Genomic DNA, 56,251 nt, shown 5'->3' on the forward strand with positions numbered 1-56,251 from the left:
ATTCGGAGGCTTCCTGCGGCTGTTTCTGTGAAAAGGTCCTCCTGCTGAAGGAGGAACATGTGCATCTATTCAAGAATAGACGTCGGGGAGCAGGCGGGCGCGAACCGAATGCGCAAAGAAAACCACTCTAATTGACGGGCGTCAAGACAACAAAACCGCCATTCTGCTACTGAATAGCGGTTTTTCGAGGTGCGTGAGTTTTGGGCAGGTGAGCGGCCGTCAGCGGGTCCTGCCCTGATAGCGTCCGGAGCTGTCGTAGCGGTGCCCGTCGGCGTCGGTTCGGCCCTGGTAGCGGCCGGAGGCGTCGTAGCGTCGTCCGCTCGAATCCTCGCGCCCGACGTAGCGGCCCGACTGGTCGTACATGCGTCCGCTCGAGTCCATGCGGCCCTCGTAGGCACCGTTCTTGTTGTAGACGCGGCCGGGCCTCGTGTACTTCGGAGGCTCGGCGGCGAGTGCGCTGCCAAGAGGCGCCGCAAGGGCAAGGCCGAGGGCGCCGAGAAGCGTTCTTCTGTCCATGTCAATAATCCTGTGGTGCGATGCCGCTGCCTGTGACGGGCGTTCGGGTCAGCTCGGAGATGCCCGCCTTGTCCTTCCAGACGGCGATCCAGCCGTCGATGAGGGGGGAGTCGGTCAGAATGACGCTCAGGTGGAAGCTTCCGTCGGGGAGCTTCTCGAGCCTTTGCGTCCTGTTGAAGGGCGTCTCGTTGAGGTTGAGGGCCGTCACGGCGTTCGTGAAGCGGAAGGAGAGCTCGACCTTGCGGCCCGAGCCGTCCGAGTAGTTGAAGTGGCACGAGTTGACGTAGGAGTCGAGCGAAAAGTCCTTCGGACGCTCGGCCTGAAATTCGGTGACGCGGGCCTTCGTGAGGCGGTGAAGCGCGAGGTGGCGCACGTTCTCATAGCGGTCGAACATGCAGACGAGGTAGAGGCGAACGTCCTGCTGCACGAGGCCGAGCGGGGTGATGAGGCTTTTGACCTGCTTGCCTGAAGCACTGTCGTACTCGATCTCGAGCTTGAGTTCACGAAAGAGCGCCTCGCTCACGGCCTCGAAGATCGTGCGGGAGATCTTCGGCGGCATCATCGGCAGGGAGCTTCCCACGACGGCGATCTTCTTGAGCCAGGCCTTCTCATTGCGCGGGGCGGCGGAGAGAGTCTCGTTGAACTTCTGCGAGGCCATGTCGAACAGGGGCGAGAGGGACTTCGAGAGCGTCGTCGGGATCATGAAGCGCATGTGCTCCTGGGCGAGCCTCAGGAGCAGGCATTCGTGCACGGACATCTGCTGCGAGAGGAGCGTGCCGCCCGCCGTGCTCTGCTTGTAGCCGTAGGGGCGGGAGCGCATGTCGCAGTCGATGCCGAAGACGTCCGTCGAGGCCATGGTCTTGAGATAGCGCTGCAGGGTGCGGATCCGGATCGGAATGCCCGCGGCGTCGAGCTCCTGCTTGAGCTGCTGTGCCGTGATGAGGCGGCCCTTCGGAATGCGGGTGAGGATCTGGATGAGCATCACGGCTTCATCCAAAGTGGAGGATTTGCGCGGCATGTACTGCTCCGTTGAAAGAGAAGAAGGGCGCCCTTGGTCAAGGCGCCCTCCTGTTTTGTGCGGTGACGGGATCAGGCGCCGGGGTGCGAAAGTCCCGGAACGCCGAGCCACTTGAGATAGAAGTCGTCGAGCACTTCCTCGTTGATGTCGATCGCCTGGTCGGCGGGCGGCTGCGTCTGTGCGAGCGTCGTCTCGATGAAGCTCAGCACACCGGGGAAGAGCGTCTTGGGACCCGTTTCCTCAAGGGCGCCTGCGCTTTTCGCTGAATGTTGAGAAGCGTCTCGATCTCCGCGCGAAGGCCCTCGTCCGTGACGAGCGCGTCGGCGAGTTGCTCGAAGACCACGGGCGGCATGCTCTTGCGGGTCTCGACCCAGCGCATGGCGAGGAGCCCCTGCACGATGTAGAGGAAGCGCTTGTAGGCGATCGTCTCGTGGCCGAGCAGGAAGTGCGAGACATGGGACTGCGCCATCGAGCGGTAGGCCCAGTAGAGGCGCGGCAGCGGGGCGCCGTAGTCCAGAAGCTTCCTCATCTCGGCGAGGAAGAGCGGATGATTGCGGTAGACGATCTGCGAGTAGAGGCTCTGCACGATCGAGACGTTGCCCTTCTTGAGGAGCATCAGGCACTTCTTGAGATCCCAGCCCGAAATGTCCCACACGCCGTCCTGATCGAGTGTGATCGTGTCGGCCGGGGGCGTGAGCTTCAGATAGTTCTTGAGCGGACGCACGTAGATGAAGCGGATGTCGTAGTCCGAGCTCGGGGACGGAAAGCCCCAGCTTCGGCTGCCCGCCTCGCAGGCATAGAGGATCCTGATGCCGTGGGAGGCTTCGAGGCGCCTGAGCCGCGCCTTCGCTTCGTCAAACATTTCTTCAGCAGTGGAAGTCATAGTGAGGGCCTGAAAATCCGTACGTTTCCGACAGAAGAGGTAACGTACGCGTCAATTGAGTCTTGGATCGTGCACGTTATATCGTGCTATATATCTTCGGCATCGAACGGTAGAAAATCATGCCGAAATTCTTGATCGGCCCATTATCGCACGAAGAGCCGCGAGGAGTGTCCTATGAAGACGGAATTGTTGGCGGCGAGGACGGCCATGTATCCAATATGCAACGGGGCGAGCGCTCTGTCGGAAGGATTTCGGCAGAACGTCAGTTGAGCGTGGAGTTGACCGTGACGGTACCGATCACGTATTCGGAGGTGCGCCAGAGGCGGATGAGCTTGGTGGTGACGGGTTCGCCCGCGTACTCGGGCCAGACGCGAAGGAGGTACTTCCGAAGCATTAGGGCGCCCTCGGCATCCATTTGGTCGGGGCGGTGGTACCAGCGGCCGGCGAGATAGAGGACGCGTCGCACGAAGGCGGCGTCGGGAAGCGCACCCGAATGAAGGGGCTCGGTGAGAAGGGAGATGCGCTTTTCGCGTGCTTCGCCGTCCTCGGGGATCGGGCGGATCGTCTCGAGCATGAAGCGTGCGGCGCGAAGGCGGGCATCGGGTTCGGATGCGCCCCGTGCGGTAGGCGGGAAGGGCGCGTCGATTGCGTTGATCCCGGCGGGCAGACGATCGTCCCCGGCGGCGAGCGCCGCGAGTTCGGAGATGTGCCAGTCGAAGTAGGAGCGCACGAGCGAGGCGAAGGTGGGCGTGGTGGTGAGCCTTCTGTTCCATTCCTCGCGGGTGAGCTTCAGGCCGAACTGCCGGTTGAGCAGCTCGATGTCGTCGTCGGAGAGCGAAAGAAATGTGGACATGCGGCTCCAGGGGAGGTGTTTTGCGGGTGAATGCCCGTTCATTCTACTCCGCATGAAGGCAAATCGCATGCAGTTGATCCGTCTTGGTGATAATTTTCATGAGCCGTGAGCGGTTTGTGCGATCGGTGTGCATAAGAAGGCCTGGGCGGTAGGGCGTTCTGTGAGAGCCGTCACTTCATGGGGTGTAGAACGGGGCGATTGGCCTCGATGCCGATCCAGCCGCCGCGGATGCAGTTCGCCTCCTCGAAGTGCCAGTCGGGGAGGACGGCGCGGGTGACGCCGCCTGCGGTCGTGGTGATGCCGGGACGGTGGGTGTGTCCGTGGATGACGACGGCGGCCTCGAGGTTTCGGGCGGCCTCGTCGAGAGCGCGTTCGTCGACGTCGGTGATGTAGGCGGCCTTGACGGACTTGCGGGTGCGGCTGCGGGCGCGGGCGTCCTCGGCCACCTGCAGGCGTTTTTTCAGGGGAAGCCTGAGCATGATCCACTGCCACCAGACGCTGCGCACGCGGCGTCGGACCTTCTGGTAGTCGGCGTCGAACGTGCACCAGAGGTCGCCGTGGGAGAGAAGGATGCGCTCGCCGCGCAGCACGCCGACGGCGGGGTCCCTGAGGAGCGTCGCGCCGATCTCGCGCGCGAAGCGCTCGCCCATCATGAAGTCGCGGTTGCCGTGCATGATGTATAGCCCGTGCGAGGCCGAGTAGGCGCGAAGCGCGTCGGCCACGGCCGCCATCGTGTAGGAGGCGTCGTCGCCGATCCAGTAGTCGAAGAAGTCCCCGAGGATGAGGAGCTCGGCATGTTCGGCCGCCTCGTGTTCGAGAAAGCGCAGGAAGGCGTTTATCGTGTCGGGCTCGGAGTGGCTCAGGTGCAGGTCGGAGATGAAGACCGGATCGTTGAGCGTCACGGGACCTGCGGTGCCTTCAAGAGCGGGAACGGTGAAAGGGGAGAGCATGGCGGAGGATCCTCCAGGGTTTGCAGTCCGTCCATTGTATCCGAGCATGGAAAAGCCCGCGAGGGCATACCCTGCGGGCTTCTTGTCAGGAGCGTTGCGCCGTGCGCCTTATTTGGCGGGCTGCGGAGCAGGCTGCTGCTGGGCTTCGGCCGGCTGCTGGGCCTGGGCGGTCTTGTCGTCGCCGAAAAGGGCTTCGCCGATCATGGAGCCGGCAACGGCGCCGGCGGCGGCACCCATCATGTTGGACATGAAGCCGCCGCCCTGCTGCTGGGGCTGGGCGGGAGCGGCGTTCGCGGCGGGCGCAGCCTGCTGGGCGGGAGCCTGATTGGCGGCCGGCGCGGCCTGCTTGGCCGGAGCGGCGGCGGGAGCCGTCTGCGGGGCGGCCTGCGTGGAGGCGGCGGGACGGCCCGGAACCGGATTCGTGACGGGGGCGGGTTTCTGGACGGGCTTCACGGAGGCCGGACGGCCCATGGAGAAGCCGGAGGAGCGCTTGACCTTGGCGGCTTCGGCACCGGAGGTGATGGCGAGGAGCGCGGCGGCGGTGAGGAGGACGAGCTTGGTCTTGTGCATTTCGAACTAATTCCGAAGGAGTAGAAAAAGAGTGAAGCTATTATACGGAGAGCTCGAAAAGCCGAAGGTTATTGAAGCGGTTTTGTTACATATGCCGTGAAACAGAAATGATTTCCACGAAAAAACTCATGGTTTCGCGTCTGATGTCGGAGAAAACCTGACGAATTGCGGCCAGGGAAGGGGAAGGCGGGCTCAGCCGCCGAAGAGTCGGGCGAGCAGGCCCTGCTTCACCTCTTCGGAGGAGGCGGCGCCCGTGGGATAGCCCGTCTCGCCGATGGACCTGATGCATTCGCGCACGAGGCTTTCAGAGAGCGGCGCCTCGCTCTCGATCGTCACCTCGTTCCTGCGGTGGAAGGCCCTGATGCGCCTCGCCTCGCCGTGCGAGAGGATCTTGCGGACGGCCTCGATCACGTGGGCCTCGCACATCTCGCAGGCCATGTTGCGGACTTCGATTCGGGTGCGGATCATGTTGGTGTTCCAAAAGACTTGAGAATGAATCGCATTCTATCACGTTCGAAGAGGGACGCAAAAAATCGGGGAGGGGCGTCGTAACGCCTCTCCCCTCGGGATGCGGACTGTCTCGGGAGGTCTAGTCGAGGGTGCGCAGCGCGTCGATGAGCGCGGTCTTGGCCTCGGTCTTTTCGTCCTTCATCTTGATGATGCGGGCGGGGTTGCCGACCACGACGGCGCCAGCGGGCACGTCCTTGATGACGATGGCGCCCGCGCCGACGACGGCTCCGCGGCCCACGCGCACGCCTTCGATCACGACGGCGTTGGCGCCGATCATGACGTCGTCCTCGATGACGACGGGGGTGGCGGAGGCGGGTTCGACGACGCCTGCGAGTACGGTGCCCGCGCCGATGTGGCATCGGTTGCCGACGATGGTGCGGCCGCCGAGCACGGCGCCCATGTCGATCATGGTGCCTTCGCCGATGACGGCGCCGATGTTGATGACGGCGCCCATCATGATGACGGCGCCTTCGCCGATCTCGACCTTTTCGCGGATCACGGCGCCCGGTTCGATGCGGGCGCGGATGTTCCTGATGTCAAGGAGCGGAACGCCGGAGTTGCGGCGGTCGTTTTCGATGACGATGTCGGCGATGGCGGCGGCGTTGGCCGTGACCACGGGTTCAAGGTCGGCCCAGTTACCGAAGACGACGAGACTGAGGCCCTCGCCGAAGACCTTGGCGCCGCAGGACGCGAAGTCGACGGGCTCCCTTAGGTTCACGTAGATCTTGACGGGGGTCTTCTTGGGAGCGGTGGCAATGTAGTTGATGATTTCCTGGGCGTTCATTTATCTAGTGGGTTCCGTTGGTATTGAAGAGAAGGTCGTCGAGCGAATGGAAGCCCTTGGGCTCCCTGACGAGCGCGCGGGCGGCCTTGAGGGCGCCGAGCACGAAGATGCGGCGGCTCGTGGCGCGGTGCGTGAACTCGAGCTCTTCGTCGGGGCCGAAGAAGTGTACGGAATGCGTGCCTGCAACGGTGCCGCCGCGAAGCGCGTGGATGCCGATTTCGTCGGGACGGCGTTCGCCGCAGAGGCCCTCGCGGCCGTAGACGGGCGTGAGTTCGCCCGCGGGATCGAGCGCTTCGACGAGGAGCTTCGCGGTGCCGCTCGGGGCGTCCTTCTTCCTGTTGTGGTGGGTTTCGGTCACCTCGATGTCGAAGTCGGGGCGCAGCGCTGCGGTCACGAGGCGAAGCGCGCGTGCGAGCACGGCGACGCCGAGCGAGTAGTTGGCGCTCCAGACGACGGGGGCGTGTTCGCCGAGGGCGGCAACGGCGGCCTTTTCACCGGCCGTGTAGCCCGTGGTGCCCGAGACGAGCGGGGTGCCCGTGCGGGCGACGTAGGCGGCGACGGCGGGCAGGGCCTCGGGGCCGGAGAAGTCGATGGCGACGTCGGCTGCGGGCGCGGCGGCGAGTTCGGCGATGTTTGCGCGGCCGTATTCGCCGACGACGGCGTCACCCGCGTCAAGGGCGCACTCCTTGAGGAGGCGCCCCATGCGTCCCGTTCCGATGAGGATGATGTTCATGGGGCTTCTTTCCAGAGTCTTTATTCGTTGATGAGGCCTGCCTTGACGAGCTCGGCGCGCAGGCGGGCGGCGTTGGCGGGCGACATGTCGCAAAGCGGCAGACGCATCGGACCGGCGTTGAGGCCCATCATGTTGAGCGCAGTCTTCGCAGGAATCGGATTCACTTCATAGAAGAGCGCGTTCATGAGGTCGAGGCGGCGGACCTGCTCGGTGGCCGCTTCGGCGGTGCGGCCCGCGAACCAGTCGGTGCACATCTTCGCACAGGAGGCGGGGTCGATGTTGGCGTAGACGCTGATGACGCCCGAGCCGCCCACGCTCATGATGGGGACCGTGATGTCGTCGTTGCCGGACCACATCTGGAAGTCGGGGCCGAGGAAGCGGGCGACCTCCATGGCGTAGCTCATGTTGCCCGAAGCTTCCTTGATGCCGCAGATGTTCGGGTGCTTCGCGAGGCGCTCGACGACGGAGACCGGGATGGAGCAGCCCGTGCGGCCCGGCACGTTGTAGAGGATGCAGGGCACGGAGACGGCGTCGGCCGTGTCGGCGAAGTGGCGGTACATGCCCTCGGCGTTGGCCTTGTTGTAGTACGGGGCGATGATGAGGAGCGCGTCGGCGCCCATCGCCTCGTAGCGGCGGCTCATCTCGATCTGCGTGGCCGTGCAGTTGGAGCCCGAGCCGACGATGACGGGCACGCGTCCCGCGACCGTGTCGATCGTGTGGCGCACGACGGCGGCGTCCTCCTCGTGCGTCATCGTGGAGTATTCACCCGTCGTGCCGAGCGTGAGAATGGCGCTCGTGCCGCCGGCGATCTGGCGCTCGATGAGATGGGTGAGGGCTTCGAAGTTCACGCTTCCGTCTTCGTGGAAGGGCGTGATCATGGCGACGATGGAGCCTCGGACGTTTTCGAACTTCATAGGGGGAGTACCTCAGAAACAGTGACATGAAAAACCGTCGACAGAGGCGCTTCTGCCGACAGTCTGGCGCGGAAAGCAGGATCCGCGGCGTTTCTGAAGGGGATAGCGCAACCGGCCGGATGCCCGGACGGACAGTCCGCAGGATGTTCTCCTGCGACCCATCACCCCGGAGCGCCCTCCGCGGATGATTCGGCGGTGTTGCCTCGCCACGACGTCGTCGCCTGCCGGCTCGGTCGGGCCCTTCGTCCCCGCTCCTCTATCTGCAGGAGCAAAGTTACCACGGACGGCCCGATTTTGAAAAGGGACGGCGTCGGAAAAGACGCTCGGGTGGGTCCCGCGCAAACCGTCTAGGTGAGACGCCCTACGACCTATTGCCTAGGTGCGCGGTTTCGACTCTTCCGAAGCTCCGCCACATGATATAAATGCAGGACTTTTCATCGAGCGCCGGCTTCGGGGGCGAGAGCCTCCTGGCGGCCTTTCCGTCCTTGTGTCTGCACTTCCGGAGAACGCGTCCATGAGCCTCAATGCCGTCAACCACCGCAGGGTCCTGCACCGAATGCCCGAGCTCGACGACGAGCTGCCCGATACGACGGCCTACGTGAGGAAGGTGCTCGAGCCGCTCGGCGCCGAGGTCTTCTCGCCCATCAAGGGCAGCGTGTGCGCGTACTTCGACGCGGGCGCAGAGGAGACGGTCGCCCTGCGCGCCGACATGGATGCGCTGCCCGTGACCGAGTGCACGGGGCTTTTCTTCGCCTCCGAGAGGCCGGGGCGCATGCACGCCTGCGGGCACGACGGCCACACGGCCATCGAACTCGGTCTTGCCGAGGAGACGGCCCGCATGATCAGGGCGGGCGAGAAGCTGCCGAGGAACGTTCTCTTCGTCTTCCAGCCCGCCGAGGAGACGACGGGCGGCGCGGGACGCATCTGCGAGACGGGCGTCTTCGAGAAGTACCGCGTCACGCGAATCTTCGGCCTGCACCTCTGGCCCAACCTTCCTGAGGGAAGCGTCTGGTCGCGTCCCGGCCCGATGATGGCCCGCTCGAACGAGGTGACGCTCAAGGTGACGGGCAGGAGCGTGCACGTCTCGCGCGCCGCCGAGGGGCTCGACGCCCTGCGAGCGGGCGTCGACTGGATGAACGCCGCTTACGCCTGGACCGAGGCCCTGCCGCCGGACGTCCTGCGCACGCTGCAGTTCGGCCGCATGACGGCGGGCACGGTGCGAAACGCCGTCGCGGGCTCCGCCGAAATCCAGGGCACGCTTCGCACCTACGACGAGGATGCCGCGGAGATGATCCGCTCTCACCTCAGGACGCTCGCCGCCGAAACGGCGGAGCGAACTGGCTGTGGGCTCGAAGTGTCCTTCAGCACGGGCTACCCCGCCGTCTGGAACAACGAGACGCTCTTCGAGCGGGTCTCGAGGGACCTCGGCGCAGACGCCCCGCAGCTGCTCGCTGAACCCGTCCTCGCGGCGGAGGACTTCTCCTTCTACCAGAGGTGCATTCCTGGCGTCTTCTTCTTCCTCGGCGTGGGGCCCGCGCACGAACTCCACTCCCCGCACTTCTGCTGGAACGACGAGGCCGTGATCCCTGCGGGCATCGCCTTCATGAAGAAGATCATGGTTCTCCCTTAGAATAATGGTTCTTCCCTAAGTGGAAATTCTTATTGCATTTTGCATTAGAATGCTAGTTCCACTCTGCCGCTGACAGTGAAAGAAGGTTGGGACGGCCGGAACGGAAAACAGAACCGAATAACGAGAGGGGCCCTGCGAGGGCCCTTCGTGTCCATCTTTTCCATCCAAGCTACAAATGGATTTCCTCAATCAACTCGTCAGCGACGTCAATGGCGTCCTCTGGGGCGTCTTCTTCCTGATTCCGCTGCTTTGCGGCACGGGCATCTTCTACACCATCAAGTTGCGCTTCGTTCAGGTGCGCAAGTTCGGCCTTGCGGCCCGCTTCCTTCTGGGCGGAGCGTCGCTCTTCGGCAAGCGTGCCGACAAGTCGGGCATGAGCTCCTTTCAGGCGCTTGCCACGGCCGTTGCGGCCCAGGTGGGCACGGGCAACGTTGCGGGCACGGCCACGGCCCTCGTGGCGGGCGGTCCGGGCTCGCTCTTCTGGCTCTGGGTCGCGGCCTTCTTCGGCATGGCAACCATCTTCGCCGAAGCCGTGCTCGCGCAGACCTATCGCACGAAGGACGAGCAGGGCCGCGTGCTCGGCGGTCCCGCCTACTACATCACGCTCGGCATGGGCGAGAAGTGGCGTCCGCTTGCGGTCTTTTTCTCGATCGCAATCATCATTGCGCTGGGCTGCATCGGCAACATGGTGCAGTCCAACTCCATCGCGCACGCCATGCAGACCGCCTTCAACGTGCCGGCCGCCGTCTCGGGCGTCGTGTGCGCGGTGCTCGCGGGCCTCGTCTTCTTCGGCGGCGTCGGCCGTCTGGCGAGCGTCACCGAGAAGATCGTTCCCTTCATGGCGGCCATCTACCTCATCGGCGGCCTCTGGGTGATCGGCGCCCACATCACCGAAGTGATTCCCGCCTTCAGGCTCATCTTCGTCGCGGCCTTTGATCCCGAGGCCGTCATGGGCGGCGCGCTCGGCCTGACGGTCGCCAAGGCGATGCAGTTCGGCGTGGCCCGCGGCCTCTTCTCGAACGAGGCCGGCATGGGCTCGACCCCGCACGCGCATGCCGTCGCCCGCGTCGAGCATCCCGCCGAACAGGGCCTCGTCGCGATGTTCGGCGTCTTTACGACGGTCGTGATCGTGACCTTCACGGGCATCGTCATCCTTGTGACGGGCGTGCTCGACTTCAAGACGACGGGTATCGAGCTCACGCAGCACGCCTACACGGTGGGCCTGGGCTCCTTCGGCATGGCCTTCGTCGCCGTCTGCCTCTTCTTCTTCGCCTTCTCCACCATCATGGGCTGGTACTTCTTCGGCGAACAGAACGTGCGCTTCCTCTTCCGGTCCCGCGGCGTGCTGGCCTATCGCGTGATCGTCTGCGCCTTCATCGTCACGGGCGCCATGCTCAAGGTCGACTTCGTTTGGTCGCTCGCCGACCTCTTCAACGGCCTGATGGTGCTCCCGAACCTCGTCGCGCTCGTGGCGCTGCACAAGGTCGTGGGCGAGAGCCTCGAGGACTTCGAGAAGAAGCTCGACCACTACGAGGAGCGCAAGAGCGAGAACATCGACGACCGCATGCAGCGACTCTGACGCCGCTCTGCGCAGGATCAACATGACGACGGCTCGGTCCGCCGTCGCCCCTCGGGCGGCGGCCGCCGGGTTGTGTCATACTTGAGGCCCATGTTCATTAAGGAGGACGCTCATGGCCGAGCCTGAAGAAATCGTGATCGAACCGACTCGCAAGTTCCAGGGCAAGTTCTCGAGCAGCCTAGCTGCGAGGGCCGAGCTCTTCTATGCTCTCAGGAAGATGTCCGACGAGGACTACCACGCAGGCCGCCGCGTCACCGTCAACTGCCTCTACCGCGAGGGCTACGAGCTCGTCTACAAGACGGCGAGCTACCGCATCGGTGGCAAGCCCCGTCCCGAACGCTCCTGGGAGGTGATGAGCACCGAGATCGCCGAGGCGATCAAGCGCGCGTGACGCTCTGATGAAGCCTCAGGTTCAAGGAGGGGACGTTCCGAAGGGAACGTCTCTTTTTTTTGTCTTCGGGAAAAGCGTGTTTTCGGCGTCCGAAGGCGCCTCCCGGGACGTTCTGAAGAGACGGCTGCCCGCTTGCGCCTGTGCCAGAGGTGTTGAGCGGGATCAAGGGGGTAAGCTTGCCTTTGTCGGAGGTGCGGTTACAATATTCCGTCTGATTCGATGACCACGTCAGAAGAGGGGAAGAAATTGAAGAACGTGGAACCGCACTGGCAGCCCGACGGGCTCCTCAACATTGCGAGCGAACGCTACGCCAAGCGAAAGGAGACGCTGGCCGACGTGCTGCTTCTTGCCGAAAGGCTCTCTGCGGACAATCCGTCCGATGCGGCCGCCGTCGAGCGCCTCATCGAGCTCGTCGAGCACGGCCGCAGGCTTGCGGTCTCGCTTCTGACCGCCTGCAAGGCGACGCAGACCCAGCAGGCCAAGAACAGCCGCGTGCCCGCCGAGAGGACGGACCTGCTTCATGCAACGGAACGCCTCGAGGCGCTTGCCGAACGCGCCCGCAACTGGGGCCGCGTCTTCCCGAAGGATCTCGAGGGCAGGCCAGCGGGTGAGTGGCTCGAATTCGAGGAGGCCGCCCAGAGCCGCGTGATCCTGCGCCCGACCGAGGCCGACCGCCGCATCGAGGAGCCGCTCGGCGCCCTCTACACCCATCTCAAGAGCAGCATGAAGATCATGGTGCAGATGCCCGACGGCACGCATCCGACGGTCATGAGCTGCTCGTCGGCCGAATCCTATCTGAAGAACAGCACCGACACGGCCACGCGCCGCCAGGTCTTCGGCGCCTACAATGCGTGGTTCGCCGAGAACGCCGCGCCCTTTGCCGCGTTGCTCAACGCCATGACGGGCCACAGGCTAAACCTCTCAGACCGCGCGGGCATGTCGATGCTCGACGCGTCCCTCAAGAGCGAGCGCATGAGCCGCCCCGCCTTCGACGCGATGATGAGGGCCGTGCGCGCTGCTGCGCCGAGGGCCCGCAACGCTGTCCAGCTCTCGGGCATGGTGCTCTCGTGCCTCGAGGGCCGCAGGTCGGGTCTTTCGGTCGCGAACCTCTTTGCCCCGCTTCCCGAAGCCGCGCCTCTTGAAGCGGCTGCCTCGTTCGACGGCGCCGCCGACGCGCTGCGTCGCACCTTCAGCAGGATCGATCCCGACTTTCAGGGCTTTCTCAAGCGCCTCCTTTCGGCAGGCTGGATCGAGACGAGCAACATCTCGGGCGGCGAGGGCGGCACGTGGTGCGCGCAGGTGCCCGCCTGCAGCTCCGTGGCGGTCTATGCGGACTACCAGCCCACGCTCAACCGCGCCTGCGAGCTTGCCCACATCCTGGGCGAGGCGTCCCTGAGGGACAGGCTCATCGCCTATCCCGCCATCGCGCAGAATCCGTCCCTTCTTTCGTGCGAAATCGCGGGACGCTTCTTCATGGACGCCTTCCTCGCTCAGCTTCTCGAGGAGACGGAGTGGGAGCGCCGCGAACATGCGGCCGTACTCTGGCAGGCCCTGCGCCAGATCGGCGTCAACCTCCTGCACCTGCCCTTCAGGTTTGAACTTTCGCACAGGCTCCACGAGGAGAGAAGGCACGGCTACCTCTCGGTGAACGACATCAACAAGCTCACCAACACCATCTGGGAGGATTATTTCGCGGACACGGTCCGAGGGTCCGACCAGTACGTCTGGGCCGCCAAGCTTCATTTCTATCTGCCGCGCGAGCCCCACTACGACTGGCAGTACACGGCGGGCTACCTCATCGCGGCCGTTCTGAGGCGCAGGCTTCTGGCCGACGGCTGCACGGCCTGCGGCGGCTCGTTCGGGGACTTCCTCTCCGACTGCGCGACGATTGACTGCGACGAGCTCATCAGACGCCACCTCGGCGCCGATCCCGCCTCCGACGCCTTCTGGACGGACGCTGCCACGGAGGCGCTCAACGTCATGCGCGACGCAGATCGCCACATCCAGGCCTTTATCTCCTGAGAAGGGAAGGGCCGGAAAAGAATAAAAAGGCAAAAGACCAAAAGGAAAGCCCCGTGCGGAGGACCGCCCGGGGCTTTTCTGACTTCAGGTCTCGGCCGCAGGGAGGCGCGCCCGAAGGAGAGAGGGCATTCGTCAGACGAGGAAGTAGAGCGCGCCGATCGTGCAGAGCATGACGGGGATGGAGCGCTTGACGACGTCGAGCGGAGAGGCGCCTGCGATGCCTGCGATCAGGATGACGCCGGCGGCGAGCGGAGACGAGACGCGGCCGAGCGTGGCGGAGACGCAGGCGATGAAGCCGAGGTCCTCGATCTTCATGCCGAACTCGAGGGCGTGCGGCGTGACGGATTCGTTGAAGGCGAACGCGGCGGCGTTGCCCGAGCCCGTGATGATGCCGAGCAGGTAGGGGCCGAAGGAGGCGCCGAGCTTGGCGACGTCGGAGGAGTTCTTCAGGTAGTCGATGAAGAGGCTGATGAGACCGCAACTCTTGAGGCCGGCGGCGAAGACGCCCGCGGCGATGATGAGGCCGAGGATGCTGCCGTAGCCCGAGCCCATGCCGTCGAAGAACTTCGAGCAGAGCTGCTGCGGGTTGAGGCGCGTGACGATCATCACGTAGATGAGGCCCATGAGCATGGCGGTGGCGACCGACATCTTCACGCCGGGGAAGCACAGCGAGATGACGAAGAGGAGCACGACCGGCAGGAGCGGCGCAAAGGCCATCAGCAGGTTCGGCTTTTCAGGCAGGTCGGGGAGCTTCTTCTGGATGTCTTCGCCAGGATGCACGCCCGTCGAGCCGAAGCCCTCCTTGCGGTAGTCCTTGAAGAGCAGGCAGACGATCATTACGAAGACGATGGAGAGCGCCGAGAGGATCAGCGTCGTCGGGGCGACGTACGTGACCATGTCCATCACGGGAATGTTGGCGAGCTTGGCGACGTAGATGTTGTCGGTGGAGCCCGGAGACCAGTAGTTCGGGAGCGTCGATGAGATGATCACGGCGGCGGCCATGGCGGGACGGAAGCCCGCGCGGATCATCAGACCCACGAGTGTCGGACCGATGGCGGCGCACAGGCCGGCGAGAGAGCCGATGGCGACCGAGGCGATGCCCGTCACGATCATGCAGCACGGCAGAAGCAGGATGCCGAGCTTGTTGAGCGGCTTCGTGAGCAGGGAAACGAGATGAAGGTCGCACTTCGTCATCGTGACGCAGGCGGCAAAGCCCATCGACGAACAGATCGAGATGATGAGCGCCGAGTTCGTCATCGACTTGTCGAACTGCTGGAAGGCGGCCATCGGATTCATCGATAGGCAACACATCGCCAGACCCGCAATCAGCAGGACCAGCTTCGTGTCATAGCGGCGGATGAGCGCGGCGAGCGTGAGAATCACGACCGCAATGGCGCCCCAGACGTAGATCGTCATTTTGTTGTGTCTCCAGAATGGTTGGGGGGATTTTCTGAATCCTAGTGATCCGCGCGTTTTTGAGCCATGGGGAGTTATGAGGAAGATTTATGTGATTTCCCTTACGTATTTTTGCGGATTGCTTTGCAACGACGGCTCCGAATCTTGCGCAGGATCGGGGAATTCGCGCTTTTGTACCACTGAGGAGGTAAGGGAGAACCCGCCTAAAAAATCGGCGGCCGTGTCGGAATAATGCACGGCATCAGTTTTTCGGACCCCTTTCAACCCTCAGGAGATTATCCGATGAGCACCGTCGAGAGCATGAGCACGACCGAGCGCTTCCTGCAGTATGTTGCGTTTGACACGCAGTCCGTGCGTGAGAGCACGACCGCGCCGTCCGCCGAGAAGGAGCTTGCGCTTGCGGCGTTCCTCGTCGACGAGCTCAAGGCGCTCGGCGTCGAGGACGCGAGGATCGGCGAGGGCGGCGTGGTCTACGGATCGATTCCCGCAACGCCGGGCTGCGAGGCCAATCCCGCCATCGGCTTCATCGCCCACATGGACACATCTCCCGACGCCCCGGGCGCGAACGCGAGGCCTCAGATCGTGCGCTACGACGGCGGCGACGTGACGCTCAACGTCGAGAAGGACATCGTCTTCAGTGTCGGGCAGTTCCCCGACATCCTGAAGTACAAGGGCCAGGACGTGATCTTCACGGACGGCACGACGCTTCTGGGCGCCGACGACAAGGCGGGCATCGCCGAGATCATGCAGATGGTCGCCTGGATCAAGACCCATCCCGAGGTGCCGCATGCGCGCCTGTGCATCGGCTTCACCCCCGACGAGGAAGTGGCCCGCGGCACGGAAAACTTCGACATTCCGCTCTTCGGCGCGGCCTATGCCTACACGTTCGACGGCGGCGAAATCGGCACGCTCGAGAGCGAGAACTTCAACGCGGGCACTGCGCTCGTGACCATCAGGGGCGTGGGCGTCCATCCCGGCCTCTCCAAGGGCAAGATGGTCAATTCCGTGCGCTATGCCGCCAGGCTCATCGACCGCCTGCCGATCGATCAGGCGCCCGAGACGACCGAGGGCCACGAGGGCTTCCTGCATCCGAACATGGCAAAGGGGACGGTGGTCGAGTCCGTCGTGCGCATTCTGGTGCGCGACCACAACCGTGCGCTCTACGAGGAGAAGAAGGCCTTCCTCGTGAAGCTCGTCGACGAGATGAGCGCCGAGTTCCCCGAGGCAAAGTTCTCCCTCGAGATCAAGGACAGCTACGAGAACATGAAGCCCTATCTCGACAAGGCCCCGAAGGTGCTCGAGATTGTGCGCGCGGCCTATCGCGCCTGCGGCATGGAGCCGCAGGAGGAGCCGATCCGCGGCGGCACCGACGGCGCGCGCCTCTCCGTGCGCGGGTTGCCCTGCCCGAACGTGTTCACGGGCGGCATGAACTTTCACGGCGTCTATGAATGCATTCCCGTGAAGTCGCTCGACAAGGGCGCCGAAGTCGCCGTCATGCTCGCGAAAAAGTCCGCCGAGGTGACGTCGCTTCAGTAAGCATCAGCGGATTGCAACAGTTTCTTCCGGTCCGGATGTGAGTCTATCCGGACAGGTGGAGTGGGGACGGGGCCCGTTCGAAAGAGCGGGCCCCAATTTTTTCCACCGTGCGAGGGCGGTCGTGATCCGTCGTTTGCTCAGGGCGTGCCTGCGCGTGCAATGGCTGCGCGGCCGCGCTCGGTGTAGGCGATCCAGTCTTCGCCCGTCCTGAGGGCGACGGCCTCCGCAAAGAGTCTCAGCGGCGGGCAGGCTTCCTCGCGTTCTCTGAGCGTGACGACACACATGCGCCAGGGAGCACGCTCCCAGCCAGGCATCACGGAGACGATGCGCCCCGACTCGAGCTCCTCGACAACGTGCGCAAGCGAGAGGTCGACGGCGATGCCTCTGTCCTCCAGGAGAAGTTCCTTGAGCGCGATCTGGTCGTGCGTGATGAAGACGTTCTTCCATTCGAGGATCTCCGACTCGATCCCGTCCCTGTAGAGGCGTCTCACGGGATTGAGGTTGACGGTGCGAAGCAGCAGTCCCGTGTGGCGCACAAGGTCGGCGGGTGTTTGCGGCGTGCCGTGTCGCCTCAGGTATGCGGGCGTCGCGAGGACGCAGGTGGAGGTGACGTGGTAGAGGCGAACGACGAGATCCTCGGCGACGGCGGGCACGTCGCTCAGAACGATCGCGTCGACGGCGCCGGCGCGAAGCCCGGCGAGCGTCGCCTCGGGCTGGAGCACGAACGAGAGGTTCGGGTGCTCCCGTGCATAGGAGACTAGTGCCTTCGAGAAGTAGAGGCGGGAGATCTCGATCGGAGCCGCGAAGCGGATGCGCATTTTCTCGCCCGTCGCCTGATGGAGTGCGCGCGCGTTTTCAAGGTTGCGCAGCGCGGGCTCGAACGCGGCGAGAAAGGCCCTCAGCTGCGGCGTCGGACGATAGGGGCGCGTGTTCTTGTCGAAAAATGCAAAGCCCATCTCGCGCTCCATGCCTGAGACGAGGCGAGAGCACTTGGAGAGTTCGATGCCGAGCTGCTCGGCGGCAGCGGTAACGCTGCCCGTGCGTGCGGCGGCCGAGACGGCGCGCCAGGCGTTGAGGTTGTCGAGAACATTCATGACGTGGACTCAGGACCGGAGACGGCGGCGGAAGGCTTCTTCGACGACACGGTTGGTCTCTTCACGGATGGGTGCCCAGGTGGCCTCGGCCTCAAGCGCAACGTAGGCGGCGAAGTCGGAGAGCGCCTTCGAGCGCGCCTCGTCCTCCCAGCGGGTGACGACGGACATCTGCCAGGGCTCGCGTCGCCAGCCCGGCATGATCGGCACGAGCCGGCCGCGTCGGATTTCAGGCAGGACGTGTCCGGCATAGAGGTCGACCGTGATGCCGAGCGAGGAGAGGACGAGCTCCCTGAGGGTCATCTGGTCGTGGGTTGTGAAGACCTCCTTCCAGCGCAGGATGGGGGATGCGGCGCCGTTTTTTTTCAGAATCTGCGTGGGCGGATGCATGACGGTCTCAAGCAGCAGTCCCGTGTGCTGCGCGAGGTCCTCGGGTGAAGAGGGCGCGCCGTGCGCGCGGATGTACTCGGGGGTCGCAAGGAGGGGTGTGCGGCTCGAGTTGTAGCGCCTCAGCACGAGGCCCGTCGCATCAAGCGGAACGTAGTTGATGACGGCCACGTCGACGAGGCCGTTGCGCACGTCGTCGGCCGTCGCCTCGGGACGGATGTCGAAGGTGATTCCCGGATGCGCATCGGCCCACTTCGCGACGAGTGCCGAGAAGTAGAGGCGGCAGAGGTCGATCGGGGCGGCGAAGGAGACGTGCCTCATCGCCTCTTTCTTCGAAAAATGCTCCCACATCCGGTCGAAGCCCGCGAGCAGCGGAGTCATGCCCTCGACGAGGTCCCTGCAGCTGGGCGTGGGCTTCATCGGACGCGTCGAGCGGTCGAGGAGCTCGAATCCGAGTTCGCGCTCGAGCTCCGAAATGATGCGGGAGACCTTTGCGGCGGGAAGGTCGGCCTGCAGGGCGGTCTCCCTGATGCTTCCCGTGCGCACCGCGGCGAGCAGAATGCGCCAGGCCGCAAGATCGTTTCTGAGCTCGGCCATGACCATGTTCCTCATATGGGAATATCCCTGAAAATTCAGGTGGAAACCCTGATGCATTTCGGACGAGGCCGTCTTGTCCTTTCGGATGAGACAGGCCGAAATCGCCTAGAGGGAAAGGGTTTTCGGGATCGTGACGTGCAGAGGCTGCATTTGTCTGCTCCGCTGTTCATTTCAGGAATTTGGAAAAAATGCAAGGTTTCAATCAATTTTAGACTGTTTGCAGGCATGGCGGAAGGCGAAACTTTCAGTGAACGCAGGGCGATGCGCCCGCGTCCGGACTGCCGGCAGAGACCCCCCGATACCCGTCGAAGGCCGGCACCCCGATCGAGACCCCAGAAGGAGAAGAGTATGGACCTCTCCAAACTCAACCGCAGAACATTCCTGCAGGCTTCGGCCGCCGCCGGGCTTGCCGCCGCCGTTGAATCCTCCGCCGCTGAAGGCCTGGTGAAGACGAAGGCCGCCCCCGCCGCACGCACGATCGAAGGCGAGACGAAGATCGTCAAGACCTGCTGTCGCGCGTGCATTCACAACTGCGCCGTTCTTGCGCACGTGCGCAACGGCCGCGTGGTGAAGCTCGAGGGCAACCCCGACTATCCGATGAGCCACGGTTCCATGTGCGCCAAGGGCCTGGCCGGCATCAGCGCGCTCTATCACCCGAACCGCAACAAGTATCCGCTCATGCGCGTCGGCAAGCGCGGCGAGAACAAGTGGAAGCGCATTTCCTGGAAGGAGGCGATCGACACGATCGCCGGCAAGATGGAGGAGGTCCGTCGCGAATACGGTGCCGAATCCGTCCTCTTCTCGACGGGCGGTGGCGGCAACCCCGCATTCCGCGGCATTCCGCGCGTTGCGAATGCCTTCGGCACGCCGAACTTCTACGAGCCGGGCTGCGCCCAGTGCTTCCTGCCGCGCACGCTCGCCTACCACATGATGTACGGCGGCCCGACGACGTCGATCGCCGACGAACAGGCGCGTGAGGTCTACAATCCCAACACCGAGATGAAGTGCCTCGTCATGTGGGGCACGGACGTCTCCTACAGCTGCCCCGCGGGCGGCGGCCGTGCGCTCTCGGACCTGCGCGCCAAGGGCGTCAAGACGGTCTCGATCGACCCGCGCTTCGTGCCCGACGCCGCCAAGGCCGACGTCTGGCTTCCGATCCGTCCAGGCACCGACGTGGCGCTTATGCTCTGCTGGACCAAGTACATCATGGAGAAGGATCTGTACGATCATGAATTCGTGATGCGCTGGACCAACCTGCCGTATCTCGTCAACGTGAAGACGAAGCTGCTCGTGCGCGCCGCCGACCTCGGCATGGGCGACGCCAAGACCTACGTGGTCTGGGACAAGAAGACGAATTCGCCCAAGCCCATCGCCTATCCGTGGGACGATGCGCTCGATCCCGCCCTCGACGGCGCCTTCACCTGGAAGGGCGTCGAGTACAAGACCGGCTGGCGCCTCCTGCTCGAACGCTGCGAACCCTGGACGCTTGAAAAGGCGGCCGAGGTCTGCTGGCTCGATCCGAAGAAGATCGAGGAGGCCATCAAGCTCTACTGCTCGGGCCCCGCTGGCGTCGCGCTTGGCGTGGCGACCGACCAGAACGAGAACTCGGTCGAGGCCGCCATGGGCAGCGTCATCCTCAACGCCCTGCGCGGCAACGTCGAGAGTCCGGGCGCCCTCATGCAGCGCAACCCCTCCACCAACATCGTCCCCGCAGGCTCCCTCGCCACCCGCTGCTCGTACCTCCTTCCGAAGGGCCAGCTCAAGAAGCGCCTCGGCTCGAACGAGCACAAGGGTCTGATGCAGTGGGACGCCGCACAGCCGAGCGCCGTCCTTGAGGCCATGAAGACCGGCAAGCCGTATCCGATCAAGGTCTGGCTCGAACGCTCCGGCAACAAGTTCGTCGTCAACGGACACGCTCAGGACTGGATCGAAGGCACGAAGAACGTGGACCTCATCGTCCACATGTTCCTCTATCCGACGTCCTTCTCCTGCTACGCCGACATCCTGCTGCCCGCCACCGAATGGCTCGAGACCAACATGCTCGTCGAGTGCATGAACTGGGTTTTCGCGCGCCAGCCCGTGGCCCACGTCTGGGAGACCGAGGACGAGACGCTCTTCTGGTCGAAGCTCATCAAGAAGTGCGCCGAGCTCGGCAACGAAAATGCCAGGCGCGCCTGCGATCCCGCCTTCATGAAGAAGGACCTCGCGTACTGGGATTCGATGGAGGAGCTCCTCGACGGACGCCTCGCCAACATCGGCATGACCTGGAAGGAGTTCAAGGAAAAGCAGCCGTTCCCGTACATGCCCTACGACAAGTGGAACACGTACTACGTCTACAAGCAGCCCGACAAGAAGACGGGCCTTCCGAAGGGATTCGGCACGCCCTCGAAGAAGCTCGAGCTCTACGGCGAGGTCTGGATCGAGCTCGGCCGTACCGGCAAGCCCTACGCGCTTGACGAAGTGCCGCCCGTTTCGGTCGACTATGATCCGCTGCCTTGGTACGCAGAGCCTGCGGAAAGCCCGCTGCGCGACATTGCCAAGGAGTTCCCGCTCGTTCTCACGAACGGCCGCCTGCCGATGTTCCACCACGGCACGCTTCGCAACAACCCCTACATGCGCGAGCTCTATCCCGTGCCCGAGGCCTGGGTCAATCCCGTCGATGCGAAGAAGTACGGCGTCGCCCATGACGACTGGATCTGGCTTGAGTCCAAGCGCGGCAAGATCCGCGGCAAGTGCCGCGTGACTGAAGGCATCCCCGTCGGCGTCGTCTACATGGAGCGCTTCTGGTTCCCGGAAACCCTCAAGACGAAGACGCAGGGCTGGCGTGAGATGAACGTCAACGTGCTTTCGAAGAATGACGCGCCCTTCAACAGGATTGTCGGCACGATCACGCTCCGCGGCTTCCAGATCCGCATCCGCAAGGCGCCCGAAGGCGCGCCCGAGGGCGTCTGGATGAAGCCCGAGCAGTTCAAGGCCTGGCTCCCGCAGCCCACCGACACGACGAAGAATCCGGAGCTCTAAATCATGACACACAAGACTTTGGTAATCGACCTCGACCGCTGCATCGGGTGCTTCGCGTGCGAAATGGCATGCAAGCAGGAAAACAACGTCCCGCTCGGCGTCCACTACAACAAGGTACTCTCGATCGGCCCGATGGGCAAGTTCCCGGACCTCACGCAGTACTTCCTCCCGACCGTCTGCCAGCACTGCAAGGACGCGCCGTGCGTGAAGGTCTGCCCGACCGGCGCCACCTACCAGACCGAGGACGGACAGGTCCTCGTCAACAAGGAGAAATGCATCGGCTGCAAGATGTGCATGGCCGCGTGCCCGTACGGCGCACGCTCCTACAACCCCGAGGCCAAGGTGGTTGAGAAGTGCACGCTCTGCCATCACCTGCAGGAGGTCGGCGACCAGCCCGCCTGCGTGAAGGTCTGCTGCGCGAAGGCGCGCTTCTTCGGCGACGTCGACGATCCCGAAAGCGACGTCTCGAAGGTTCTCGCCGCCGCAGGCACCGAGAACGTCCACTCGATGCCCGACAGCGGCAACCACCCGACCGTGCGCTACATTCTTCACAAGAAGACTGGCGAATGGCAGGTGAATCCGCCGAAGATGGTCGAGAACTGAGCCCGAGGGGAGGATCTGACATGGGAAACGACTGGCTGCTGATCGGCTTTGCTGCATTCGTCCTGACGGGCACCGGCCTTGCCGCTGCGCTCGCTGCAGGGGAGCGTAAGTCCCTGCCGATCGCAGTCCAGGCGTGGGCGGCCGCCGTCGCTCTCGCACTCCTCGCGGCGGGCGGCGCATGCGCCGTCCTCCATCTGGGGAGGCCCGAGCTCATCTTCGGTGCGCTCGCCCATCCCTCGACAGGGATCTTTCGCGAATTCGTGACGACGGGCCTCACGGCCGTCGTCCTCGCGGCCTACCTCGTCGCGTTGCTGCGCAGGGCCGAGGCGGGCACCACGCACATGCTCGCCCGTGCGGGCGCGCTCCTTGCGCTATGCACGGCCGCGGCCGTGGGCTCGGCCTTCTACATGCCATGGCGCGCAGGCTGGAACACGATCGCGATCGTGCTTCCTTATGCGGCCTGGTGCCTGGCGGGCGGAGCCTTTGCGGCCGAGGTTCTCAGCGAGGTCTCGGACGAGGCGGAACCCTCCGAAAGGAAGCGTTCGGCATTCGCCGCGCTCCTCAGTCTGGCGGCGCTCGCGGCCTACGTTGCCGCGACCGTCGTCTCGGACGGCGCTGCACCCGTGCTCTCGCGCGTGGCGGGCGGCGATCTGACGGGGCTCTTCGCGGGCGCCGTCGTCTTCGGCTCACTGGTGCCGCTTGTCTGCGCGGTTCCTTCGCGCGGCAGACTCCTCCCCGCGGCCTGCGGCTTCATCTCGATTGCGGCGGGTGCCGTGCTCCTGCAGTGGACCGTGCAGTGCCTCGGCCTTCCTGCCTGGCAGTTCTTCGCACGCTGACCCGGCGCATCAACAACACATAAAGGCACATCATCATGAATCAGAACGAAAAGGCGGCCTTTCGCGAAATCCTCGCCCAGAGGGAAAGCATGTACAGGCTGCTCGCGCGCCTCTACAAGACCGAGGCCGACAAGGACCTGCTTGACGGGCTTGGTGCAGCGGGCTTCCCCGAGGAGGACGGCGGACTTGGCGAGGGCTTCAGGCTCATCGCGGACTGGCTCCGGGACCCGAAGTCCGAGGATCCCGTGACGGAACTCGCAGTCGACTATGCGCACACCTTCCTCGGTGCGGGCATTGCCGACGGCCTCGTCTCCTATCCGTTCGAATCCGTCTATACGAGTCCCGGAAGACTCGTGATGCAGGACGCCTGGGAGGACGTCTGCCGCATCTACCGTGAGCACGGGCTCGAGCGCGGCGAGCAGGCCGACATGCACGAGGACCAGATCGGCCTTGAATGCGAGTTCATGGCGATTCTTGCGGGCAGGGCTCTTGAGGCTCTTGAGGCGGACGACGAGCAGGCGCTTGAGGCGTCGCTTGCCGATCAGCACGCATTCCTCACGAAGCATCTCCTCAACTGGGTGCCTCGCTTCACGGCCGACGTGACGGTCACTGCGCTCACGGACTTCTACCGCGGGCTCGCAAAGGTCACGGACGAATTCATCCGCATGGACGGCGGACTTCTCGAGGACCTGAAGGCCTGAGACGACGTCCGGCGGTCCGCGGCGGACGGGACTCCCGAAGTCCCAGCTGCGGAATACGGAAAGGACATGCGCGGGCGTCCGACCCGCGTTCGCGCATGACGGAGACGGGCTTATGAAAAGAAGAAATCCGGAACCGGCCCGGACGCCGGCACTCAAGGACCGGACGACGAACCGCCGGGGCTTCATTGCAGGGGCGGCCGGCGTGGCCGGTCTTTTTGCACTCGGGGCCGCCGCACAAGGCGAGAGGCCGCCTCTTGTCAGGCCTCCCGGATCGGCGGAGGAGCGCATGAAGGCGCTCTGTCTTCGCTGCGACCGGTGTCGGAGCGTCTGCCACACGGGCGTCATCGGCGTGGGCGGGTTCGCTGAGGGGCTCCTCGTCATGCGAACGCCCGTCATGAACTTCCACGGCGGCTTCTGCGACTTCTGCCGCAAGTGCGCCGAAGTCTGTCCGACGGGCGCCATCAGGGACTTTGATCCCGAAACGGAGAAGATAGGTCTTGCTCATGTGACCGAGACCTGCATCGCGCTCAGAACCGCGGCCTGCACGGCCTGCGAGGAGGCGTGCCCCTATGACGCAATCACGCTTGATGCGCAGAACAGGCCCGTGGTCGATCCTGGACTCTGCAACGGCTGCGGCAAGTGCGAGCAGATCTGCCCCGCCAACGTTTATCAGGCCTACAGGGGAGGCCGCCTGCGCGGCATCGTCGTGCGCCCGCTTTCTGCCGGCGGTCAGGGCGATGCAGAGGGCGACGCAAGAGGAGGCATGAGATGAAGAGAAATGAAACGTCCGCACGCGGCGCCTCGAAGCACGCTCCCGTGAAGAACGCGGGAAGCAGGCGCCTTCGCAGCCTCACCGCAGCCGCATTCATCGTCATGACGGGCATCGGCCTCGCCTGGCACACGGGCTGGGGCACCCTGTCGTCCTTCGGCATCGGCAGCATCGCCGAAGTTTGTCCGCTCGGTGTGCTCGAGGCGATGCTCGCCGACAGGACCTTCCTGCCGCAGGCCTTCTTCGGACTGCTGGTCGTCGCTGCCGTCGTCGTGCTTTTCGGACGGATCTTCTGCGGCTGGGTCTGTCCCGTGCCGCTTCTGCGCCGCATCACGGGCATGAAGGACGAACGGCCCGCCGAAAAGGCGGGGGCGTGCTCTTCGAAAACCGCGGCCTGCACGCCGTCTGCGTGCGCATCCTGCATCTCAGGAGGAAAGGGCGACGAAGTCGCGTCGACTGACGGGCGGACGGATGCCGATCGGGCGGGACGCAATCCGGGCACGGGCCCCTTTTGGGTGCTCGGAGGCGCACTGGCTTCTTCCGCCGTCTTCGGATTTCCCGTCTTCTGCCTCATTTGTCCCGTAGGGCTCACGTTTGCGCTCGTGATCGCACTCTGGCGTCTTTTCGAATTCAACGAGCCTTCGCTCTCCATCGTCTTCTTTGCGGGCTTTCTCATTCTTGAGCTGTTCGTGCTTCGCCGCTGGTGCCATGCATTCTGTCCGCTCGGCGCCGTCATGACGATTCTCGCGCGCCTCAACAGGACCTTCCGTCCTGCCGTGAAGCTCGAGGCTTGTGCAGCCTCGGCAGGCATCGACTGCCGCGTCTGCCGCGATGCATGCCCCGAGGGACTCGATCCGAGGGGCGGCAACACGCCGTGGACCGACGCCAGGTGCACGAAGTGCCGAGCATGCGCGGACGCCTGCCCGACGCACGCCATTCATTTCCCCGCCTTCGAGAGGAAGGCCGCCGCCAGAGCGGCTTCGTCTGCGGGTGAAGGTGCCGTAGCGGTGAAGGTGCTCCTGCCGCCACGTGTTCCTGAAAAGGCGATTCCCGTTGAGGCCAGAAGGACGACCTTCGCCGAGACGGTCGAGGGGCTCTCCCTTCGCGAGGCCATGCAGGAGGCGTCGAGGTGCCTGCGCTGCGGCGAGTGCGTCGCGGCCTGCCCTCTCGGAAATCCGATTCCCGACATGATGGCCCTGATGGCTGAAGGCAGGGCTGCCGAGGCAGGGCGTCTGCTTGTCAGGTCGGGCGCCGCTCCGGACATCTGCGGACGCATCTGTCCTCAGGAGCGACTTTGCGAAGGCGCATGCTCGCTCGGTCGCTCCGGCGCCCCCGTTGCCATCGGAGCCGTCGAGCGCGCAGCCGCGGATGCGGCGCTTGCCAGAGGTGCGCACCTTGAGCGCCGCCGTCCGAACAGAAAGGCCTCCGTTGCGGTCGTGGGCGCGGGTCCCGCAGGCCTTGCCTGCGCCGACATGCTCGCCAGACTCGGCGCGACCGTGACCGTCATCGACGCGCACGAAGAGGCGGGCGGACTGCTCGCCCATGGCATCCCCGCCTTCAAGCTTGATGGGAACGTGCTTGAGAAGCGCCTGTCCGTGCTCGGAAAGGCGGGCGTCGCCTTCAGGCTTGGCACGCGTTTCGACGGCAGGATCGTCGACGAGGTGCTTGCCCGTCATGACGCCGTATTCGTGGCGACAGGCGCGGGACGCGCCGTCATGCCGTCCTTCGCGGCAGAGGTGCGCACGGGATTCGTCGACGCACTTGCCTTCCTGAAGGAGAATGCGTCGGGTTCAGGCAACAAGTCGACTTTGGCGGGACAGCGGGCCGTGGTGCTCGGTGGCGGCGATACGGCGCTTGACTGCGCTCGCACGGCCGTGAGGCTCGGCGCTTCCGAGACGATCGTCGCCTGCAGGCGCGGGACGGAGGAACTTCGGGCATCAAGGCGCGAGGTCAGGCACGCTCTTGAGGAAGGCGTCGTCTTCATGCCGCACGTGACGCCTGTCGCTGCGGAGGCTGATGCGGACGGCGTGCTGACGGGGCTCGTGCTTGAGAATGTCGAAACGGGCGAACGCTTGTCGATCGGGACGACGACGGCCGTCGTGGCCTTTGGTCAAAGGTGCGTGCGATTGGAACGTCTGGCTGCCGAGGGCGTCGTCTATGATGAATCGGACCGCATTCTCGTTGACGCCGAGGGCCGAACCGGCGTGCCGAAGATCTGGGCCGGCGGCGATGCGGTGCGGGGACCCGCTCTTGCCGTTGAGGCTGTGGCGGACGGAAGAAGAGTGGCGTTTTCCATTGCGGAGACGCTTGGACTTTGAGGAGGAGTGAATGCCCGTATTCGAAGAAATGATGGCGGCGGCCCGTGGGGACGGGGTGCTTGACGGTGCGCCTGCGGGAGCGCCGGTGCTCGTGGCGAGGCGCTGCGTCAGAAGGCTGCATCAGGCCTCATCGTGCACGAAGTGTGCCGAGGCCTGTCCCGTTCACGCCGTTTCTGTGAAGAGCAGAAGCGTGGAGATCGATGCTGCCTCTTGCACGGGTTGCGGTGCCTGTTCCGCCGTCTGTCCCGCCGAGGCGCTCTACATGCGCACGCCGGGCGCGTCGCAGGAAAGGGCCTTCCTCGAGCGCCTGAAGGACGCCGACATGCTGTCGATCGCCTGTGCGGAGGCTGCGGGTGAGGCAAGGCGCATGGCGGATCTCACGACGGCCTGTCTCGGAACCATGGACATGTCTCCCGTCGCCTCGCTTGCCGCTCGAACCGGCGGCGCCTGCACGCTCCACGTGATCCACGGCGACTGCAGGCGCTGCGCGAGAAGAGGCGTCTCGTCCGATCCCCTTGAACGGATGAGAAGATGGGAGGCCGTGCTTTCGCGCGTTACCCCTGAAATTACGCAGGAGATTCATGCGGCGCCGAAGTCTGTTGATACGGGGAGGCGGCAGTTCTGGGGACGCCTGCTTCGAAAGGCGGAGCTTGACGCAGGTGAGAACATTCCCTTCGACGAGGCCTCGCTGGCCTGGCTCGAGACGGTGCCTCTTCGCACGGTGCCGCCGGCAAGGGGCCGCTGGCTCGAGGCTCTGAAGAGCGCAAGGAAAAAGGGGACTGAAGCTCTGTCGGGCATGATGGAGGCGCCGGGGCGTCCCGGCTTTTGGGCGCCGAAGATCGACAACGAGGCCTGCAAGGCCTGCGGACTGTGTCCGACGGTCTGCCCGACCGCGGCGCTTGAGGATGAAAAGCTCAACGGCATCACGCTCACGAAGGTGACGCCCTCGAAATGCATCGGTTGCGGTCTCTGCGTCGACATCTGCTTCAGGAACGCCGTGCAGATGCTCCCCGTCAGACATCCCGAGGAGTCGCTCGACGAAAAGCCCGTCGTGATCTACGCCGGACGAGCCGGTTCGGGCGATTCGCCCGAGGCCGTCTGGGAGGACAAGCTCAAGACGATGATCAGCGCGCCCGTCTACCGCACCTGATCCGTCGTCCCGTCCATTGCCGAATGACTGAAAATAGATGAGAAAAGCGGGCCCGTGGCATTGCCGACGGGCCCGCTTGGGCTTCACGCGTCAGAAGCGCTTCAGAAGAAGAGCACGGTGAGCAGGCAGATCTGTACGTTCGGATGTTTTGCGGAATGATGAGGCATTCAATCGGAGGAAATGCCGAATGTTGATGTGGTCAATCTGACGAGAAATCGTGAGATGAAATGCGATAGTGGTGGGCTATTAGGCGGTCTTCTGACGCGGGAACTACAGGCAAACGGCGCCAAATGCGTCGGAATTAGGGGAGGGGACGTTCGGTGAAAACGAAGAATGATGCGGATTGAGGAGGCGCGGGGCGTGGAAAGGAAAAAGGGCCCCTGCGCCATGGTGGCGGAGGGGCCCTGAGGGGGGGAAGACGGCGGAGGCGAGGCTGCCTGCGTCAGTGTGCGGGTGCGAAGATGGCGCCCGTGCGGATGCCTCGGACGGTGCCGAGAGCGGTGGCGGACCAGACGAAGAGCGCGAGCAGCGTGAGTCCGCTCGCGACGAGGGGCAGGACCTCAAGCGCGAGGAGTTCGGATACGCGGTAGGCAAGCACCGAGCAGGCGCCGATCGGGAAGACGAAGGCCCACCAGGAGAGTGCGAACGGGAGCTTGCCCTGGCGGCGGTTGTGGATCGTCATGGAGACGGCGAGCACGAGCCACCAGAGGGCGGCGCCGAGGAAGGCGGCCGCGACGAGGGAGCCGTAGCGCAGAAGCGAGGCGTCGCCCGTGGTCTTGAGGAGCGCGAGCATCGAGAGCGGGATGACGCTCAGCGGCGCCAGGTGCACCCAGAGGGTGGGCGTCATCTTGCCCTCGACGGGGGCGCCGAGGAAGTGGCGCGCCATCGTGAGCGCGAGAAGGCCGACATACATGAAGACGCCTGCGCCGAAGCCCGTCATGTTGAGGGCGAAGGCGAGCTCGCGCAGCACGCCTTCGGAGGCGGCGGCAAGCGGGGCGCCCGCAACGGGGATCACCACGAGGCCCACGGCCGGGATGAAGTGCGCGGGCGTCACCATGCCGAGCTTGAGGCGCTCGCTCGTGAAGAGCCCGAAGAGCACCACGTAGCTCACGGCAAAGGTGCCCAGCGCACCCGTCCACCAGAGCGGCGCGATCAGGGCGGGCGAGACCCCGCGGATCGTCCACACGGCCGCCATCACCAGCATCGCGATCGGGAAGGTCGCATAGAAGCTCCCCTCGACGGGGTGGCGCAGCTGCTCCATCACGGCGTCCCCGTGACGGATGAGACGATAGACGGCGGCAATGCCAAGCACCGACATCATAGCAATTGCAAGCCAGTGCAGGGCGGAGGCCGCCAGAGCCACGGGGTCGGCGAGCGCGGGACCCGCGTCCGCGGCCGCGTGGGAGGCGAGGGTGAGGGCGAGGCTGGTGACGGCCGTGCCCATGACGGAGGCGAACCAGCCCGGGGCCATCGGGCGGATGAAGCGTTCCATGAGAAGACTCCAGAAAAGGGTTGTTGAAGGGCGTGCGGTCCTGTGGTTGCTGCCATTCTCTAAAAATTGTTGGAGTGAATCGTAGACGAAAAGGGCGTTGCTCGTCAAATTCATGGAACGTGATTTTGAAGGCTCCTGATGCTTCTCCTTTCAGAAACGCCTTTTAGAGGCGCGTTTGAAGCGGAAAACAAAAGGACGGAAACGTCGGCGCCGGCGTGGCGCGACGTTCGTCTTCTTCGCAGAAGGCGATCGAGACTAATGAGGCGATAATGCAAGACTAAAATGCTCTGAAAACGGAAGGTGCAAAAGCATGAGTGAGTTAACTACTAAAGCCGACGAAATCCGATACTTTGTGATTAGATCCCCTGAAAATGCCTGTGGCAGTTTCGTTTAGGAATCATTCTCTATTGGGGACGTGGGTGGATGAACGTTCTTGAAAAACGTTGACTTAGGGTTAACCCACAATGCGGCTGCGGATGAGGGAAAACTACAATCGAATCAAGTCGGAGAGGGCGCTTTGCCTTGATTTTGCGAGTACCCCGGATCCCCAGGCCGAAGCGCAAGGGCGGGCGCGCCTCTCCAAAGCAATTAAAAACCATTTATGCAACAGGAGCTCGTCATGCTCGGACTCTATCCGACTTGGTTCGAACCCGGCGTGGGCAGCGGCTGGATCATCGGCTTCATCGCCACGATCCACGTCCTCTTCTCTCACGCCTCCGTCGGCGGCGCGGTGCTTTTCGCCTGGCTCGCCAACTTTGCGGTGAGGAGGGACAAGCCCGCCTACCTCGCCTTCATCCGCCGCTACGGCCTCTTCCTCCTCATCTTCAGCTACGTGCTCGGCTCCATCACGGGTCCGGGCATCTGGTTCGCCGCCACGATCGCGTCCCCCCGCGGGATCTCGGCGCTCATCCACTCCTTCGTCTGGCTCTGGGCGAGCGAATGGGTGTTCTTCGTCATTGAGGTGATCGGCGTCTACCTGCTCGTCTATCTGGCGGGCCGTGTGGATCCGCGCACCCACACCCGCATCTCGATCATCTTCGGGCTGGCGTCCGTCGCGACGCTCCTCGTGATCGTCGGCATCCTCTCCTTCATGCTCTGGCCGGGCCAGGCCGACTGGCACCAGACGGGCGGCGTGCTCAACGCCTTCTTCGGTGAGAACACCTTCGCCCAGATGACGGCCCGCTTCATGTTCATGCTCACCATCACGGGCGTCGTCGGCGGCATGGTCGCTGGCCGCATCGCCGACAGCGAGGAAAAGGCCATGATCGCCCGCGTCTTGTCGGGCGCCGGCATCCTCGGCGTCATCGGCGGCTGGCTCGCGTTCCGCTGGTACATGACCACGCTCCCCGACATCGCCTACGAGACGATGGCGATGAGGCTTCCCGAAAGCTTCGGCATGATGATGGCCGCCTCCATCGGCGTCTCCGTCCTCTACTTCCTCGTCACCGCGTGGAAGCCGCAGGTGCTCCGTCCCTGGCTCGCCGGCGTGATGACGGTCGTCATCCTCGTGCTCGGCCTCGCTCCCGAGGAGACCGCCCGCGAAATCGTGCGCAAGCCCTGGGTCGCCGGCCAGTACGTCTACGGCAACCAGCTCGTGGGCCGCGACGTCCCCGCGCTGGGCATCCGCTCCGAACTTCCGCTCATGGCTGAGAAGGGCGTTCTCGCCACGCACCCCTTCATGCCCGAGCATCTTCGCAAGGTGACGCCTGAAAACGAGGTCGAGGCCGGTCGTGCGCTTGCACTCACGCTCTGCAGCAACTGCCACTCGCTCACGTCCACCGGCATGCGCCTCCTCGAGCGCTTCTTTCCGGCCGATGCCGACCGCGCCTTCCTCGCCGACTACCTCGGTGCGGGCCTCTACCGCGGCCACTCGGTCTACATGCCGCCCGTCCCGCTTCCCGAAGCCGAGCGCGGCGCCCTTGCAGCCTACATTGAATCCATCCTTCCCAAGAAAGGAGCCGCCAAATGAATGACATGATGCTCATGGCTCTGACGGATCCCGCCGGCGCGCCCGCACACCCGCTCATCTTCTTGGTGCTCGGCGTCGTCACTTTCGCCCTTCACCTCACGGCCGTCAACGTGATGCTCGGCACCCTCGGGCTCGCCGCCTGGGGTGCCTTCTCGAAGAACCCGTACTGGCAGCGCCTCGCGGGCGCCCTCGGCACGACCGCCAAGGTCGCCGTCTCGGTCGCCATCGTGCTCGGCGTCGCGCCGCTCCTCTTCGTACAGGTCATCTACGACCCGTTCTGGTACACCTCGAACGTGATCTCGGCCTGGTGGCTCCTCGGCTTCCTCGCCATCCTTACGGTCGCCTACCTCGCCCTCTACCGCTTCTACGGTCTCAACCACCGCTATGAAGCCGACGGCAGGCCCGTGCACCTCGAGGGCGCCCCGAAGGGCGGCGTCTGGCTCGCCGGCAGCCTCGTGCTGATGCTCGTCTGCGGCCTCATCATGCACGCCGTCGTCAACCAGTCGCTCCTGCCTGCCGAATGGATGAACTGGTACGCTCCGAACGGTGAGATCGAGCCCTACGGCAGGTCGCTGCACTCCGTGACGCCCGCTCGCCTGCTCTTCTTCCTGCTCCTCTCGCTTCCCGTGACGGCAGGCTGGCTCTTCGGCATGCGCCGCTACCTCCTCTCCTCGGGCGAGACCGACTACGGCTACGTCGACTTCATCGAGGGCCTCGCCCACGGCATGGCCCGCGTGGGCTCCGTCCTGGTGCTCCTCGCCGGCGCCGCCTGGATGGCCACGCTGCCCGAGACGATGAGTTGGTTCGCGGGCTCCGTCTGGATGTGGATCGGCCTCGTTCCGCTCGCCTACTTCGGCGCGATGAGCTTCATCCAGAAGAAGCGCGTGCTCTGCATCTTCTGCAACTACATGGCCTTCGGCATGACCCTCGTCATGACGATCGTCCTCGCCGCGCTGCGCGAAGTGCTCCGCTTCGTGACGCTCCTCGAGGGCTCGGGCTACGACGCGCTCGCCTACAAGATCACCATGGACTGGCCGAGCACCGTGATCTTCTTCACGACCTTCCTCGTCGTCGGCGGCCTCAACCTGACGTACCTTCTCTCGCTCGCCTGGAAGAGCGGCCAGACCGAAGGCGTCTACCAGCCCTCCGCCGCGCTCTCGCGCGTGGGCGTCGCCGCCATCGCCTCGCTCGCCCTCTGGGTCGCAGGCTACTTCGCGATCGGCATCGCCGTCGTCAACGGTTAAGGAGTCACTGATCATGAACATCATCAAGACGACATGCGCCGCGGTTCTGATCCTCGCCGCTGCGGCCTCCCAGGCCGCGCCGGATCCCGCGAAGCTTTCGGGCAATCCCACGGGCGAGGCGCTCGCGCACACCTGCGCCGCCTGCCACGGGACGTACGGGGAACTGAAGGGCGAGCACTTCGTGCCGCTCGCAGGCATGGACGAAGGGGAGTTCATCACCTCCATGAAGGAGTTCCGCTCCCACAAGCGCCCGTCCTCGATCATGAGCCACATCGCCGAAGGGTACAGCGATGAGGAGTTCGAACGCATGGCCCGCTACTTCAACGGCATCCGCATCAAGGGAGACGTGAAATGAAAGCCATCAACATCCAGCGCCGCCGGCTCATGACCTCGCTCGCGCTCTCCGTGCTCGCCGCGGCGCCCGGCGCCTCCTGGGCCCAGACTGCCGCCAAGGCCCTCGCACCCGCCCGCGGCGCGAGGATCGTCGTGGTGGGCGCAGGCGTGGGCGGCGCCACGGCCGCCAAGTACCTCAAGCTCTTCAACAAGAATCTTGACGTCACGCTCATCGACCGCAACCCGAACTTCATCCGCCACTACGGCTCGTCCGAGCTCATCACGGGCGCCGTCACGATGGAGGACCTCACGGTCTCCTACGACGCGCTCTCCGACCGCTACGGTGTGCGCGTGGTTCGGGACACGATCGTCGGCCTCGACGCGGACCGCAGGACCGTCATCGGCGAAAAGGGCCGTTATGCCTACGACAAGCTCATCGTCTCGCCCGGCATCGAGCTGCTTTACGAAGGCATCCCGGGCTACAGCGCCGAGCTCGCCGCGACGAAGATCCCGAGCGGCTGGATCGCGGGCCCGCAGACGCAGCTCCTCGCCGACCAGCTCAAGGCCATGCCCCAGGGCGGCACCTTCTGCCTCGTCGCACCGCCTAATCCGTACCGCTGCCCGCCCGGCCCCTACGAGCGCGCCGCGCTCGTGACCGAGTGGTGCGCGAAGCACAACCCGACCGCGAAGATCATCGTCACCGACCCGAAGAACAACTTCGTGACCGACGAGACGATGCTCCTCGGCTGGAACCGCCTCTACGGCTTCTCGATCCCCGCGGACTACAAGGCCAGGCTCGACAAGTACGCCTCGCCCGCACGTCCCGACTGCCGCCTCGAGTGGGTGCAGGAAAAGCAGGGCGGGCGCCCGCTCGCCATCGATGCGAGCGCCATGACCGTGACGACGGAGGCGGGCGTCATCAAGGCCGACGTCATCAACGTCATCCCGCCGATGCGCGCCGCCAACGTTGCGCTCGCGATGGGCCTTGCCGACAAGACGGGCTTCTGCCCGATCGACCGCCGTACGTTCGAGAGCACGATCATTCCTGATGTCTACGTGCTCGGCGACGCCTCGATCGCCGACGCGATGCCCAAGTCGGGCTTCTCGGCCAACACCCAGGCCAAGACTACCGCGCGCGCGATCGTCGAGGAGCTAGCCGGCCGCGAGATCACCGAGCCCGTCTGGTCCAACACCTGCTACGCGCTGGCGGGCGAGGACTACGGCCTCTTCGTCGCCGACGTCTTCCGCATCATGGACGGAAAGATCGGCCGCACCAACACGCGCGCCCGCTACCAGTACCTCAAGGCCCAGCCTGCCGAGCAGGCCCTTGCCGCCCAGTACCTGCACAGCTGGATGAACACGATCACCGCCGACAGTTTCGGCTGATCCCGGAGAAGAACAATGAAAGCAAGACTGATGATTTTGAGCGCGTTCGCCGCCCTCCCGATGCTCGCCTCGGCCGCAGCCTTCACGCCCGCCGAACTCGACAAGGCCGTGGCTTCGCTCCCGAAGGCCAACGTCATGGGCGGATTCGCCGTGCACAGCAAGCAGTTCTGCGGCTCCTGCCACGGTCCCAACGGCATTGCACCCACCGCCAACTGGCCGCACGTCGCGGGCCAGCCCTTCGAGGTCACCGCCAAGGCGCTCCTCGACTACCGCGACGGCCGACGCACGGGCGGCGCCCAGGCCGCGATCATGACGGCTGCCGCCAAGCGCCTCACCGACCAGCAGATCGCCGACGTCTCGGCGCTCTACGAGATGCTCCCCGGCCCCGACGGCAAAACGTTTGACGTGGGCAAGAAGGGTCGCACGCCCGTCGAGGGCGTCGACGTCGCAAGGCTCGTGCGCAAGGGTAATCCCGCCCGCGCGATCACGCCCTGCGCCGCCTGCCACGGCATGACCGGCAAGGGCCGCTCGAACGGCAAGGTGCCCGTCCTGCACGGACAGAACCCGACGTATCTCGCCGCACAGCTTCGCGACTATCGCGACGGACGCCGCGACAACGACGTCCTGAAGGAAATGCGCTTCTTCGCGCAGAAGCTCACCGACGATGAAATCAACGCGCTCGCCGATTTCTACGCGGGCGAAACCGGTTGGCCGGGCGTCAAGCCCGCCAAGCCCGCGGCCAAGGCTGCGACAAAGTAGGCGGGAGCCGAGAAGGGGTTTGAAGCCTCCGCCTGCTGACGACAATGCGAGGGCCGCCTGTTGGAGATGGACGACGGGCGGCCCTTCGCACATCCACGAACCGTGCGGGAAAACGCGGCGGCGAAAAGCCCCTCCGACGGTCTAGACTCTCTGCACCGGACCGAGGCGGATTTCATTGAGTCGCCGTCGGTTCCTGAGAATTATCAAACATGGGAGAGCCATCATGAAGCGAGCCGCCGTCATCGGCTGCGGTGCCTTGGGCACCATTCTTGTCACGAACTTTGCCAGGGCCGAGGGCTGGACGCTCACGGGCGTCATGGCCCGAACGAAGGCGCACGCCGAGGCGCTCGCCGCCAACGCGGGCTGCCGCGCAGCAACGACGCTTGAGGAGCTCCTCGCCGACAAGCCCGACCTCGTCGTCGAGATCGCGGGCATCGGCGCCGCAAAGGCCTATGGCGAAGCCGTGCTTGAAGCAGGCTGTGACTTCGTGCTCGTCTCCGCAGGCGCGCTCGCCGACGCCGACTGGAAGGCTCGCATGACCGAAACGGCGCTGCGCACGGGCCGCCGCATCCACGTCGCCTCGGGCGCCATCGGCGGCTTCGACGTGCTGCGCACGGCCGCCCTCATGGGCGTCGAGGAGGCGACCTTCGAGAGCACCAAGTCCCCGCAGAGCCTCTCGGGCGCGCCCGGCCTCATGGGCGTTGAGCTCCCCGCCGATCGCGAGACGCTCGCCTTCGAGGGCGGCGTCGAGGAGGCCGTCAGGGGCTTCCCGAAGAACATCAACGTCGCGGCCGCCACGGCTTCCGCCGCCGACGCTCCGAATGTCAGGGTGCGCCTCGTCGCCAGACCCGGCCTCACCGTCAACACCCATCACATCGACGTGAAGGCGGGCGAGATGCACTGCGAGCTCTTCTTCCACTCCGCCTACGATCCGAAGAACCCGCGCTCTAGCACGTCCACCGCCTGGAGCGTGCTCGCGCTTCTCAAGAACCTCGAGAGCCCGATCTCCTACTTCTGACGCGACTCCAAAACGCGCCCGCCGCCCTGCGCCGCAGCGCTTTCGGGGCGAAGCACCCTTGAGGGCACGCAAATGGACGCCGTCTTTTGCATGGGAGCGTGCGCCGCATCGATTCAGGGTCTCGAATTGATGGTGAAACAAGTCGACATATGAGATGAGGCCGTGAAAAAAGGCGCCGGCCCGCGGAGGGGAGGCGCCTTTTTGGCTGATGTCAGACTGCGTCCGTAAGGGCTGAGCTTATTTCAGCAGCAGCTCGTTCATGAGCTTCACGAACCTGGCGGGGTCCTTGACCGTGCCCTGGTCGGCGAGGGCGGCCTGATCGAGCATCAGTTCGCACCACTTCTCGAAGCCCGCCTGGTCCTTTTCGGCCTCGGCCTTCTTGAGGAGCGGGTGGGACGGGTTGATCTCGAGGGTCACCTTGTCCTCGGGGACCTGCTGGCCTGCGGCCTCGAGCATGCGGCGCATCTGCGGCGTGAGGCGCTTGTCGGCGTCGGCCACGAGGCAGCTCGGGCTGTCGACGAGGCGGGAGGAGACGCGCACGCCTTCGACGCGGTCGCCGAGCGCCTGCTTGATGCGTTCGACGAGACCGGAGGATTCGCGAACGACTTCCTCGTGCTTCTTTTCCTCTTCGCTGTCGGCGAGCTCGCCGAGCTTGAGGTCGGAGGCGGTCACGGGGATGAACTCATGACCTTCGAACTCGGTCATGCCTTGCATCATCCACTCGTCGATGCGCTGCGTCATCAGGAGGACTTCGACGCCCTTGCGGCGGAAGGTCTCGAGGTACGGGGAGCTCACGGCGGTCTCGAAGTTGCCGGCGGTGAGGTAGTAGATGTGCTTCTGCTTCTCGGGCATGCGGGCAACGTAGTCGGCGAGGCTTACGTTCTCCTCGGGCGTGCCGGCCTTGGTGGAGGCAAAGCGCAGGAGCTTGAGGACGGCGTCGCGGTTGGCGTAGTCCTCGACGGGGCCTTCCTTCATGACGGCGCCGAAGTTCTTCCAGAAGACGGCATACTTTTCCTGATCGTCCTTCGCGAGCTTGCCGAGCATGTCGAGCGCACGCTTCGTGAGGGCGCGCTTGAGCTTCTGCGTCACGCGGCTTTCCTGGAGAAGCTCGCGGGAGACGTTGAGCGGCAGGTCGGCGGTGTCGACGAGGCCGCGGATGAAGCGCAGGTAGTTCGGCAGGAACTGCTCGGCGTCGTCCATGATGAAGACGCGCTGCACGAAGAGCTTGAGGCCGTGCTGCTTTTCACGCGAGTAGAGGTCCCACGGGGCTTCGGACGGCGTGTAGAGAAGGGACGTGTACTCGAGCTCGCCCTCGACGCGGTTGTGGGCCCAGCAGAGGGGATCGCCATAGTCGTGCGTGAGGTGTTTATAGAAGGCCTTGTACTGGTCTTCCGTCACGTCCTTCGGGGGAAGCGTCCAGAGGGCGCGGGCGTCGTTGACCTGCTCCCAGGAGCCCGTCACTTCAGCCTCGACGACGTCCTTGTCGTCCTCCTTCACGGGTTCCTTCTTCTCCCAGAGGAAGACGGGCGTGGAGATGTGGTCGGAGTACTTCGTGATCGCGTCGCGCAGGCGCCACTGGCCGAGGAACTCCTTCTCGTCCTCCTTGAGATGAAGGATGATCTCGGTGCCGCGGGCCTCGCGGGTGATGTTGCCGGAGGTGAAGGTGCCGTTGCCGTCGGACTCCCACTGCACGGCTTCCTCGGGACTCGCACCCGCCTTGCGTGAGATGACCGTCACGCGGTCGGCGACGATGAAGGAGGAGTAGAAGCCCACGCCGAACTGGCCGATGAGCTGGGAGTCCTTCTTCTCTTCGCCCGTGAGCTGGGCCATGAAGGCTTCGGTGCCGGACTTGGCGATGGTGCCGAGATGATCGTTGGCCTCGGCAAGCGTCATGCCGATGCCGTTGTCGATGACGGAGAGCGTGCCTGCTTCCGGATCGGCCTTGATGCGGATCGAGAAGATCGGATCATCGGCAGTCAGCTCAGGCTTCGTGAGCGAGAGAAAGCGCAGCTTGTCGACGGCGTCGGACGCATTGGAAACGAGTTCGCGGAGGAACACTTCCTTGTTCGAGTAAAGGGACTTGGCGAGAAGACCGAGAAGCTTGGTGACCTCGGTCTGAAAACCATGGACTTCCTGTGCCATTTTTGAATTTTTCTCCAATATCAACAGCGCAATTTCCATTGCGTGCGGGCGTCACGGCGCCCGATACACGTAAATATGGGGACGATGTGCGGATTTTCAAGGGCGCGATTGAAGGCGATCGTGCGCCGGAGGCGACCTGCGCTCGCGCGCGTCCCCGCAATCCTGTATAGTCGAAAATCATTTCCCTTGAAATCGAGTCATCATGATGCACCGCCTTTCTCTCATCGCCGCCCTGTCGGCCGCCGTTCTCACGGGCTGCCAGAGCGTGCCCACCGCCGACGAGATCGACCGCATGCAGGCCCCCGACGCGCACGCAAGCCACGCCAAGAACCTGATGAAGGTCTTTGCGTTCGACATGCACGACCGCGAGGACGCGGGTCGCGGACGCGCCGTGACGGTGACGCCCGAAGAGGCCGCCGCTCCCGGCGTCGACCTGCTCACGAGCGGCGGCAGCGGATTCTTCAACGGCATGCTCGAGAAGAGCGTGATGGCCGCGGATCCGCTCGAAACCGTCCACTACTTCGGCTTCGTGCCCGTGACCGAGGCCGCCGACGAGCGCGCCGTCGTGAGGCACGTCGCAGCGAAGACCGTGCAGGCCGTCGCTTCGCAGTTTGCGAAGGAGGGCTGGCGCTTTGCATGGACGAGCCCCAAGGCCGACCTGAGAAGCTTCGGCTACATGGTCACGCAGGACGTCTTCTTCGAGAAGGAGGACACGGTCTGCAGGATTCCCGCCGGGATCTCCACGCTTGAACCCGGTCGTGGCGAAGGCTGCGCCGTGACGGTCGTCGTGCGCAGCCGCGACGTCTCGAAAGGCGCCGAGCCCGACGCCACGGGCTTCGAGCCCGTGCCCGCCTGGCTTGATCCCGCCCGTCCGCACGCCTGGCGCGTGCGCTCCGCCGCGCTCGGCTCCAGAATGCCCGACGGCAGCGTCTTCCTCACGCCCGAGCGCCAGCGTTCGCTCGCGCTCGCCACGGGCAGGCACACGGGTCTTTACGCCTTTGACGACAACGGCGTGCCCTACGTCGGCTGGGAGGGTGCCGTCGAGCGCTTCGCCGTGAGCCCCGAGGCTCGTGCGACCATCGAGGCCCAGGCCCGCAGGGCGGCCGTCCCGATGACCGACAAGGTGATGGATACCGTTAAGGGCTGGTGGCCCTGGTAGGACCAAAAGTCCCTCAGGCTCATTTGACTTGAAGGCCGGCGCGCGAAGGCGTGTCGGCCTTCGTGCGTCATGGGAGGGAAGGTCGGTGCTTTTGTCCTCCTGCACAGGCCTTTTGTCGGCAATAGGCAAACCAAAATTTCGTTTGATCTCGATCATGCGGCCTAGGAGGAAGGAAGTCCTCCGCCCCGGATTCCGGGCAGAGGGCCACAGGTAGAATAACTTTCCACCAAGACGCCAGGCGGCGCCTTGAGCCTCTCGAAATCCGCACGGATTTTCGAAGATCATCCCGAAAGACAAGAAAAAACGGAGCAACCCGAAATGTTCATGAAGAAAGCCTTTGCCGCCGTCCTCGCCACCGCCGTCCTCGTCGCCGGCGCCGTTGAAGCCAAGGACCTGCGCGTCGCCTCCAACACCACCTTCCCGCCCTTTGAATTCGTCAACACGAAGACGCAGGAGATCACGGGCTTCGAAATGGATCTTATCCGCGCGATGGGCAAGCAGGCGGGCTACGAGGTCAAGATCACGAACATGGCCTTTGACGGCATCATCCCGGCAGTGCTCTCCGGATCCGTCGACGTCGGCGCCTCCGGCTTCTCCGTCACCGAGGAGCGCAAGAAGCGCGTTCTCTTCACGGAACCGTTCTACAAGTCCGGCCTGACGGTGCTCGTCGCCAAGGGCAACGAGGACAAGATCCAGGGCTTCAAGGATCTTGACGGCAGGAAGCTCGCCGTGCAGATCGGCACGACGGCTGCCGCCAAGGCCAAGGACATCAAGGACGCCAAGGTCCAGACGTTCAACAATGCGGGCGATGCCATCCTCGAGCTCGCCAACGGCGGCTGCGAGGCCGTCATCAACGACAAGCCCGTGACGGACTACATCCTCACGCAGCAGCCGCGCCTTGCCAAGAAGGTCGTGCACCTGCCCGATATGCTCTCCGCCGACGACTTTGCCATGGTCGTCGCCAAGGATCGTCCCGAACTCGCCGCCGAACTCAACGCGGCCCTCAAGGCCCTCAAGGAAAACGGCGAATTCGACAAGCTCATGATGAAGTGGTTCGGCAAGGCGAAGTAAGGCGCGTCAATCGAACCATTCTCAGCTGCGGCGCAAGCCTGTACATGCGCCGCCCGGCGAAGCCGGTCGTCCCTCGCAGACGGCCGGCTTTGTCGGTTTCGGGTTCTGATGGCGGACTTTTTCCAAAACGTTTGTGCGGCGGCTAAAATAAGGCCCAATGACCCAGATGAAGACCTTGCCTTCGCCGTGAAGGCGGATCTTTCGACCAGAAGGAGCCCGGCCGTGAGCGCCTCCGCCCAACCGACCTTTGCTGGCACCCGATGCCTTCCCATTGAAGACTACTTCCACCGCATTCCGCTCGTGCCGTGGATCTGCCCGCCGCTCCATCCCGAGCTTCTGAGGCTTCTTGAGAACATCGGGCAGGAGGCCGTGCTCGCGCCCGGCGCGCAGATCTACCGCGAGGGCGAACCCGTGAGCCGTTTCGCGGTCGTCAAGAAGGGCCTCGTCGCGCGCAAGCTCGGCACCTACGGCGCAAAGTCCGACAATCAGATCGGCCTCGCGGGGCCCGGCAACATCGCCACGGGCAACCTCAACATCTTCTCGCACCGTCCCGCAGTCGGCGCCTACGAGGCCATCCTGCCCACCTCCATCGTCTGGTGCGAGCACCGGGAGTTCTTCGAAATCGCCAGACGCAATCCCGATCTCTTCATGCTGCTCGCCACTCAGTGCGAACTCTCAATGCTCTCCGACCGCCTTGCCTTCGCCTGTCTCACGCTCCTGAACTCCGAGCAGGCGATGAAGGTCGTACTCCTGAGCTGGACGAGCCATTTCGGGCACCTCGAAGGCGACGAGGTGATCGCGCCGCGAGTACTCACCCGCAGCATCATCCGCAGCGTGCTGGGCTGCTCCATGGGGTGGGTCGACCGCCTGGCGGCCGAGTGGAGGCGAAACGACGTGCGCCGCGTCGAGGGCGGCATCGTGCACTACAGGCTCGACATCCTGCAGGAGGCCAACGAGATCCTTTGCGATCTGGAGGAGAAGGTGAGCGGACTGCCGAGACCGCGCGACGTGAGACGATACTGGCAGCGCTCATGATCGTCCCGTGCGGCGAAAGTGCAGGGGAGGAGCGCGGAGAGGATCTGCGCTAAGCTAATCTCTTCAGACTTTTGCTTGCAGGAGAAGATCATGGCCGTCATCGTTACCCGAGACATAGAAACGCCGCTCGGCAAAATGAGAGTGGGAGCCTGCGAAGGCGCGCTGGTGTTTGCGCTCTGGCTCACGGGAGAGCCCAAAAGAGTGGAGCGCATCATCGCCCGTACGGCAGGGCGATGCGGCGCCGGGGCGGTCTTGCAGGGCAACTCGTCCCTCATCGACGAGGCCGAGGTGCAGATCATGGAGTACCTCGCGGGCCGGCGCACGATCTTCGAGCTTCCCATTCGTCTTCACGGCACCGACTTTCAGCGGCACGTCTGGCACGTGCTGACCGACATCAACTACGGCTGCGCCACCACCTACGGCATGCTCGCCCTCATGGCGGGATGCGAGGGTGGCTCGCGCGCCGTCGGCTCGGCCGTCGGCGCCAATCCCCTGCACGTCATCATTCCATGCCACCGCGTGGTCGAGAAGTCCGGCAGGATAGGCGGCTATGCGGGCGGCGGGGCGGTGAAGTTCGAGCTCCTCGCGCGAGAGGGAAAGGTGGTGAGCGTCAATGCCGTGCCGGGGCGGGGTTTCACGAGACTCATCGCCGACGCCATCCCGAAGGTGATGGGGTGACGCCCCCGCATCTCTCCGAAGGAGGGGATGGTGCCGTTCTTAAGGCTAGCCTCAGACTGTGTTCACTAAGATCCCCTTTTTTCACAGGCGATCAGGAGAGATGCACATGACTGAGGCGAATTCTCGCATGGCAAGACTTGAGACCGATCCCGTCCTTCGCGAGGAGGCGGAGACGATCCGAATCATGACGGCGATGTATTGCAGGGACCGCCACGGCACGTCGGGGCGCCCCGACGGGCTCTGTCCCGAATGCAGCGCCTTCCTCGCGTATGCGCTCAAGCGCCTTGCGTGCTGTCCGTACGGTGCGTCGAAGCCCGTCTGCGCCAAGTGCCGCATCCATTGTTATCGCGCAAAGGAGAAGGCGCAGGCGCGTGAGGTCATGCGCCATGCGGGGCCGCGTCTTGCGGCATCGCATCCCGTGCTTTCCATCAGGCATCTTGTGAAGAGCCTCACGGTGAAGGCGCCCGAAAAGCCGAGGAACACTGCGGCGAAGAAGGAGATGGCATGATGAGGAAGGTGCTGCTCTCGATCCCGCCCGCGCTCTCGACGCTGCTCTTCTGCGCGCATCTTCTCTACCACGGCGTGCCGCTTGCGGCTGCGGCCGCGCCGCTTGGCGCACTCATCCTTCTGGCCGTGAAGGGTGCGGGCGCCACGCGCCTTCTCGCACTTCTTCACGTGCTCTTTGCCTGCGAATGGGCGAGAGCCGGCGGGAAGATCGTCATGCGAAGGCTCGAGACGGGCGGTTCGATTCATCCTGCGCTTGAGATCATGGCGGGCGTGACGCTCTTCACGATTCTCGCGGCCTGGTGCTCGCTCGCAAGGCATCGGGATTGAGGAGTTGAAAAAGGCGGTGCAGGAAGATGCACCGCCTTTTTTGACGAGCAGGTCGGACAGTCGCCAGGGAAAGTCTCAGCTCCTGACGGCGTCGGCCTCGTCGAGCCACTTCATGACGCCCTTGACGTCGCCGAGATCAAAGGCCATGGTCTGGGCGGGCGCGCCGAAGAGGTCGAGGCGGACGTAGAGCTTCCTTGCGGACGCAAGGTCCTTGAGGAAGGTCTTGTCCTGAAGAAGGACGGCGCTGCCGCCCATCAGGGCGCGGAGCGGCAGGGCGCGGGGCCTGCTCTCGTCGAACTGAACGAGGACGCGATCCGAGAAGGAGCCCACGACGGCGGGCTCGAGGTTGAGGAAGGCATGGACGTCGCCCTTCTTTTCCTTGGCGAGGACGAGAACGGGCTGCACGCGCTGGAAGAAGGCGGAGACGGCGCTGCGGCTCAGGAGCTCGGCGCTGCGGGCCTGATCGCCCTCGGCGGCGTCGGGCCTGTCGTAGACCGTCCAGCCGCCTTCAAAGGCGGGAAGGCCGTCGGCCTGCGTCTTTTTGCCCGACTTTCCGGAATCGGTCGAAGGCGTCCCGGCCTTCGACTTCGAAGCGTCGCCCGAGGAAGCGCCGGGTGCGGTCTTCAGATCCGCGAGACATTCGTAGAGGCAGGTGATGAAGGCGGTGTCGTCCGGGGACTGCCTGCACTTGAGACAGGAGGCGGGAATGGCGTCGAGCGCCGAGGCGGCGCCCGGAAGAGCAAGAAGGCCCGCAAGGGCGGCGGGTGTGAAAAGCGTCCTGAAGTTCATGATGATGCGGAAAGTTGAGTCGTTCGCATTGCGAGTGAGGTCATTCTAAGCACGCGGCGTCGCGCCCGAGCGTGCGCGTAACGAATGCTGACAGACCTGACCGTTGGGAAACGCATGACGCGGCCGGCACGCCGCGGGGCATTCGGTGGCGGAGTTGCATATGGGTCATCTACAATATGAATGAATTTCTACTCCTGCAGGAGTAGAGGAGGCGCAAATGACCGTGAAACACAAGAATGAGGAAACGCACATGCTGAGGAAGACGGGGAGGCGTCTTGCCGTTGCGAGATGCCCGCTCTACGAGCAGGTGAGGAATGTGCTGGTCGAAAGGCTTCGACATGGGGACTGGCATCCCGGCGACAGGCTTCCGACGGAGTCGGTGCTTGCCGAGGAGCTCGGCGTATCGCTCGGCACGCTCAGGCGAGCCGTGGAGCTTCTGGTTGAGGAAGGTGCGCTCATCCGCAGGCAGGGTGCGGGCACGTTTGCGGCGACCCTTGCGACGGTGGCCGAGGAGAACAGGTTCCAGCCCTTCGAGAGTTTGGACGGCAGCACGCGTTTCGACTTCAGGCGGCTCGTCTTGCTTGAGGAGGCGCCCTGTCCGGCGGAGGCTGCGGCGGGACTCGGGATCCGGGCGGGCGACACGGTGATCCACATGGTGAGGCACATGGTCAAGCGCACGCCCGAGGGCGAGCGCATTGCGGCCTCGGACGAGATCTTCCTGCTGCCCGAATTCTTCCCCGGACTCACGGCCGAGCGCTACCGCAGGGGCTACAGGCCCGACGACTCGATCTACAGGTTCTATGCGCGCGAAATGGGCGTGGTGATCACGAGCCAGCGCTGCGCGGTGAGGTACGAGTGCGTGAAGGGGAGCGAGGCCGTGCGGCTCGCCGTTCCCGATCCGATGCCCGTGCTGAGGTTTGCGCGCATCTCGATGGCCTTCGGGCACCTGCCCGTCGAGTACCGCATCTACAGGCTCGATGCGGAGAATTCGCAGATCTGCTTCGCGCTGCCGTAGGAAGGCACGTTTCTGAAGGGGGGAATGGAAAACGGCCCGGACGCCATACAGGCGACAGGGCCGTTTCTCAATGTCGAAGGTCTTTTCGCGGCGGGGCCTTACGCGGCCTCGCCCTCAAGCTTTTCCTCAGGCTTCGCGGCCTTCGACGGGGCCGCGCACGCTTTTTTTGATTCGTCCTCCTTCTTGGCGGGGGACTTGCCGAAGACGTAGAGGGAGCACATCACGCCCACGAGCAGGATCGTGAAGCCGATGACCATCGTGATGGTGGGCCATTCGCCGCGCCAGATGAGGGCGTAGACGACGGCGGAGATGCTCTCGAAGACGATGAGCTGGCCGCCGAGGCCGGAGGGCAGGCGCTGGGACATCTGGTTCCAACAGAGCATGGCGACCCAGCTGCAGAGCAGGCCGATCATGAGGGCCACGCCGAGGAAGCGCAGCGGCGTTTCACCGAGAAGCGACACCGAGGTGTCCATCCAGCCGCACGGCCAGGCGAGGATCGCGAAGGCGATCATGACGACGGGGAGCACCGTGACGCCCTGCAGGGCCGTCCAGGCGGACGAGCTGTGCTTCGGGTGGGCGAGAAGCCATTCGCCGTTCATGATGGAGAACCAGGTCCAGGAGATCACGGCCGCGATGCCGAAAAGCACGCCGATCCAGAAGTCGAGGCCCGTGGAGCCCGAGGAGGTGATGTACTGGAATTCGGTCCAGTTGGCGATCACGAGGCCGAAGAAGATGAGCACGAGCGGCGGCGTGATGGAGCCCCACGAGAGGCCGCGGCCCTCGCGCTGATAGCGCACGTTCGCCACGATGGCGACGAGCACGGGAATGACGGCCATGAACATGCCGGCAAGCGGAGCGCCCGACATGCGGATGCAGACGGTGATCAGGCTGTAGAAGACGACGTTGCCGAAGAAGGGAAGCCGGAAGGCTTCGATGATGTCGGGCTTCGTGAATCGCTTGAGGTCCTCCTTCATGAAGAACATGAAGGGCAGCGACACGAGGCCGAAGGCGATGAATCGCCCGAGGGCGACGAGAACGGGGTTGTACTGCGGTAGAAGAAGGGGCGCAATGTAAATGAGGCCCCAGAGAGCACCCGCAGCGATGCCAAGCAGAACGCCGATGAGCATGGGTTGACGATTACCGGTTCTTGCGTCCGTCTTTCACCCGGACGCGGTCCGTAACGGGCGACTGGTGTGAAAGGGATGGCGCCGCCCGTGCTTGACCCGGGTGGGCGCGCCCGCGCTCCTTTCGGAACCCGCCTGACGCTTCCCCGCCGGGCTGCCGGGAAGGTATCTTTTCCCGGCGCGACCGCCTCAATCCGCAACAGCCTTCTTCTGGTCTGAACGGCTGTTCAATGCGCTTGTTTTGGTCAGCCTCATGCTAACAAAAATGCGGGAAATACGCGAGATGCATTTAGGGGAAGTCCTTAGGTACTTCGCGTAATCCCTAGGGACGAGGGGATTCTGCTGATTTTTGGCGGAAAAGTGCAAAGAAAAACTCAGTAAAAATACGTAATCATGAGTCGAAAATGCAACTTTATTTCAAAGTGTAACGTCGGTTACCGTGAGGAAAGGGGCGTTGAGGGGTCAAAACGCCTGCGGCGTCGTCTTTCCATGTCCTGTCAAGAACTGTGGTAGTGACGTATAGGCCTGAACGGGAATTCAGTGGGAGGTGATTCGGATGCGGGTTTGTTCTCTCCCGCATTGCGCCTGTCGATAGTAGGATGATAACGAAGGGCGACAAAGTGCGCCCTGTGCTCGCCCGCGTCCCGTCGGGGCGAAGGGCGGAATCTCCGGACGCGGCCTCAGGAGAAGTCGGCTCGTCTGGAGTCAGTTTGAGGAGGAATTTACCATGACCGATCTTTCCCGCCGTCATCTCATCCAGGGTGCAGTCGCCGCCGGTGCGGCTCTTGCAGGCTCCACCGTCGCCGTCGCCTCTCCGAAGCAGAAGTGGGACGAAGTCGTCGACGTGATCGTCATCGGCTCGGGTTTTGCCGGTCTTGCCGCCGCCATTGAGGCGAAGAAGGCGGGCGCGAACGTCGTCGTTCTTGAAAAAATGGCCACGTTCGGCGGCAACTCGATCATCAACGGCGGCATTCTGACCGCCACGGGCTGCCCGCAGCAGAAGCTCCACAAGATCGAGGACTCGGTCGAGCTGCTTGAGAAGGACATTCTCACGGCCGGCAACTACATGAACTACTCGAGCAAGGTCCGCTATCTGGCCGAGCATGCGCTCTCCAATTATGAATGGACCGTCAAGGAACTCGGCGTGCAGTACCTGCCCGACGCCATCGGCCAGGAAGGCGGTCACTCCGTTCCGCGCTACGTCACGACGACGAACGGCTCGGGTTCGGGCATCGTTACGAAGGAACTCGACAAGTGCAAGGAACTCGGCATTCCGCTGCGCAACCGCGTGTTCGTCGAACACATCATCCGCGGTGACAACGGCGTCGAGGGCGTTCAGGTCCGCGAAGGCTACCGCTTCCCGAAGGCCGACTCTGGCAAGGTGAAGACGATCCGCGCGACGAAGGGCGTGGTGCTCTGCTACGGCGGCTTCTCCGCCGACGTGAAGTTCCGCATGTTCCAGGATCCGAAGCTCAACGAAACGCTCGATACGACGAACCAGCCGGGCGCCACGTCCGAAATGTGGCGTGAAACGTCCGCCATCGGCGCCCTCCAGGTCCAGAACGACTGGATCCAGTGTGGCCCGTGGGGTTGCCCGCGTGAAAAGGGCATGGGCATCGGCTGGCAGTTCAACCAGACGGCCGCCGCCGAATACGGCCTCTGGGTCAACGCCGAAGGCAAGCGCTTCGTCAACGAGCTCGCCAACCGCAAGGTCCGCGCCGACGCCATCATGGTCGAACAGGCCAACGGCAAGAAGTGCTTCGCCATCTGCAACGAACCCAACGTGCAGCCGCTCAAGAAGCAGCGCCCGGGCTTCCTTGAAAAAATGCTCGAACGCAAGATCGTCGAGAAGTACGACTCGCTCGAAGCCCTCGCCAAGGCCGCCGGCATCAAGGCCGACGCCCTCAAGGCACAGGTCGAGGAATTCAACAAGGTCGTGAAGGCCAAGGCCGACCCGGTCTGGAGCCGCTACATCAACAACGACCAGGTCCCGCTCGTCGAAGGTCCGTGGTACGTCTGCGAACTCCAGCCCAAGGTCCATCACTGCATGGGCGGCCTCGTCACGGACGACAACTGCGAAGTCCTCGACGTCCGCTCCGACAAGCCGATCGGCCATCTCTTCGCCGCCGGCGAAGCGACGGGCGGCGTGCACGGTGCAGTGCGCCTCGGCTCCGTGGCCATCCTTGACTGCCTCGTCTTCGGCCGCCTCGCCGGCCAGAAGGTCGCCGCCATCAAATAAGGCCTGACGCTCCGCCTCAGGGCGGAGCCCCCTGAACCCCGTCCTGCGCCGCAGCAGGACGCCTGAAGCGCCCGAAGGTCCCAGGCCTCCGGGCGCTCTTCATTTACGTCTCCCTGAACGCCTCCGAACGGTCCCGCCGAATCCGTCGTTCGAAAAATCAATAGTCTCTTGGGTAGGGCAGATATGCCTTGATTGAGGTAAACTATTGGGAAACATTCTCATGCAAGCGCGAAAAAAAGGAACGGCGGGGCGAAAGGCCCGCCGTGCGCAGGGAAATCCTGTGAAAAGCGAGGCGCGCCGCATGACGTCACAACAACAATGAGAAGACGACACAACATGACTGTGATGCACACCGAGGCCGAGCGCCTGGCGATGATCAGGGAGGCGCTCGAGCGCCTCACGGCGGCCGCGACGGGCCTTTTCGAGGACTGGCAGCAGGCGAGGAGCTTCCTCCCGTCGGGCTGCAGGAAGCTGATGGAGGACCTGACGTTCGAGCAGGCCTCCTGGCTTGGGCGCTTTGAGCGCGAGGCGGGCGAGGGCACGTCCTTTTCGGCGCTCGAGAGCTTCGAGGGCTTTGCCGCCAACGTGCGCAGGCTCGTCTCCGAGCACGCCGCGAGCCCGCTTGCGCTCGTGGGCGAAGTCTTTGAGAGCGACGACGAGGAGCGCCTCTTCTTCCGCCGCTGGAAGAACTTCCTTGACGCGGGCATCGGCACGATCGCGCGCAGCTTCGTGATCGACGACATCATCTTTGCGGGCCAGATCGCCGCGAGCATGCGTCTCGTGGGCCTGCTGCGCCGCATCACGGCCGAGTGGGCGCATCTCTCGCCCGAGCATCGCCACCAGCTCGGCATCGACTTTCGCGAAAACGCGCAGGCGCTGAGCGACGCCTACGGCACCGCCTCGAGCGCCGACTTCATACTGATGAAGGACCGCTTTGCCGACCGCCTCAAGGGGGAGTTCGAGGGCTTTCTCGAGGCGGCCGATCACCCCGTCGACGAGACCGACAGGGACGCCGTGATCTTCCGCGCCGCTTCCGAACGCTTCTCCAAGGGCGTTATCGCCACCGTCAAGAGCGTGGTCACGCAGTGCGAGCGCGGCGGCCCCGAGGCCGTGCGCGCCTTCGGGCTCACGCTCGACGCAGGCCGCATGTTCCTCGAGCTCCCGGGCGGCGACGAGACGGCAGAATACTGCCGCCGCACGCTTCTTCCGAGGCTCGAGCGACTCCTCGAGTCGGTCTGACCTCATCCCGGATCGAACAATGAGACGCCCGCAAGGACACGCGGTCCTGCGGACGTTCGTGCATCTGCCTTTCCCTGATTCCGGTCTCAGCCCGCGATGGGCGAGAGGCCGATGAGGACCGTCGAGATCCAGAAGGGGAGCGTCGCCATGGCGGCGAGCGTCTGGGCGGTCGTGACGTTGGCGACCGACGGGGCGTCGCCCTTCATCGAGGCCGTCATCACGTAGCAGCTCTGTGCGGTGGGAAGCGCCGCAAAGAGGATCGCGACGCCCGCCTCCACGGGGTCGAGGCCCGCGAGCGTGACGGCACCCCAGGCGATGGCGGGGACCGCAAGCAGGCGGCAGACGACGGAGGTCGTGATGAGCGCGAGGTGATCCCTGAAGTCATGGAGCCTGAGGCCCGCGCCGATGCAGAGGAGTCCCATCGCCAGCGAGTCGTTGCCCAGATGCGCGAGGAAGGTCGTGGCGGTCTGCGGGACCGTGAGGCCCGATGCCTTGACGAGAAGGCCCGCCACGGTCGCGATGATGAGCGGATTGGTCAGCACCTTGCGAAGCGTCTGAGAAGGCTCTGCATGGCGCTGTTGAGGTACGGAAATAGGATGAGAAAAAGCGGCCTGAAGACATCATGGCCTTCAGGCCGCTGCATGGACAGGCGGGAAGCTACCGAACAGCGCTTATTCGGCGGCGCCCTCCTTCTTCCTCGGTGTGGCGGGTTCTTCCTTCACGGGATGTGCGGCGCGCCAGGCGGCGAGGTATTCGGCAATGCGGCTGATGGCCTCGCGCAGCTGGGGCTCGTGCGGCAGGAACACGACGCGGAAGTGATCGGGATGCGGCCAGTTGAAGCCCGTGCCCTGCACGAGCAGGACGCGCGTGGCTTCAAGGAGCTCCTTGAAGAACTGGCGGTCGTTCTCGATCGGGTAGATCTTCGGATCGAGCCTCGGGAACATGTAGAGCGAGCCCTGGGGCTTGACGCAGGTGACGCCCGGAATCTGCGTGAGGAGCTCCCAGGCGAGGTCGCGCTGAACGCGCAGGCGGCCGCCCTCGCAGACGAGGTCGTTGATCGACTGGTAGCCGCCGAGCGCGGTCTGGATCGCCCACTGGCCCGGCACGTTGGCGCAGAGCTTCATGTTGGCGAGCATGTTGAGGCCCTCAATGAAGTCGCGGGCGGGCAGCTTGTTGCCCGAGATGATCATCCAGCCCGCACGGTAGCCGCAGGCGCGGTAGGCCTTGGAGAGCGAATTGAACGTGATCGTGAGGACGTCGGTGGAGAGGCTCGCGATGGCGATGTGCTTCGCATCCTCGTAGAGGATCTTGTCGTAGACCTCGTCGGCGAAGATGATGAGGCCGAACTCGCGGGCGATGTCGACGAGCTTGAGAAGCGTCTCCTTCGGATAGACGGCGCCCGTCGGGTTGTTCGGGTTGATGATCACGATGCCGCGGGTCCTCGGGGTGATCTTGGCGCGGATGTCGTCAAGATCGGGCTGCCAACCGTTCTCCTCGTCGCAGAGGTAGTGCACGGGGGTGCCGCCCGAGAGGCTCGTGGTGGCTGTCCAGAGCGGATAGTCGGGCATCGGGATGAGGAGTTCGTCTCCTTCGTCGAGCAGCGCGTTCGTCGCGAGCGAGATGAGGTCCGAGGCGCCGTTGCCGAGATAAATGTCGTCGAGCGTCACGCCCCTGATGCCGAGCTCCTGCGTGTAGTGCATCACGGCCTTGCGGGCGGCGAAGATGCCCTTGCTGTCGGAGTAGCCCGCGGAGTTGGGCAGGTTGAGGATCATGTCTCGCTGGATTTCCTCGGGGACCTGGAAGTCGAACGAGGCGAGATTGCCGATGTTGAGCTTGATGAGCTGCTGGCCCTGGGCCTCCATCTCCTTGGCGCGGTCGACGATCGGGCCGCGGATGTCGTAGAGGACGTTGTTGAGCTTCTTGGATTTCTTGATGAGCTTCATGAGGTTTTCCGGCGGAGTTTCAAGCGGGGGAAAGGCCGCTCGTCAATGGCGGCGTCGAACTTCAAAGTGTACGCGCAAAGGCGACGCCGTGTGCGTGAAGGCGGCGTTTTGCTTGCATCCTGATGCAGTTCGGCCCGCCGTTTCGTTGAAAACGGCGGGCCGTCGTGAAGCCGGGAGTAGACGCGGTGCGTCGTGCGTGTCCAGAATTTAGGCGCGGGCGCGGATCCAGGCCTGGAGGTCGGCGATCGTGATGAAGGTCATGTCGTGCCTGCGGGCGAACTCGATGAGTTCGGGCGTGCGCATCATCGTGCCGTCGTCGGCCATGATCTCGCAGCACAGGCCGCAGGGCGCGAGGCCCGCGAGGCGGCACAGGTCGACGGTGGCTTCGGTGTGGCCGTTGCGCACGAGCACGCCGCCCGCCTTGGCGCGCAGCGGGAACATGTGGCCGGGGCGGCGGAAGTCCTCGGGACGGGCGTCGGGGCGAAGGGCGGCGAGCGCCGTGTGGGAGCGCTCGAAGGCGGAGATGCCCGTCGTCGTCTCGACGTGGTCGATGCTCACCGTGAAGGCGGTCTCGTGGTTGTCGGTGTTCTTCGCGACCATCGGCGCCAGGCCGAGCCTGTCGCAGAGCTCGCCCGACATGGGCATGCAGATGAGGCCGCGGCCGTGGACGGCCATGAAGTTGATGTTCTCGGGCGTGGCAAACTCGCCCGCACAGATGAAGTCGCCTTCGTTTTCACGATCGGGATCGTCGGTGACGAGGATGATCTTGCCGGCGCGAAGGTCTTCAAGCGCCTTTTCAATGGTGTCGAACGCATGGGTCATGACGTGTCTTCCTTGTCCGAAGCCAAGGGCTTCGGTTCTCTAGAGGATTGAAGGCGGGATGGGGAGCTTCCGCTCAAGGAAGAGACGAAGGCGCCCCGAACCCGGTGTTGGCCGAACGTTCAGGGCGACGGCAAAGGGCGCAGGCGCGGGCACGCGCATGCCGGACGCAGGCACGCGTCCGCCTTTGACCTGCATCTTCTTACATCCGGACTGTGACCGTCGGCCCAGGAGTTTCACCTGATCATGCGCTTCCCCTGAGGGAGAGGCGCTCGCGGGCTGTACCGCCGGTAGGGACTTTCACCCTGCCCTGAAGATTGCAGAGCGAATTTATACGGAAGGGAAGGGACGATGTCAAGAAAGCAGGCGTTCGCGGAAACGAAAACGGGCGTTCGCCCGAAGGTGAACGCCCGTTTGAGGCTTGGATTCCGTTGTTCGAAACCGCGTGTTAGAACACGAGGCCGGCCATGAGGAAGCCGAACGGGATGGCGGCGACGAGGCCAAGGCAGCCCGGGAGGAAGAACGGATGGTTGATCACGTACGTGCCGGACCACTTGCCCATGAAGGAGCCCGTGTCGTCGCAGGAGATGGCGAAGGCGGAGGTCGGGTAGACGTTCGTGACGAAGATGCCCGAGACGGCCACGAAGCAGGCGAGGATCATCGGGGCGTCGCAGCCGAGGCTGGCGGCAACCGGGACGAGCAGGGCCGAGGTGGCACCCTGCGAGAAGAGCAGAGCGGACACGCAGAAGAAGGCGAGGGCGAGGAGGCCCGGGTACTGGCCGAGGAGGACAGTGGCCTGTTCCTTAATCGTCGGGATGTAGATGCCGATGACCGTGGAGGCGAGCCAGCAGATGCCGAGAATCACGACGAGGGATTCATAACCGCCCTTGAAGATCGAGGAGTTCTTGATCTTGGTGAGCTCGACGTCGCAGAACCAGTACATCAGCATCGAGATGAAGAGCATCGTGATGACGATGATGTCGCGGGAACCGAGGGTGTGGCCGATTTCCTTCTTGAAGAGGAGCATGGCAACGATGAACACCACGGAGAGGAGGAAGATCACGACGGAGAGCTTGGCGCCCTTCGGAAGCGGAGCTTCACGCTGTTCCTGAGAGGACATGGCGACGAGACCGGCCTTCATGCGGGCCTGGAAGATCGGGTCCTTTTCAAGGTCGACGCCCTGGAAGGCGGAGATGAGCGAAGCGACGGCGGCGCCGAAGAGGCCGGCCGGCAGAATCACGCAGAGGACCTGGCCGAAGGAGACGCCCATCGTTTCAACGACAACCCACATGGCGGCGGTGGCGGCCGAAATCGGGGAGGCGGAAATGGCGATCTGGGAGGCGACGACGGCGGAGGTCAGCGGCTGGGACGGACGAACGCCGTTCTGCTTGGCCACTTCCTGAATCACGTTCAGGATGGACATCGTCGTGAAGCCCGTGCCGGAGAGGATCGTCAGAAGGAAGGCGATCGCCGGAGCGAGGATGTTGATGTACTTCGGATTGGCGCGAAGAACGCGGGAGGCAACGCGAACCATGTAGTCCATGCCGCCGGCAACGTGCATGACGGAGCAGGCGAAGAGGACGGACATGATGATGAGGATCACGTCAAGGGGCATGGGACCCGGCGGGATGCCGAGGCAGAAGACGGCAATAGCCATGCCGAAGCCGCCGGCCATGCCGACGCCGATGCCGCCGAGCTTGGCGGCGTAGATGATGCACGCGAAGAGCAGTGCAAAGTGAATGTAGACCATACGATCTCCTTTGGCTGTGGAATCCCGCATCCCGGAGGACAGGGGAACCTGTAAATCTTTGTTATACGTGCGCACCTTATCCGACCCGTCGCCTTAAGTCAACGGGGCAAACGCGGATAAAACGGGTTGAAAGCGCTTCCTGAGGGTAAACGATTCATAGGGTTAACCCGCTGCCAAAATAATTCGATGATCTTTGCAAATCGCTCTGCGACAGTCGTTTCAGGCGGAAAATCGGTCCGATTTTTCCGTGTTTTTCGTGTCGCTTTGAACTTCTGGGTATTTTCCCCTAAAAGTGACGCCGTGAGGCCTTTTGGAGACACCGGCGGGGCGTCGGGGAGAGTGGCCGGAGGGGATGCGGAAGTCGTGTTTTGGGCGCGGTTTCGCCTCAGAATTGCGTAGTTTTCGGTAGTTTTTCGAGAGTCGTGAGGAGTCGCGGGAAATGTTTCAAGGCATTTCGGGAAAGGCGGGCGGACACGAAAAAGGCGCCGCGTCCACGCTTCGGGAGGCGGCGCCCATGATGGGAGCGGTGCGGGTCAGGCGGCTCTGGTCTCGGGCCAGCGCTCGTTCATCCAGACGGTCATGATGTCGGCGCTGCGCACGGCGGCCTCCTCGATCTCCTCGGGCGTGACCTGCGTCTCGGGCGTGCAGAGGATGCGCATGAGAAGGGGCCCGCGGAGCATTTCGATGAAGCGGGCGGCGGCCTCCTCGAGCTCCTCGATCGGGGCGTCGACGTGGTTCTGCAGGACTCGGGCAAAGCACTGGTAGCTCTTCTTCACGCCTTCGCGGTAGAAGAATTCGCCGATGTCACGGCGGGCGAAGGACTGTGCGAAGACGAGGCGGCAGGCGCCGACGGCGCGTTCGGTGAACATGCCCGTGAGGAAGATGCGGCCGAAGGCCTCGAACTCCTCGCGCAGGCTGCGGCCGGGATGGTAGTTGCTCACGTAGGCCTGATAGACGTCGTCGGCCATCATGCCGAGGGCGGCGAGGAAGAGCCCCTCCTTGTTGCCGTAGACCTGGTAGATCACGGTGCGCGAGCCGCCCGAGCGTTCGATGATGCGGGAGAGGGACGCGCCCTCGTAGCCGTACTCGATGAAAACGTCGATGGCGCAGCGAAGGAGCTCGACCGCACGGTTGCGGCCTCTGGGGGTTTTCGGAAGTCTGTCGGTCATGTCTTGTTGCGGGTCCTGGTCGGCGGATCCCGGTTGAATCGGTTGAGGGCCGGATTCCGTGCATTGTACCCGAGCGGCGCCATGCGGGAATGGCGGCGCGATTCGGGATGCCTCAAAAATGGTGTGATCCTCACCGACCGTCCGAGAGACCGCATGCGCCCGCTTCATTCCGCTCGAGAGCTTCTTCTTCTCCTCGCCGCAGCCTTCCTGCTGCACGCGGGCGCGACGTCCGCGGGCGTCATCCCTGAAAATCTAATAATAGGATCACCTTTGCCCCTTTGCTCACTTTTCTGATCCCAGTCTTTCTCTTAAAAATCAAAGAGACGCTGGGATTTTTTATGGATAAATATAGTGTCCCTATGGTATTATATAGGGGCACTATTGGAGGTTGAGATGGGGCGAGCTAGAACGGGCATATCGGTGAAATCCGCGTAAAGCGCGGTAATGGCGACGTTTACGTGTACGAGCGCGAGCTTGCGTACAACCCGGAAACGCGCAAAACCTTTACTGTGGGAAAACGCCTGTTAGGCAAAATTCCGGCCGGTCAGCACGAGATCGTGCCCACCCGACCCAAAAAAGCCGTCGGCGTCAATAAGGAACTAAGGGTTAACGCCAATAAATTACGCATCGGCGCGCTTGAGATTCTCCATTGAATCGGAGAACGTTCCGGCATCAGCCAGGCGCTTTCCTCGTGCTTCGATGACGGTGATGCGCTCAAGGTCGAAACAATCGCGCAGTACTGTCTCGTGACGAACGGGGCGGAACTTTCCGGTCTCGAAGCCTGGCAGCTCTGTCATCGCGCCCCCTATGCGGACGGCATTTCTGAGCAAACGTACAGCCGCCTCTTCAACGACATCGCATTGAACGAGTCCGCGGTTCAGCAGTACTTCATGACTCGAGCGAATACTCCGACGGAGAAACGTAAAGTCCTCGCGGTGGAGTCATCCACGGTCGACACTTATGGCGCCGGTCAGATCGAAGCGAGGCATGGCTTCAGCAAGGAAAGCAATAACCTTCCGTCCGTGAAGCTGTTGAGGATCATGGAGGTTAATTCCCTTCAGCCTCTAGCGTTCCACGCCCAACCTGGGAATGTGCCCGACGTTCTGTCCATCAAAAACACGCTCAAGCAACTTGACTGCCTCATGGAGAGGACGCCCCTCGTCGTGACAGACTGCGGGTTCACGAGCGAGGAGAACTTGCTCGATTTCGTGCGCCACAGCATCCCGACACTCACCCGGATGAAACTCTCCACATCATGGATTCGCG

Annotated in this window: 51 protein-coding genes, 1 pseudogene and 1 riboswitch (1 of these 53 cut by a window edge); of the genes and pseudogenes, 29 read left to right on the top strand and 23 right to left on the bottom strand. The window is 64.0% G+C overall.

Annotation, left to right across the window (positions count from 1 at the left end; all coding sequences use genetic code 11):
• Positions 1 to 219: 219 nt before the first annotated feature.
• The 11 genes from HMPREF3036_RS04630 to dapA form a co-directional block, all read right to left on the bottom strand.
• Positions 220 to 516: a transcriptional initiation protein Tat gene (locus HMPREF3036_RS04630; RefSeq protein ID WP_197457937.1), complete on the bottom strand. Its 297-nt coding sequence runs from the start codon at positions 514 to 516 to the stop codon at positions 220 to 222.
• Between the two features lies 1 nt (position 517).
• Positions 518 to 1,534 carry a helix-turn-helix transcriptional regulator gene (locus HMPREF3036_RS04635; RefSeq protein ID WP_005436670.1) on the bottom strand — a complete coding sequence of 339 codons (1,017 nt, stop codon included), beginning with the start codon at positions 1,532 to 1,534 and terminating at the stop codon, positions 518 to 520.
• Between the two features lie 71 nt (positions 1,535 to 1,605).
• Positions 1,606 to 1,743, bottom strand: a complete 138-nt coding sequence (locus HMPREF3036_RS11830; protein ID WP_156469737.1) for a hypothetical protein — start codon at positions 1,741 to 1,743, stop codon at positions 1,606 to 1,608.
• A complete protein-coding gene (locus tag HMPREF3036_RS04640; protein WP_062331961.1) occupies positions 1,737 to 2,417 on the bottom strand; it encodes a DNA polymerase beta superfamily protein in 681 nt (226 codons plus the stop codon). Before HMPREF3036_RS04640 ends, HMPREF3036_RS11830 begins: the two co-directional genes overlap by 7 nt.
• A gap of 262 nt (positions 2,418 to 2,679) precedes the next feature.
• Positions 2,680 to 3,270, bottom strand: a complete 591-nt coding sequence (locus tag HMPREF3036_RS04645) for a hypothetical protein (protein WP_062331966.1) — start codon at positions 3,268 to 3,270, stop codon at positions 2,680 to 2,682.
• A 170-nt stretch (positions 3,271 to 3,440) separates the two neighbouring features.
• Positions 3,441 to 4,220: a UDP-2,3-diacylglucosamine diphosphatase gene (locus HMPREF3036_RS04650; protein WP_197457938.1), complete on the bottom strand. Its 780-nt coding sequence runs from the start codon at positions 4,218 to 4,220 to the stop codon at positions 3,441 to 3,443.
• Positions 4,221 to 4,328: 108 nt separating this feature from the next.
• Entirely contained in the window at positions 4,329 to 4,790 is a 462-nt protein-coding gene (locus HMPREF3036_RS04655) for a hypothetical protein (protein ID WP_005436683.1), read from the bottom strand.
• Between the two features lie 192 nt (positions 4,791 to 4,982).
• Positions 4,983 to 5,258, bottom strand: a complete 276-nt coding sequence (locus HMPREF3036_RS04660) for a hypothetical protein (RefSeq protein ID WP_062331969.1) — start codon at positions 5,256 to 5,258, stop codon at positions 4,983 to 4,985.
• A 121-nt stretch (positions 5,259 to 5,379) separates the two neighbouring features.
• Entirely contained in the window at positions 5,380 to 6,084 is a 705-nt protein-coding gene (gene dapD, locus HMPREF3036_RS04665; RefSeq protein WP_062331973.1) for a 2,3,4,5-tetrahydropyridine-2,6-dicarboxylate N-acetyltransferase, read from the bottom strand.
• Positions 6,085 to 6,088: 4 nt separating this feature from the next.
• On the bottom strand, positions 6,089 to 6,817 hold the full coding sequence (dapB, locus tag HMPREF3036_RS04670) for a 4-hydroxy-tetrahydrodipicolinate reductase (protein WP_005436689.1): 729 nt from the start codon (positions 6,815 to 6,817) through the stop codon (positions 6,089 to 6,091).
• Between the two features lie 20 nt (positions 6,818 to 6,837).
• A complete protein-coding gene (gene dapA, locus HMPREF3036_RS04675; RefSeq protein WP_062331975.1) occupies positions 6,838 to 7,731 on the bottom strand; it encodes a 4-hydroxy-tetrahydrodipicolinate synthase in 894 nt (297 codons plus the stop codon).
• 514 nt (positions 7,732 to 8,245) lie between these two features.
• Between dapA and HMPREF3036_RS04680 the strand changes: the two genes are divergently transcribed.
• The 4 genes from HMPREF3036_RS04680 to HMPREF3036_RS04695 all read left to right on the top strand — a co-directional run bounded on the left by HMPREF3036_RS04680 (position 8,246) and on the right by HMPREF3036_RS04695 (position 13,353).
• Complete coding sequence (locus HMPREF3036_RS04680) at positions 8,246 to 9,361, top strand: M20 metallopeptidase family protein (protein WP_062331978.1); 1,116 nt, start codon at positions 8,246 to 8,248, stop codon at positions 9,359 to 9,361.
• Between the two features lie 175 nt (positions 9,362 to 9,536).
• On the top strand, positions 9,537 to 10,940 hold the full coding sequence (locus HMPREF3036_RS04685; protein ID WP_005436694.1) for an alanine/glycine:cation symporter family protein: 1,404 nt from the start codon (positions 9,537 to 9,539) through the stop codon (positions 10,938 to 10,940).
• 112 nt (positions 10,941 to 11,052) lie between these two features.
• Entirely contained in the window at positions 11,053 to 11,331 is a 279-nt protein-coding gene (locus tag HMPREF3036_RS04690) for a hypothetical protein (RefSeq protein ID WP_005436697.1), read from the top strand.
• Positions 11,332 to 11,577: 246 nt separating this feature from the next.
• A complete protein-coding gene (locus tag HMPREF3036_RS04695; RefSeq protein WP_062331982.1) occupies positions 11,578 to 13,353 on the top strand; it encodes a gluzincin family metallopeptidase in 1,776 nt (591 codons plus the stop codon).
• Positions 13,354 to 13,485: 132 nt separating this feature from the next.
• On the opposite strand, the gene dcuC is transcribed toward HMPREF3036_RS04695, so the two are convergent.
• Positions 13,486 to 14,769, bottom strand: coding sequence for a C4-dicarboxylate transporter DcuC (dcuC, locus tag HMPREF3036_RS04700; protein WP_062331985.1), 1,284 nt, complete (start codon positions 14,767 to 14,769; stop codon positions 13,486 to 13,488).
• Between the two features lie 282 nt (positions 14,770 to 15,051).
• Between dcuC and pepT the strand changes: the two genes are divergently transcribed.
• Entirely contained in the window at positions 15,052 to 16,305 is a 1,254-nt protein-coding gene (gene pepT / locus HMPREF3036_RS04705) for a peptidase T (RefSeq protein ID WP_062331988.1), read from the top strand.
• A 137-nt stretch (positions 16,306 to 16,442) separates the two neighbouring features.
• On the opposite strand, the gene HMPREF3036_RS04710 is transcribed toward pepT, so the two are convergent.
• On the bottom strand, positions 16,443 to 17,399 hold the full coding sequence (locus HMPREF3036_RS04710; protein ID WP_062331991.1) for a LysR family transcriptional regulator: 957 nt from the start codon (positions 17,397 to 17,399) through the stop codon (positions 16,443 to 16,445).
• 9 nt (positions 17,400 to 17,408) lie between these two features.
• Positions 17,409 to 18,380, bottom strand: a complete 972-nt coding sequence (locus tag HMPREF3036_RS04715; protein ID WP_062331993.1) for a LysR family transcriptional regulator — start codon at positions 18,378 to 18,380, stop codon at positions 17,409 to 17,411.
• Between the two features lie 348 nt (positions 18,381 to 18,728).
• Here HMPREF3036_RS04715 and HMPREF3036_RS04720 point away from each other — a divergent pair, with 348 nt between their 5' ends.
• The 7 genes from HMPREF3036_RS04720 to HMPREF3036_RS04750 all read left to right on the top strand — a co-directional run bounded on the left by HMPREF3036_RS04720 (position 18,729) and on the right by HMPREF3036_RS04750 (position 27,778).
• Entirely contained in the window at positions 18,729 to 21,401 is a 2,673-nt protein-coding gene (locus HMPREF3036_RS04720; RefSeq protein ID WP_062331996.1) for a molybdopterin-containing oxidoreductase family protein, read from the top strand.
• A 3-nt stretch (positions 21,402 to 21,404) separates the two neighbouring features.
• The gene (locus HMPREF3036_RS04725) at positions 21,405 to 22,004 is read left to right on the top strand and encodes a 4Fe-4S dicluster domain-containing protein (protein ID WP_062331999.1); all 600 of its coding nucleotides are present in this window, start codon (positions 21,405 to 21,407) and stop codon (positions 22,002 to 22,004) included.
• Between the two features lie 20 nt (positions 22,005 to 22,024).
• Positions 22,025 to 22,840 (top strand): DmsC/YnfH family molybdoenzyme membrane anchor subunit, encoded by an 816-nt coding sequence (locus HMPREF3036_RS04730; protein WP_062332002.1) that lies wholly within the window; start codon positions 22,025 to 22,027, stop codon positions 22,838 to 22,840.
• Positions 22,841 to 22,875: 35 nt separating this feature from the next.
• Positions 22,876 to 23,541: a TorD/DmsD family molecular chaperone gene (locus HMPREF3036_RS04735; protein WP_062332005.1), complete on the top strand. Its 666-nt coding sequence runs from the start codon at positions 22,876 to 22,878 to the stop codon at positions 23,539 to 23,541.
• Positions 23,542 to 23,827: 286 nt separating this feature from the next.
• The gene (locus HMPREF3036_RS04740) at positions 23,828 to 24,313 is read left to right on the top strand and encodes a 4Fe-4S dicluster domain-containing protein (RefSeq protein ID WP_231853575.1); all 486 of its coding nucleotides are present in this window, start codon (positions 23,828 to 23,830) and stop codon (positions 24,311 to 24,313) included.
• On the top strand, positions 24,310 to 26,628 hold the full coding sequence (locus HMPREF3036_RS04745) for an FAD-dependent oxidoreductase (RefSeq protein WP_062332011.1): 2,319 nt from the start codon (positions 24,310 to 24,312) through the stop codon (positions 26,626 to 26,628). Before HMPREF3036_RS04740 ends, HMPREF3036_RS04745 begins: the two co-directional genes overlap by 4 nt.
• A 10-nt stretch (positions 26,629 to 26,638) precedes the next feature.
• The gene (locus HMPREF3036_RS04750; protein WP_062332014.1) at positions 26,639 to 27,778 is read left to right on the top strand and encodes a 4Fe-4S binding protein; all 1,140 of its coding nucleotides are present in this window, start codon (positions 26,639 to 26,641) and stop codon (positions 27,776 to 27,778) included.
• Between the two features lie 442 nt (positions 27,779 to 28,220).
• Here the strand turns inward: HMPREF3036_RS04750 and HMPREF3036_RS04755 are convergent, their stop codons facing one another.
• Positions 28,221 to 29,270: an SLAC1 family transporter gene (locus HMPREF3036_RS04755; protein ID WP_062332017.1), complete on the bottom strand. Its 1,050-nt coding sequence runs from the start codon at positions 29,268 to 29,270 to the stop codon at positions 28,221 to 28,223.
• A gap of 601 nt (positions 29,271 to 29,871) precedes the next feature.
• On the opposite strand from HMPREF3036_RS04755, the gene HMPREF3036_RS04760 reads away from it, so the two are divergent.
• The 6 genes from HMPREF3036_RS04760 to HMPREF3036_RS04785 all read left to right on the top strand — a co-directional run bounded on the left by HMPREF3036_RS04760 (position 29,872) and on the right by HMPREF3036_RS04785 (position 35,979).
• Positions 29,872 to 31,239, top strand: coding sequence for a c-type cytochrome (locus HMPREF3036_RS04760; protein WP_062332021.1), 1,368 nt, complete (start codon positions 29,872 to 29,874; stop codon positions 31,237 to 31,239).
• Positions 31,236 to 32,483 (top strand): hypothetical protein, encoded by a 1,248-nt coding sequence (locus tag HMPREF3036_RS04765; RefSeq protein WP_062332024.1) that lies wholly within the window; start codon positions 31,236 to 31,238, stop codon positions 32,481 to 32,483. Before HMPREF3036_RS04760 ends, HMPREF3036_RS04765 begins: the two co-directional genes overlap by 4 nt.
• 13 nt (positions 32,484 to 32,496) lie before the next feature.
• A complete protein-coding gene (locus HMPREF3036_RS04770) occupies positions 32,497 to 32,838 on the top strand; it encodes a c-type cytochrome (protein WP_062332027.1) in 342 nt (113 codons plus the stop codon).
• Positions 32,835 to 34,202 (top strand): NAD(P)/FAD-dependent oxidoreductase, encoded by a 1,368-nt coding sequence (locus HMPREF3036_RS04775; protein ID WP_156469739.1) that lies wholly within the window; start codon positions 32,835 to 32,837, stop codon positions 34,200 to 34,202. The genes HMPREF3036_RS04770 and HMPREF3036_RS04775 overlap by 4 nt, the downstream gene beginning before the upstream one ends.
• Positions 34,203 to 34,217: 15 nt before the next feature.
• A complete protein-coding gene (locus HMPREF3036_RS04780; RefSeq protein ID WP_062332030.1) occupies positions 34,218 to 34,961 on the top strand; it encodes a c-type cytochrome in 744 nt (247 codons plus the stop codon).
• Between the two features lie 223 nt (positions 34,962 to 35,184).
• Positions 35,185 to 35,979 carry an aspartate dehydrogenase domain-containing protein gene (locus HMPREF3036_RS04785; RefSeq protein ID WP_062332033.1) on the top strand — a complete coding sequence of 265 codons (795 nt, stop codon included), beginning with the start codon at positions 35,185 to 35,187 and terminating at the stop codon, positions 35,977 to 35,979.
• 237 nt (positions 35,980 to 36,216) lie between these two features.
• Here HMPREF3036_RS04785 and htpG read toward each other — a convergent pair whose 3' ends face one another.
• A complete protein-coding gene (gene htpG / locus HMPREF3036_RS04790) occupies positions 36,217 to 38,121 on the bottom strand; it encodes a molecular chaperone HtpG (protein ID WP_062332036.1) in 1,905 nt (634 codons plus the stop codon).
• A 202-nt stretch (positions 38,122 to 38,323) separates the two neighbouring features.
• On the opposite strand from htpG, the gene HMPREF3036_RS04795 reads away from it, so the two are divergent.
• The 6 genes from HMPREF3036_RS04795 to HMPREF3036_RS04820 all read left to right on the top strand — a co-directional run bounded on the left by HMPREF3036_RS04795 (position 38,324) and on the right by HMPREF3036_RS04820 (position 42,898).
• Positions 38,324 to 39,280, top strand: coding sequence for a hypothetical protein (locus HMPREF3036_RS04795; RefSeq protein ID WP_062332039.1), 957 nt, complete (start codon positions 38,324 to 38,326; stop codon positions 39,278 to 39,280).
• Between the two features lie 318 nt (positions 39,281 to 39,598).
• On the top strand, positions 39,599 to 40,351 hold the full coding sequence (locus tag HMPREF3036_RS04800; RefSeq protein WP_082897355.1) for a basic amino acid ABC transporter substrate-binding protein: 753 nt from the start codon (positions 39,599 to 39,601) through the stop codon (positions 40,349 to 40,351).
• 222 nt (positions 40,352 to 40,573) lie between these two features.
• Entirely contained in the window at positions 40,574 to 41,386 is an 813-nt protein-coding gene (locus HMPREF3036_RS04805) for a Crp/Fnr family transcriptional regulator (RefSeq protein WP_005436732.1), read from the top strand.
• 90 nt (positions 41,387 to 41,476) lie between these two features.
• On the top strand, positions 41,477 to 42,064 hold the full coding sequence (locus HMPREF3036_RS04810; protein WP_062332042.1) for a methylated-DNA--[protein]-cysteine S-methyltransferase: 588 nt from the start codon (positions 41,477 to 41,479) through the stop codon (positions 42,062 to 42,064).
• A 106-nt stretch (positions 42,065 to 42,170) separates the two neighbouring features.
• Positions 42,171 to 42,572: a nitrous oxide-stimulated promoter family protein gene (locus tag HMPREF3036_RS04815; RefSeq protein WP_005436734.1), complete on the top strand. Its 402-nt coding sequence runs from the start codon at positions 42,171 to 42,173 to the stop codon at positions 42,570 to 42,572.
• Positions 42,569 to 42,898 carry a hypothetical protein gene (locus HMPREF3036_RS04820; RefSeq protein ID WP_062332045.1) on the top strand — a complete coding sequence of 110 codons (330 nt, stop codon included), beginning with the start codon at positions 42,569 to 42,571 and terminating at the stop codon, positions 42,896 to 42,898. The genes HMPREF3036_RS04815 and HMPREF3036_RS04820 overlap by 4 nt, the downstream gene beginning before the upstream one ends.
• Positions 42,899 to 42,973: 75 nt before the next feature.
• Here the strand turns inward: HMPREF3036_RS04820 and HMPREF3036_RS04825 are convergent, their stop codons facing one another.
• Complete coding sequence (locus tag HMPREF3036_RS04825) at positions 42,974 to 43,687, bottom strand: hypothetical protein (protein ID WP_062332049.1); 714 nt, start codon at positions 43,685 to 43,687, stop codon at positions 42,974 to 42,976.
• A gap of 217 nt (positions 43,688 to 43,904) precedes the next feature.
• Here HMPREF3036_RS04825 and HMPREF3036_RS04830 point away from each other — a divergent pair, with 217 nt between their 5' ends.
• Positions 43,905 to 44,702 carry a GntR family transcriptional regulator gene (locus HMPREF3036_RS04830; RefSeq protein WP_005436742.1) on the top strand — a complete coding sequence of 266 codons (798 nt, stop codon included), beginning with the start codon at positions 43,905 to 43,907 and terminating at the stop codon, positions 44,700 to 44,702.
• 98 nt (positions 44,703 to 44,800) lie between these two features.
• Here HMPREF3036_RS04830 and HMPREF3036_RS04835 read toward each other — a convergent pair whose 3' ends face one another.
• Positions 44,801 to 45,829, bottom strand: a complete 1,029-nt coding sequence (locus HMPREF3036_RS04835; RefSeq protein ID WP_005436745.1) for a DMT family transporter — start codon at positions 45,827 to 45,829, stop codon at positions 44,801 to 44,803.
• Between the two features lie 724 nt (positions 45,830 to 46,553).
• On the opposite strand from HMPREF3036_RS04835, the gene HMPREF3036_RS04840 reads away from it, so the two are divergent.
• Complete coding sequence (locus tag HMPREF3036_RS04840) at positions 46,554 to 48,065, top strand: flavocytochrome c (protein ID WP_005436747.1); 1,512 nt, start codon at positions 46,554 to 46,556, stop codon at positions 48,063 to 48,065.
• A gap of 336 nt (positions 48,066 to 48,401) precedes the next feature.
• Entirely contained in the window at positions 48,402 to 49,304 is a 903-nt protein-coding gene (locus HMPREF3036_RS04845; protein WP_062332052.1) for a hypothetical protein, read from the top strand.
• 86 nt (positions 49,305 to 49,390) lie between these two features.
• Here HMPREF3036_RS04845 and HMPREF3036_RS04850 read toward each other — a convergent pair whose 3' ends face one another.
• The 5 genes and pseudogenes from HMPREF3036_RS04850 to HMPREF3036_RS04870 all read right to left on the bottom strand — a co-directional run bounded on the left by HMPREF3036_RS04850 (position 49,391) and on the right by HMPREF3036_RS04870 (position 54,985).
• Positions 49,391 to 49,897, bottom strand: coding sequence for an AEC family transporter (locus HMPREF3036_RS04850; protein ID WP_081579497.1), 507 nt, complete (start codon positions 49,895 to 49,897; stop codon positions 49,391 to 49,393).
• A gap of 78 nt (positions 49,898 to 49,975) precedes the next feature.
• Complete coding sequence (locus HMPREF3036_RS04855; RefSeq protein WP_005436753.1) at positions 49,976 to 51,247, bottom strand: pyridoxal phosphate-dependent aminotransferase; 1,272 nt, start codon at positions 51,245 to 51,247, stop codon at positions 49,976 to 49,978.
• 225 nt (positions 51,248 to 51,472) lie between these two features.
• Positions 51,473 to 52,069: pseudogene (gene ribB / locus HMPREF3036_RS04860) on the bottom strand (3,4-dihydroxy-2-butanone-4-phosphate synthase); the annotation flags it as partial.
• 189 nt (positions 52,070 to 52,258) lie between these two features.
• Positions 52,259 to 52,388: riboswitch (FMN riboswitch) on the bottom strand.
• Between the two features lie 126 nt (positions 52,389 to 52,514).
• Entirely contained in the window at positions 52,515 to 53,816 is a 1,302-nt protein-coding gene (locus HMPREF3036_RS04865) for an anaerobic C4-dicarboxylate transporter (protein ID WP_005436757.1), read from the bottom strand.
• A gap of 533 nt (positions 53,817 to 54,349) precedes the next feature.
• Positions 54,350 to 54,985: a TetR/AcrR family transcriptional regulator gene (locus tag HMPREF3036_RS04870; protein ID WP_062332055.1), complete on the bottom strand. Its 636-nt coding sequence runs from the start codon at positions 54,983 to 54,985 to the stop codon at positions 54,350 to 54,352.
• A 458-nt stretch (positions 54,986 to 55,443) separates the two neighbouring features.
• On the opposite strand from HMPREF3036_RS04870, the gene HMPREF3036_RS11835 reads away from it, so the two are divergent.
• Positions 55,444 to 55,638 carry a hypothetical protein gene (locus HMPREF3036_RS11835; RefSeq protein WP_156469740.1) on the top strand — a complete coding sequence of 65 codons (195 nt, stop codon included), beginning with the start codon at positions 55,444 to 55,446 and terminating at the stop codon, positions 55,636 to 55,638.
• A 93-nt stretch (positions 55,639 to 55,731) separates the two neighbouring features.
• Positions 55,732 to 56,251, top strand: the beginning of a protein-coding gene (locus tag HMPREF3036_RS04875) for an IS1634 family transposase (protein ID WP_062332058.1). 839 nt of this gene lie beyond the right edge of the window; the window shows 520 of its 1,359 coding nt (coding positions 1-520); its start codon is at positions 55,732 to 55,734; the stop codon falls past the right edge of the window.

Source organism: Sutterella sp. KLE1602, from assembly GCF_001578585.1.
Lineage (GTDB): Bacteria > Pseudomonadota > Gammaproteobacteria > Burkholderiales > Burkholderiaceae_F > Sutterella > Sutterella wadsworthensis_A.

Coding starts and splice junctions, on each gene's coding strand:
- HMPREF3036_RS04630 (WP_197457937.1), bottom strand. CDS start 516: ATGGACAGAAGAACGCTTCTCGGCGCCCTCGGCCTTGCCCTTGCGGCG.
- pepT (WP_062331988.1), top strand. CDS start 15,052: ATGAGCACCGTCGAGAGCATGAGCACGACCGAGCGCTTCCTGCAGTAT.
- dapD (WP_062331973.1), bottom strand. CDS start 6,084: ATGAACGCCCAGGAAATCATCAACTACATTGCCACCGCTCCCAAGAAG.
- HMPREF3036_RS04835 (WP_005436745.1), bottom strand. CDS start 45,829: ATGCTCATCGGCGTTCTGCTTGGCATCGCTGCGGGTGCTCTCTGGGGC.
- HMPREF3036_RS04810 (WP_062332042.1), top strand. CDS start 41,477: ATGGCCGTCATCGTTACCCGAGACATAGAAACGCCGCTCGGCAAAATG.
- HMPREF3036_RS04870 (WP_062332055.1), bottom strand. CDS start 54,985: ATGACCGACAGACTTCCGAAAACCCCCAGAGGCCGCAACCGTGCGGTC.
- HMPREF3036_RS04635 (WP_005436670.1), bottom strand. CDS start 1,534: ATGCCGCGCAAATCCTCCACTTTGGATGAAGCCGTGATGCTCATCCAG.
- HMPREF3036_RS04855 (WP_005436753.1), bottom strand. CDS start 51,247: ATGAAGCTCATCAAGAAATCCAAGAAGCTCAACAACGTCCTCTACGAC.
- dcuC (WP_062331985.1), bottom strand. CDS start 14,769: ATGACGATCTACGTCTGGGGCGCCATTGCGGTCGTGATTCTCACGCTC.
- HMPREF3036_RS04720 (WP_062331996.1), top strand. CDS start 18,729: ATGGACCTCTCCAAACTCAACCGCAGAACATTCCTGCAGGCTTCGGCC.
- HMPREF3036_RS04685 (WP_005436694.1), top strand. CDS start 9,537: ATGGATTTCCTCAATCAACTCGTCAGCGACGTCAATGGCGTCCTCTGG.
- HMPREF3036_RS04865 (WP_005436757.1), bottom strand. CDS start 53,816: ATGGTCTACATTCACTTTGCACTGCTCTTCGCGTGCATCATCTACGCC.
- HMPREF3036_RS04775 (WP_156469739.1), top strand. CDS start 32,835: ATGAAAGCCATCAACATCCAGCGCCGCCGGCTCATGACCTCGCTCGCG.
- HMPREF3036_RS04825 (WP_062332049.1), bottom strand. CDS start 43,687: ATGAACTTCAGGACGCTTTTCACACCCGCCGCCCTTGCGGGCCTTCTT.
- HMPREF3036_RS04830 (WP_005436742.1), top strand. CDS start 43,905: ATGACCGTGAAACACAAGAATGAGGAAACGCACATGCTGAGGAAGACG.
- HMPREF3036_RS04840 (WP_005436747.1), top strand. CDS start 46,554: ATGACCGATCTTTCCCGCCGTCATCTCATCCAGGGTGCAGTCGCCGCC.
- HMPREF3036_RS04715 (WP_062331993.1), bottom strand. CDS start 18,380: ATGGCCGAGCTCAGAAACGATCTTGCGGCCTGGCGCATTCTGCTCGCC.
- HMPREF3036_RS04820 (WP_062332045.1), top strand. CDS start 42,569: ATGATGAGGAAGGTGCTGCTCTCGATCCCGCCCGCGCTCTCGACGCTG.
- HMPREF3036_RS04815 (WP_005436734.1), top strand. CDS start 42,171: ATGACTGAGGCGAATTCTCGCATGGCAAGACTTGAGACCGATCCCGTC.
- HMPREF3036_RS04745 (WP_062332011.1), top strand. CDS start 24,310: ATGAAGAGAAATGAAACGTCCGCACGCGGCGCCTCGAAGCACGCTCCC.
- HMPREF3036_RS04645 (WP_062331966.1), bottom strand. CDS start 3,270: ATGTCCACATTTCTTTCGCTCTCCGACGACGACATCGAGCTGCTCAAC.
- HMPREF3036_RS04650 (WP_197457938.1), bottom strand. CDS start 4,220: ATGCTCTCCCCTTTCACCGTTCCCGCTCTTGAAGGCACCGCAGGTCCC.
- HMPREF3036_RS04760 (WP_062332021.1), top strand. CDS start 29,872: ATGCAACAGGAGCTCGTCATGCTCGGACTCTATCCGACTTGGTTCGAA.
- HMPREF3036_RS04795 (WP_062332039.1), top strand. CDS start 38,324: ATGATGCACCGCCTTTCTCTCATCGCCGCCCTGTCGGCCGCCGTTCTC.
- HMPREF3036_RS04735 (WP_062332005.1), top strand. CDS start 22,876: ATGAATCAGAACGAAAAGGCGGCCTTTCGCGAAATCCTCGCCCAGAGG.
- HMPREF3036_RS04800 (WP_082897355.1), top strand. CDS start 39,599: ATGTTCATGAAGAAAGCCTTTGCCGCCGTCCTCGCCACCGCCGTCCTC.
- HMPREF3036_RS04655 (WP_005436683.1), bottom strand. CDS start 4,790: ATGCACAAGACCAAGCTCGTCCTCCTCACCGCCGCCGCGCTCCTCGCC.
- HMPREF3036_RS04725 (WP_062331999.1), top strand. CDS start 21,405: ATGACACACAAGACTTTGGTAATCGACCTCGACCGCTGCATCGGGTGC.
- HMPREF3036_RS04845 (WP_062332052.1), top strand. CDS start 48,402: ATGACTGTGATGCACACCGAGGCCGAGCGCCTGGCGATGATCAGGGAG.
- HMPREF3036_RS04785 (WP_062332033.1), top strand. CDS start 35,185: ATGAAGCGAGCCGCCGTCATCGGCTGCGGTGCCTTGGGCACCATTCTT.
- HMPREF3036_RS04765 (WP_062332024.1), top strand. CDS start 31,236: ATGAATGACATGATGCTCATGGCTCTGACGGATCCCGCCGGCGCGCCC.
- dapB (WP_005436689.1), bottom strand. CDS start 6,817: ATGAACATCATCCTCATCGGAACGGGACGCATGGGGCGCCTCCTCAAG.
- HMPREF3036_RS04690 (WP_005436697.1), top strand. CDS start 11,053: ATGGCCGAGCCTGAAGAAATCGTGATCGAACCGACTCGCAAGTTCCAG.
- HMPREF3036_RS04640 (WP_062331961.1), bottom strand. CDS start 2,417: ATGACTTCCACTGCTGAAGAAATGTTTGACGAAGCGAAGGCGCGGCTC.
- HMPREF3036_RS04730 (WP_062332002.1), top strand. CDS start 22,025: ATGGGAAACGACTGGCTGCTGATCGGCTTTGCTGCATTCGTCCTGACG.
- HMPREF3036_RS04740 (WP_231853575.1), top strand. CDS start 23,828: ATGAAGGCGCTCTGTCTTCGCTGCGACCGGTGTCGGAGCGTCTGCCAC.
- HMPREF3036_RS04710 (WP_062331991.1), bottom strand. CDS start 17,399: ATGAATGTTCTCGACAACCTCAACGCCTGGCGCGCCGTCTCGGCCGCC.
- HMPREF3036_RS04755 (WP_062332017.1), bottom strand. CDS start 29,270: ATGGAACGCTTCATCCGCCCGATGGCCCCGGGCTGGTTCGCCTCCGTC.
- HMPREF3036_RS04770 (WP_062332027.1), top strand. CDS start 32,497: ATGAACATCATCAAGACGACATGCGCCGCGGTTCTGATCCTCGCCGCT.
- dapA (WP_062331975.1), bottom strand. CDS start 7,731: ATGAAGTTCGAAAACGTCCGAGGCTCCATCGTCGCCATGATCACGCCC.
- HMPREF3036_RS04750 (WP_062332014.1), top strand. CDS start 26,639: ATGCCCGTATTCGAAGAAATGATGGCGGCGGCCCGTGGGGACGGGGTG.
- HMPREF3036_RS04660 (WP_062331969.1), bottom strand. CDS start 5,258: ATGATCCGCACCCGAATCGAAGTCCGCAACATGGCCTGCGAGATGTGC.
- HMPREF3036_RS04680 (WP_062331978.1), top strand. CDS start 8,246: ATGAGCCTCAATGCCGTCAACCACCGCAGGGTCCTGCACCGAATGCCC.
- HMPREF3036_RS04780 (WP_062332030.1), top strand. CDS start 34,218: ATGAAAGCAAGACTGATGATTTTGAGCGCGTTCGCCGCCCTCCCGATG.
- htpG (WP_062332036.1), bottom strand. CDS start 38,121: ATGGCACAGGAAGTCCATGGTTTTCAGACCGAGGTCACCAAGCTTCTC.